At 61.4% G+C, this 50,853-nt stretch carries 43 protein-coding genes; 11 read left to right on the top strand and 32 right to left on the bottom strand.

Annotated features, from left to right (window positions below; translation table 11 throughout):
• Window positions 1–199 precede the first annotated feature (199 nt).
• Window positions 200–1,474, bottom strand: coding sequence for an Hsp70 family protein (locus ACIOVD_RS25265; RefSeq protein ID WP_401130866.1), 1,275 nt, complete (start codon window positions 1,472–1,474; stop codon window positions 200–202).
• Between the two features lie 292 nt (window positions 1,475–1,766).
• Between ACIOVD_RS25265 and ACIOVD_RS25260 the strand changes: the two genes are divergently transcribed.
• Both ACIOVD_RS25260 and ACIOVD_RS25255 read left to right on the top strand, forming a co-directional pair.
• Window positions 1,767–2,708 (top strand): DnaJ C-terminal domain-containing protein, encoded by a 942-nt coding sequence (locus ACIOVD_RS25260; protein ID WP_095171153.1) that lies wholly within the window; start codon window positions 1,767–1,769, stop codon window positions 2,706–2,708.
• A 39-nt stretch (window positions 2,709–2,747) separates the two neighbouring features.
• Window positions 2,748–3,053: a chaperone modulator CbpM gene (locus ACIOVD_RS25255; RefSeq protein ID WP_095171081.1), complete on the top strand. Its 306-nt coding sequence runs from the start codon at window positions 2,748–2,750 to the stop codon at window positions 3,051–3,053.
• A 5-nt stretch (window positions 3,054–3,058) separates the two neighbouring features.
• On the opposite strand, the gene ACIOVD_RS25250 is transcribed toward ACIOVD_RS25255, so the two are convergent.
• A complete protein-coding gene (locus tag ACIOVD_RS25250; protein ID WP_401130863.1) occupies window positions 3,059–3,964 on the bottom strand; it encodes an RHS repeat-associated core domain-containing protein in 906 nt (301 codons plus the stop codon).
• Between the two features lie 392 nt (window positions 3,965–4,356).
• On the opposite strand from ACIOVD_RS25250, the gene ACIOVD_RS25245 reads away from it, so the two are divergent.
• A complete protein-coding gene (locus ACIOVD_RS25245) occupies window positions 4,357–9,441 on the top strand; it encodes an NEL-type E3 ubiquitin ligase domain-containing protein (protein ID WP_401130861.1) in 5,085 nt (1,694 codons plus the stop codon).
• 54 nt (window positions 9,442–9,495) lie between these two features.
• Here the strand turns inward: ACIOVD_RS25245 and ureC are convergent, their stop codons facing one another.
• From ureC to urtA, 11 genes are all read right to left on the bottom strand, one after another.
• Window positions 9,496–11,196, bottom strand: coding sequence for an urease subunit alpha (gene ureC / locus ACIOVD_RS25240; protein WP_095171087.1), 1,701 nt, complete (start codon window positions 11,194–11,196; stop codon window positions 9,496–9,498).
• 139 nt (window positions 11,197–11,335) lie between these two features.
• Window positions 11,336–11,641, bottom strand: coding sequence for an urease subunit beta (locus ACIOVD_RS25235; RefSeq protein ID WP_095171089.1), 306 nt, complete (start codon window positions 11,639–11,641; stop codon window positions 11,336–11,338).
• A complete protein-coding gene (locus ACIOVD_RS25230) occupies window positions 11,638–12,171 on the bottom strand; it encodes an N-acetyltransferase (protein WP_095171091.1) in 534 nt (177 codons plus the stop codon). The genes ACIOVD_RS25235 and ACIOVD_RS25230 overlap by 4 nt, the downstream gene beginning before the upstream one ends.
• Window positions 12,172–12,177: 6 nt before the next feature.
• The gene (locus ACIOVD_RS25225; RefSeq protein WP_401130858.1) at window positions 12,178–12,711 is read right to left on the bottom strand and encodes a GNAT family N-acetyltransferase; all 534 of its coding nucleotides are present in this window, start codon (window positions 12,709–12,711) and stop codon (window positions 12,178–12,180) included.
• Between the two features lie 9 nt (window positions 12,712–12,720).
• Window positions 12,721–13,023, bottom strand: coding sequence for an urease subunit gamma (locus ACIOVD_RS25220; RefSeq protein WP_159993499.1), 303 nt, complete (start codon window positions 13,021–13,023; stop codon window positions 12,721–12,723).
• A gap of 66 nt (window positions 13,024–13,089) precedes the next feature.
• Window positions 13,090–13,929 (bottom strand): urease accessory protein UreD, encoded by an 840-nt coding sequence (locus ACIOVD_RS25215; RefSeq protein ID WP_401130856.1) that lies wholly within the window; start codon window positions 13,927–13,929, stop codon window positions 13,090–13,092.
• A gap of 30 nt (window positions 13,930–13,959) precedes the next feature.
• Window positions 13,960–14,658: an urea ABC transporter ATP-binding subunit UrtE gene (gene urtE, locus ACIOVD_RS25210; protein ID WP_095171098.1), complete on the bottom strand. Its 699-nt coding sequence runs from the start codon at window positions 14,656–14,658 to the stop codon at window positions 13,960–13,962.
• Between the two features lie 68 nt (window positions 14,659–14,726).
• Window positions 14,727–15,587 (bottom strand): urea ABC transporter ATP-binding protein UrtD, encoded by an 861-nt coding sequence (gene urtD, locus ACIOVD_RS25205; protein WP_339546610.1) that lies wholly within the window; start codon window positions 15,585–15,587, stop codon window positions 14,727–14,729.
• Window positions 15,584–16,663, bottom strand: coding sequence for an urea ABC transporter permease subunit UrtC (gene urtC, locus ACIOVD_RS25200; protein ID WP_095171102.1), 1,080 nt, complete (start codon window positions 16,661–16,663; stop codon window positions 15,584–15,586). The genes urtD and urtC overlap by 4 nt, the downstream gene beginning before the upstream one ends.
• On the bottom strand, window positions 16,663–18,162 hold the full coding sequence (urtB, locus tag ACIOVD_RS25195) for an urea ABC transporter permease subunit UrtB (RefSeq protein ID WP_401130853.1): 1,500 nt from the start codon (window positions 18,160–18,162) through the stop codon (window positions 16,663–16,665). The genes urtC and urtB overlap by 1 nt, the downstream gene beginning before the upstream one ends.
• Window positions 18,163–18,294: 132 nt before the next feature.
• Complete coding sequence (gene urtA, locus ACIOVD_RS25190; RefSeq protein ID WP_095171104.1) at window positions 18,295–19,560, bottom strand: urea ABC transporter substrate-binding protein; 1,266 nt, start codon at window positions 19,558–19,560, stop codon at window positions 18,295–18,297.
• Between the two features lie 149 nt (window positions 19,561–19,709).
• On the opposite strand from urtA, the gene ACIOVD_RS25185 reads away from it, so the two are divergent.
• Window positions 19,710–23,234 carry a hypothetical protein gene (locus ACIOVD_RS25185; protein ID WP_401130851.1) on the top strand — a complete coding sequence of 1,175 codons (3,525 nt, stop codon included), beginning with the start codon at window positions 19,710–19,712 and terminating at the stop codon, window positions 23,232–23,234.
• Window positions 23,235–23,305: 71 nt separating this feature from the next.
• Here ACIOVD_RS25185 and ACIOVD_RS25180 read toward each other — a convergent pair whose 3' ends face one another.
• The 11 genes from ACIOVD_RS25180 to cbiE all read right to left on the bottom strand — a co-directional run bounded on the left by ACIOVD_RS25180 (window position 23,306) and on the right by cbiE (window position 33,004).
• The gene (locus tag ACIOVD_RS25180) at window positions 23,306–23,728 is read right to left on the bottom strand and encodes a hypothetical protein (RefSeq protein WP_095171158.1); all 423 of its coding nucleotides are present in this window, start codon (window positions 23,726–23,728) and stop codon (window positions 23,306–23,308) included.
• A gap of 218 nt (window positions 23,729–23,946) precedes the next feature.
• Window positions 23,947–25,329 carry a PepSY-associated TM helix domain-containing protein gene (locus ACIOVD_RS25175; protein ID WP_401130848.1) on the bottom strand — a complete coding sequence of 461 codons (1,383 nt, stop codon included), beginning with the start codon at window positions 25,327–25,329 and terminating at the stop codon, window positions 23,947–23,949.
• Between the two features lie 115 nt (window positions 25,330–25,444).
• Entirely contained in the window at window positions 25,445–27,574 is a 2,130-nt protein-coding gene (locus ACIOVD_RS25170) for a TonB-dependent copper receptor (protein ID WP_401130846.1), read from the bottom strand.
• A gap of 90 nt (window positions 27,575–27,664) precedes the next feature.
• Window positions 27,665–28,066 (bottom strand): DUF2946 domain-containing protein, encoded by a 402-nt coding sequence (locus ACIOVD_RS25165; protein ID WP_256585539.1) that lies wholly within the window; start codon window positions 28,064–28,066, stop codon window positions 27,665–27,667.
• Between the two features lie 72 nt (window positions 28,067–28,138).
• Window positions 28,139–28,618, bottom strand: coding sequence for a copper chaperone PCu(A)C (locus tag ACIOVD_RS25160; RefSeq protein WP_095171161.1), 480 nt, complete (start codon window positions 28,616–28,618; stop codon window positions 28,139–28,141).
• A gap of 61 nt (window positions 28,619–28,679) precedes the next feature.
• Window positions 28,680–29,081: a DUF2946 domain-containing protein gene (locus ACIOVD_RS25155; RefSeq protein ID WP_095171109.1), complete on the bottom strand. Its 402-nt coding sequence runs from the start codon at window positions 29,079–29,081 to the stop codon at window positions 28,680–28,682.
• A 96-nt stretch (window positions 29,082–29,177) separates the two neighbouring features.
• A complete protein-coding gene (locus tag ACIOVD_RS25150) occupies window positions 29,178–29,468 on the bottom strand; it encodes an addiction module antidote protein (RefSeq protein ID WP_095171111.1) in 291 nt (96 codons plus the stop codon).
• Between the two features lie 3 nt (window positions 29,469–29,471).
• Window positions 29,472–29,774: a type II toxin-antitoxin system RelE/ParE family toxin gene (locus ACIOVD_RS25145; protein ID WP_401130843.1), complete on the bottom strand. Its 303-nt coding sequence runs from the start codon at window positions 29,772–29,774 to the stop codon at window positions 29,472–29,474.
• A 203-nt stretch (window positions 29,775–29,977) separates the two neighbouring features.
• Window positions 29,978–30,706: a cobalt-precorrin-6A reductase gene (locus ACIOVD_RS25140; RefSeq protein WP_159993517.1), complete on the bottom strand. Its 729-nt coding sequence runs from the start codon at window positions 30,704–30,706 to the stop codon at window positions 29,978–29,980.
• Window positions 30,703–31,800 carry a cobalt-precorrin-5B (C(1))-methyltransferase gene (locus tag ACIOVD_RS25135; protein ID WP_401130841.1) on the bottom strand — a complete coding sequence of 366 codons (1,098 nt, stop codon included), beginning with the start codon at window positions 31,798–31,800 and terminating at the stop codon, window positions 30,703–30,705. Before ACIOVD_RS25135 ends, ACIOVD_RS25140 begins: the two co-directional genes overlap by 4 nt.
• Window positions 31,793–33,004 (bottom strand): precorrin-6y C5,15-methyltransferase (decarboxylating) subunit CbiE, encoded by a 1,212-nt coding sequence (gene cbiE / locus ACIOVD_RS25130; protein WP_401130839.1) that lies wholly within the window; start codon window positions 33,002–33,004, stop codon window positions 31,793–31,795. Before cbiE ends, ACIOVD_RS25135 begins: the two co-directional genes overlap by 8 nt.
• Before the next feature lie 133 nt (window positions 33,005–33,137).
• On the opposite strand from cbiE, the gene cobG reads away from it, so the two are divergent.
• Genes cobG through cobJ form a run of 4 tightly spaced genes read left to right on the top strand, consistent with a single transcriptional unit; the run spans window position 33,138 to window position 37,498 of the window.
• A complete protein-coding gene (gene cobG / locus ACIOVD_RS25125) occupies window positions 33,138–34,445 on the top strand; it encodes a precorrin-3B synthase (RefSeq protein ID WP_401130837.1) in 1,308 nt (435 codons plus the stop codon).
• Window positions 34,438–35,064: a precorrin-8X methylmutase gene (locus ACIOVD_RS25120; protein WP_095171133.1), complete on the top strand. Its 627-nt coding sequence runs from the start codon at window positions 34,438–34,440 to the stop codon at window positions 35,062–35,064. Before cobG ends, ACIOVD_RS25120 begins: the two co-directional genes overlap by 8 nt.
• Window positions 35,064–35,795 carry a precorrin-2 C(20)-methyltransferase gene (locus tag ACIOVD_RS25115; protein ID WP_095171163.1) on the top strand — a complete coding sequence of 244 codons (732 nt, stop codon included), beginning with the start codon at window positions 35,064–35,066 and terminating at the stop codon, window positions 35,793–35,795. The genes ACIOVD_RS25120 and ACIOVD_RS25115 overlap by 1 nt, the downstream gene beginning before the upstream one ends.
• The gene (gene cobJ / locus ACIOVD_RS25110) at window positions 35,795–37,498 is read left to right on the top strand and encodes a precorrin-3B C(17)-methyltransferase (RefSeq protein WP_401130835.1); all 1,704 of its coding nucleotides are present in this window, start codon (window positions 35,795–35,797) and stop codon (window positions 37,496–37,498) included. The genes ACIOVD_RS25115 and cobJ overlap by 1 nt, the downstream gene beginning before the upstream one ends.
• Before the next feature lie 257 nt (window positions 37,499–37,755).
• Here cobJ and ACIOVD_RS25105 read toward each other — a convergent pair whose 3' ends face one another.
• Window positions 37,756–38,352 carry a MarC family protein gene (locus ACIOVD_RS25105; RefSeq protein WP_095171137.1) on the bottom strand — a complete coding sequence of 199 codons (597 nt, stop codon included), beginning with the start codon at window positions 38,350–38,352 and terminating at the stop codon, window positions 37,756–37,758.
• A 405-nt stretch (window positions 38,353–38,757) separates the two neighbouring features.
• Between ACIOVD_RS25105 and ACIOVD_RS25100 the strand changes: the two genes are divergently transcribed.
• From ACIOVD_RS25100 to ACIOVD_RS25090, 3 genes are read left to right on the top strand one after another with little or no spacing between them, the layout of a single operon-like run.
• Window positions 38,758–39,387, top strand: a complete 630-nt coding sequence (locus ACIOVD_RS25100) for a hypothetical protein (RefSeq protein ID WP_401130832.1) — start codon at window positions 38,758–38,760, stop codon at window positions 39,385–39,387.
• A gap of 60 nt (window positions 39,388–39,447) precedes the next feature.
• The gene (locus ACIOVD_RS25095; protein WP_143501291.1) at window positions 39,448–40,143 is read left to right on the top strand and encodes a hypothetical protein; all 696 of its coding nucleotides are present in this window, start codon (window positions 39,448–39,450) and stop codon (window positions 40,141–40,143) included.
• Complete coding sequence (locus tag ACIOVD_RS25090) at window positions 40,140–40,772, top strand: hypothetical protein (RefSeq protein ID WP_401130830.1); 633 nt, start codon at window positions 40,140–40,142, stop codon at window positions 40,770–40,772. Before ACIOVD_RS25095 ends, ACIOVD_RS25090 begins: the two co-directional genes overlap by 4 nt.
• A 23-nt stretch (window positions 40,773–40,795) precedes the next feature.
• On the opposite strand, the gene ACIOVD_RS25085 is transcribed toward ACIOVD_RS25090, so the two are convergent.
• From ACIOVD_RS25085 to prmA, 7 genes are all read right to left on the bottom strand, one after another.
• On the bottom strand, window positions 40,796–43,570 hold the full coding sequence (locus ACIOVD_RS25085) for a hybrid sensor histidine kinase/response regulator (RefSeq protein ID WP_095171142.1): 2,775 nt from the start codon (window positions 43,568–43,570) through the stop codon (window positions 40,796–40,798).
• A gap of 102 nt (window positions 43,571–43,672) precedes the next feature.
• Window positions 43,673–44,965, bottom strand: coding sequence for a phosphoribosylamine--glycine ligase (purD, locus tag ACIOVD_RS25080; protein WP_401130828.1), 1,293 nt, complete (start codon window positions 44,963–44,965; stop codon window positions 43,673–43,675).
• Window positions 44,966–45,137: 172 nt separating this feature from the next.
• Window positions 45,138–46,745 carry a bifunctional phosphoribosylaminoimidazolecarboxamide formyltransferase/IMP cyclohydrolase gene (purH, locus tag ACIOVD_RS25075; protein ID WP_159993535.1) on the bottom strand — a complete coding sequence of 536 codons (1,608 nt, stop codon included), beginning with the start codon at window positions 46,743–46,745 and terminating at the stop codon, window positions 45,138–45,140.
• Between the two features lie 82 nt (window positions 46,746–46,827).
• Complete coding sequence (fis, locus tag ACIOVD_RS25070) at window positions 46,828–47,148, bottom strand: DNA-binding transcriptional regulator Fis (RefSeq protein ID WP_401130826.1); 321 nt, start codon at window positions 47,146–47,148, stop codon at window positions 46,828–46,830.
• Entirely contained in the window at window positions 47,145–48,155 is a 1,011-nt protein-coding gene (gene dusB / locus ACIOVD_RS25065; RefSeq protein ID WP_095171147.1) for a tRNA dihydrouridine synthase DusB, read from the bottom strand. Before dusB ends, fis begins: the two co-directional genes overlap by 4 nt.
• Before the next feature lie 186 nt (window positions 48,156–48,341).
• Complete coding sequence (locus tag ACIOVD_RS25060; RefSeq protein WP_095171150.1) at window positions 48,342–49,595, bottom strand: DUF3426 domain-containing protein; 1,254 nt, start codon at window positions 49,593–49,595, stop codon at window positions 48,342–48,344.
• 30 nt (window positions 49,596–49,625) lie between these two features.
• Window positions 49,626–50,504 (bottom strand): 50S ribosomal protein L11 methyltransferase, encoded by an 879-nt coding sequence (gene prmA, locus ACIOVD_RS25055; protein ID WP_095171151.1) that lies wholly within the window; start codon window positions 50,502–50,504, stop codon window positions 49,626–49,628.
• Between the last annotated feature and the right edge of the window lie 349 nt (window positions 50,505–50,853).

Below are 50,853 nucleotides of genomic sequence, written 5' to 3'. Positions count from 1 at the left end.
AGAGCCTTTTGCTTACTTTTGGGCTCCTCCAAAAGTGAGCCGCTGTAAAAGCGGAACCATAGGAGGCCGTTACCGAAGAAATGGATATGTACTCGACCTAATCCAACACCCCGGCCAGCCCACAGGCCGCTACAAAGTTGTGTAGATACCTATGCCGCGATGGGGGCGATGGGCGCGATGGGCGCGCCGCAGTATCGGATCAATCCATCGAACCGTAACGCTTCGCCGCTTCAATCGCCAGGCCGCTGCCGATGCTGCCAAAGATGTTGCCTTCGACATGGCGGGCGTTCGGCAGCATGGCCGAGACGCTGTTGCGCAGGGCCGGAATCCCGCTCGAACCGCCAGTGAAGAATACCGTGTCTACCTGGTCGACACTGACGTTGGCGTCCAGCAACAGTTGGCTGACGCTGTTGCGCACGCGCTCCAGCAGCCCATCGATGGCTGACTCGAACAACGCTCGGCTCAGCTCCACGCTCAACTTAGGCTCGATGCGGTCCAGCGGCACGTGGCGGCTGTCGGCATGGGTCAGATGGATCTTGGTTTCTTCCACTTCCATCGCCAGCCAGTGCCCGGCGCGCTGCTCGATCAGTTTGAACAGGCGGTCGATGCCACCGGTGTCCTCGATGTCATAGCGCATGCTGCCCAACGCCAGCTGGGATTTTTGCGAGTACACCGAGTTGATGGTGTGCCAGGTTGCCAGGTTCATGTGCTGGCTGGTGGGCATGTAGGCGCCGCTTTTCATCCGGCTGCCGTAGCCGAACAGCGGCATCACGCCTTGCAGGCTCAGTTGTTTGTCGAAGTCGGTCCCGCCGACGTGCACGCCGCCGGTGGCGAGGATGTCGTCCTGGCGCTGGTCCAGGCCACGGCGCTCGGGTGACAGGCGCACCAGCGAGAAGTCGGAGGTACCGCCGCCGATGTCGACAATCAGCACCAGCTCTTCACGCTCGATGGTCGACTCATAGTCGAAGGCAGCCGCGATCGGCTCGTACTGGAACGACACTTCCTTGAAGCCAATGGCGCGTGCCACATCCACCAGGGTGTCTTCGGCTTCCTTGTCGGCCATCGGGTCGTCATCGACGAAGAACACCGGCCGGCCCAGCACCACTTCTTCGAATTCCCGACCGGCGGCGGTCTCGGCACGCAGCTTCAACTGGCCGATGAACAGGCCCAGCAGGTCCTTGAACGGCATCGCCGTGCCCAGGACGCTGGTGTCGTGCTTGATCAGCTTGGAACCCAGGAGGCTCTTGAGGGAACGCATCAGACGCCCTTCGTAGCCTTCCAGGTACTCGTGCAGCGCCAGACGGCCGTACACCGGGCGGCGTTCCTCGATGTTGAAGAACACCACCGAAGGCAGGGTGATCTTGTCGTCCTCCAGCGCGATGAGCGTTTCCATGCCAGGGCGCAGCCAGCCGACAGTGGAGTTGGACGTGCCGAAGTCGATACCGCAGGCACGAGCTGGAGATGCGTTTTTCATGTCTTTCTGGTTCCGGTTAAAAAACGGCCGCGCAGTGTATGTCAGTGCGCCGCAGAATCGAAGGCCGACTATCCGCTAAATCTCAGCTTTAAGTGCCTTGAAAGACTATCCTTGCTCCCCAAACTTACAGGCATGGCTTGGCAGTCACTGCGCGATCAACGGATTCGCCCGGCTGCCGATAAACTTCTGCTGCGCTGTCCGGTCACAACCTTGAGATCGGTCAAGCCCGCTGCGCCCCGCTGGTGCATGCTGGCAGACGGCGCGATATCGATAACGGATGGTGATTCCCGCGATGGACTTCAAAGACTATTACAAGATTCTCGGTGTCGAACCGACCGCTGACGACAAGACGATCAAGGCCGCCTATCGCAAGCTGGCGCGTAAATATCACCCTGACGTCAGCAAGGAAAAAGACGCCGAAGCCAAATTCAAGGACGCCTCGGAAGCCTATGAAGCGCTGAAAAGTGCCGACAAGCGCGCCGAGTACGACGACCTGCGCCGTTATGGCCAGCATGGGCAGCCGTTCCAGGGCCCGCCTGGCTGGCAGAGCCGTGGTGGTTTTGGCGGCGCGCAGGACAGCGGCGACTTCTCGGACTTCTTCAGTTCGATCTTCGGTAACCGTGGCCCAGGCTTCGGTGGTGCACAGTCTGGCCGCAGCGCCGGTCGGCGAGGGCAAGACGTGGAAATGGAACTGGCGGTCTTTCTCGAAGAGACCCTGTCGAACGAGTCGAAGAAGATCAGCTTCCAGGTGCCGCAATACAACGCGGCTGGCCAGCACGTCAGCAACACGGCCAAGAGCCTCAACGTGAAGATCCCCGCCGGCGTCACCGACGGCGAGCGCATCCGCCTCAAGGGCCAGGGCGCACCGGGAATCGGTGGCGGCGCCAATGGCGACCTGTACCTGACGATTCGTTTTGCGCCGCACCCAAAATTCGACGTCGAAGGCGAGAACCTGATCATCACCTTGCCGCTGGCGCCGTGGGAGCTGGCCTTGGGTGCCGAAGTGGCGGTGCCGACCCTGACCGGCAAGATCAACCTCAAGGTTCCGGCCGGCAGCCAGAACGGCCAGCGCATGCGCGCCAAAGGCCATGGCCTGCTGAACAAGGCCGGCGAGCGCGGGTACCTGTTCGTGCAACTCAAGGCCGTGATGCCCAAGACCTGCGACGACGAGGTCAAGGCGCTGTGGCAGGAACTGGCGAGCAAAGCCGCGTTCAACCCGCGTGAGCACTTCTGATCGAGCACATTCGAGTTCCAGAACCTGGAGTAACTGACAATGAGCAGTCCCCTGATCGTTCAACTGGACATGGCGCAATTCTGTGAGGCGACCGATTTACCGGACGTCTACGTGATCGAAATCGTCGAGCACGGCATCCTCGAACCTCAGGGCGCCCAGCCCAAGGACTGGCGTTTCAACGACTACGAACTGGCGGTCGCCAAGCGCGCCGCCAAGTTGCGCCACGACCTGGAACTGGAGTGGGAAGGCGTCGCCCTGGCGCTCGACCTGCTCGAAGAAGTGCAGCAACTGCGCGCCGAAAACCAGATGCTCAAGCAACGCCTGGCGCGGTTGGTGGTGGAGTAAGTGTTCTATTCCCTTCGCGTTCTGATACTGCCTTGAATCATCGACAAACTGACTTTTTGCACACTGCGCTGCGTGGGGTTTCCGCGGAGGTCGTAAGTTACGGAATATTCGCGGGTGGCGCCACTTGGTAGTGTTCTCGGCGGCGGAACGGGTGCGAGTTGAGGCTCATAGGGGGTGCTGTTCCAGATCTGACGGGAACTACTAGGTTCTCCAGGTTGCTGGTCGGGACTAAGAATACCTACTTGCCCACCGGTATCATTAAAGCGGGGTAACTGTCTCTTTGGTGGAATCGGCGGAGGAGCTTCACTCCGAATTGCGTGATCAGGAAAGTTGCGAGTGGTTTCACCCGAGTGCTTCCTGACCAATGGCTGCGTAGTTTGGGGCGCAGCCCCGCCAGGGAAGTTTGGATTGCTAATGCCCGTTTGCATTTGGTTGGCAGGTGAGGCGAGGGGAGTATCCGTAGAAGCTAGTAAAGGGGTTACGCTAGAGGTGCTGGAGGTCCTAGCCAGTGAGGTACGGCGGTTGGAGAGAAAATCCAGCAACTTAATATGCCCCGTCGGATCCGAAAAGTTCACCGGATCCCCCTCGCAATACGTATACGCATTCAACCCACCTCGTCCAAACGGGCTCCAACTGTCTGGGCTATGAAAACGCATCAATATCGGGTTGTAAGCGCGGTAGCCATTGCCTAGCAAGTACCAGCCCAGTCGCGCTTCGCGCAGTTCACCGTTAAAACCCAGCCCCGTCGTAACTGCCTGTTGTCCGGACTGCTGGCCGTAAGGAGGGTAAGCGATAGGGTTGGTCCGATCCACCGTAATCTCAGCGATGATCGAGCGTTTGTTATCGGTGGCCAGCAGCAGGGTTCGTGCCTGGCGCGAGCCGTCGCTACTGTCAGATCGAGAGTGGGTCATGACCGGCCTTCCTTGTGAAGAGGTGCGACGCGAATCAATTTTACCGATAACGCATAACGCGGGTAACTAGCAGAACTGCTAGTAAAGCGTCACCCTTGCCACCGAAATGCACCCGTCATATCAAATCGGACCGTTCGTCGAAGGTGCTCGACATGCAAATACTACCAGGGCACCACCTCAGAACAGGAAGTAATGTTGCGCCATTGACAATGGTATCTGTCGGCTTATTGCGCGGCGCATCCGGGCGGGTGGTATATAAGTACTTTCGGTATTCGGATAGTCGAAGATTAGCTCGTTGTTTGGCAGGCTTCCTTGCAGCTATTTGGTTTATTTATCGGCTCGGCTTTTTAGTAAGTTTGGTGCTCTTGAAAATAACGTGAGTGGACCAGACGATGGCTGAGTTAAATAAACCGTTTGCAAGTAGTGCTGAAACTGCACTCGCTGAGGATAAAGGGCCTCACTATGATTATGTAAAGAATAAACTGCCTGCCTGGCTTTTGCAGGCAACACCACAAAGACGCAGGGAACTGCGCGATGCCGGGTTGGCTAGGCCCAGCCGGCACGAAGCTGCAACCCAGGATCACCAGGCTGCTTTCAAGCGTAGCAGTCGGCAGAGTTACGCTACGCAAAATACGCTCGATCAGATGCTGGTTAACCTGCAGGATGTCAAGGCCTTTTCCCGCCCACTCCTGACGGCTGCAATTATGCAGAAGTTCAACGTTGCGGTGGATGTTGATACTACGCAGTTAGTGTACGCGGTCGCGAACCCCGAACCCTTTGGCAACGATATTCGATTAACCAGCAGCTTGCTGGATGCAGCCTTGCATAACTTCACCGAAGCTGACGAAACTGACACTTATGGTGAGACGCGCAGTAGCAGTAGTGTGTTGCTTGTTTCACCGCAAGGAAGGTTGCCGTTTACCGTTGAACAGTTTGCAGCGTTGTCTCGACAGTTGGACCTGGGTGCCAAGTATCAGGCGCATATCAAGAGCGCACTGGGTATCGCCGAGGTCGTGGCTGAAGGTGTCTTGAAGGCCAGGGTCATACTGAGTCAACAGCATGCGTTCAGTGCGGCCATCGATCTTGCGCGAATGCAGGGTGATATCGACAGGGTCACACCCGATTCAACTATTTATAACCTGCTTATCCAGGTCCGGGACAACCTCAATGACCTGACTCTGGATGACAAGCCTGTGCAATTTAACGGGCTGAAACTGCTCGGGGAAACCGAGTTGATCGGCGTGGTACTGATTGGGCCGGACCGCATCAGCAGTGAATCGGTACAGCGCCTGGTTGTGTACATTCCGCATGACCCGATCAGCCCGATCAAGGAGTACCCATCGGTGCAGCATTTCCACAGCGAGCTGCGTGAGCGATTGCGTGATCCTGCCTATCAGGAATTTTTCAGTCGGTTTGTCAGGCAGGAAGACAAGGCGCGTTTTTTCAGGCGGTTGAATGATCGGCTGACGCCGCTTAAATCGCAGCCCAACGGCCGTGTTTATGTAAGAACTCCAGATCCTGAGGCCAGGATCCATATGGAGGAAACGCCGGTTTTAGGGGCGCTTTGGGTATTTCTCTTCGACCAGCAACTGAACAAGCTCCTCAACGATGCAACGTTTGTTGCAGTGTCCACGGCAGATGTCGATGCGCAGGCGCGTAATGACAAACTGCTCGGCTATCTGGGTACGGCGCTGGCAGTGCTCAATGTCGTTGCGTTGTTTGTCCCGCCCCTGGGGGTGGCGATGATGGCTGTGATGGCGACGCAACTGACCTATGAGGTGGTAGAAGGCGTCGAGGCATTGGCGCAGGGCGACACGGATGAGGGTTTTGTCTATCTGATGGATGTTGCACAAAACCTCGCTCAGCTAGCGCTGCAGGCAGCCTTTGGTGTTGAGGGCGCAGAACCAGTTACCCCCCTCAAGCGCTCGCCGTTTATCGATAGTTTGAAACAGGTCACCTTGCCGGATGGCGAGACTCGGTTATGGAAACCCGATCTAGAACCCTACGAGCACACTGGAGCATTGCCGGCAGGTCTGAAGCCCGATGACCTGGGATTGCTGCATCACGATGGCCAGGCGTTCCTGGTCCTGGGGGATAAGCGCTACAGGGTGAAAATAGACCCTGCCAGCGGCAAGTACCGGGTCGTCCATCCTGCCAGGACAGAGGCCTATGGGCCTGAACTCAGCCACAACGGTTTCGGTGCCTGGAGCCATGAAGTGGAGCAGCCTCGGACTTGGGAGGGCCGCGAACTGATGCGACGGGTCGGGCCTGGTGTCGGCGAGTTCAGCGATGTTGAGCTTGAACAGATTCGCCATGTCAGCGACACCGATGAGGGCGTCTTGCGTCGAATGCACGTCGAGAGCGAGCCACCTGCACCGATGCTGGCCGATACGATCAGTCGATTTGAGGCGTACAGGCAGGTCGAGGAATTTATCGCTGATATGAAGAGCGCCTCATCCAGCGCTTCTGCAACCGATCATTCGATCAACCAGTTGCATGTCCTGACGCGGTATGGCACGTGGCCGGACACGGTATCGGTACGGATCATCGATGCGCAGGCGAAGACGCTCTGGGAATACGTCAATCCCCAGGGTGTACAGGGCAAGGTGCGGATCGTGCAGATCCATGACGCGCAGGTTCGAGGGGGGCGACTACTGAAAACGCTCCTGGAAAGTCTCACTGAAAGTGAAACCGATGTTGTGCTTGGCCAAGCGCCTGGGGCCCCGCGGGAAGTTCTGGAAAAACGCATCGAGGGACTGCGCGCGCGCATTGCTCGTGTTGCCGAAAGCCATAAGGTCGAGTTCTTCAATGATATCTACAACGCGAGGACCGACAGTAGCGATCCACGGCTCAATCTGATCAAGTCGCGCTTTTCCAATGTGCCCACGAGCTTGGTTGAACAGTTGCTGGCCGACGCTAGCCCTGGTGAGCGTCAGCAAATGGCCAAATGGGACTTTGCCGACAAGCTGCAAACCAAGCCCATACCCCTGCGCCTGGCGGAAGAACTGCGCTGGATCCAGCGCGAGGTACGCCTGTCACGAGCCTATGAGGGGCTTTACCTGGACGATTTGATGGGGCAGGACGCAGAGAGGCTGGTACTCAACTCACTGAAAAAGCTGCCAGGCTGGTCGGATGATTTGCGCATTGAGGTTCGAGACGGCTCGTTCAGCGGTGCGCTGCGGTCCAGTGTCGGCCCCGAGAGTGCTGATAGCCGAAAGGTGTTGGTGCGTAATGACCAAGGGCGGTACGAGGCCCGAGATCAGAATAATGAGCATTTGCACGGGGCCGATGATCTTTATGCTGCTCTTCAGCATGCCTTGCCGGATACCCAGCGCAAAGCGCTAGGCTTGCCTGATGTGGGGCAGGGGCCAGAGTTGAAGGCGTTGATCAGGCAGCACCTATTGACGCGCGGTGAGTTGCGCTCGTTATTGGGGATGCAGCCGATCAATCCTGGATTCAGGGCGCCCCAGCGCTTGATCGATGGTCGCCTGGGTTATCCACTGTCGGGGCGCGGGACGGGTTTGAATTCCGTACCGGTATCGGACGAGGCAAGAGTGCTCAAGCTGTTTCCCAGCTTCACTGATGGTCAGGTTGAGGGTTTCCTGGAGATGTTGGGAGCCGAGCGGGAAGTGTATCTGGTCAATTTTGAGGCGGAGCATCAACGGTTGCTGAGCTGGTCTGAGCAATGGCTATCGACGCCGTCCACGCGTGTTTTGCCAGATGGCAGTGTTGTCGCCGTCGAGCAGTATGAAAAACAAGTGGTCGCTGAGTTGCTCAAGCGTTGCTGGCAAAGACAGTCACTCAAATACTCGCGCTATGGTGTTCGTCGGGGGTATGAACTGAGGCTGCGAGGTCGAGCGGTTGGGGCGCTGCCTGCTCTGGAGGTGGACTTTGGTCATGTGAATTTTTTGGACCTCAGTGACATGGGCCTCATGGCGGCTCCCAATGAGTTTCTCGAATCGTTTCCCTCTGTTCAACGTTTGGAACTGCAGGCCAACCGTCTTGTAGACATACCCACGCAACTGGATGAAATGCCCAGTCTTGCCTATTTGGACCTGTCCGGTAACCGCATCAGGTTAACCACCGGCGAAGCGGTTTCACTGGCTCGGATGAGCAGGCTCAGAGAGTTGAATCTAAACCACAACCCGTTGGAGCGAGTGCCTGATCTAAGCCAGATGAAGGAACTGTGCGTGGTTCGCTTGCAGGGCACCGGAATCAGTCAATGGCCAGTCGGGCTGGCCGATCCCCCCCGCCTGGAAATGGTCGATTTGCGTGATAACCAGCTCACCTCGTTTCCCGAATGGGCGGTGAATCCACCTGCGCAGCAGTCGGCGGCCATCAATCGGGTATTAAGGTTCACTGAACTGAACGGCAATCCTCTTTCCGATCAAGGCATCGCGCAATATGGGGAGATTCTGACACGTATCTACCTGGACAACGATGAGGCCGGATTGGCGCCCGTCCCCCCTGATTCGCCGGCTGATCGTGGTGCTGCCGGCGGCACCCTGGCGCCCTCGGCGCAGCGTCTAGAGCGCTGGATGCGCGATACGCCAGCGCCGGAGCAGAATGTCAGAAGGACGCAATGGGCACTCCTCGACAGTGAAGCCCTCGCTAGGGAAGCCGCCGCAGGAGAGGCTGGAAGGGCGGTCAGTGAAAGCGAGGAATTTTTCCGGCTACTGGAAAAACTACATCAGACGGCCGAGTACAAAAAAGCCTATCCAGACCTCAAGGCTAGGGTCTGGGCGGTGCTGGATGCGGCTGAAGAAAACGCAGTGCTGCGTCGTGAACTGTTCCAGTTGGCAGGGGAGCCAGAAACCTGCAGCGATCGTGCTGCGCTGATGTTCAGCCAGCTGGAAATCAAGGTCCTGACTCACAAGGCCCTGGCGCGCGTCGGCGATAGCGACGCAGGTCTTCAATTGCTCAATCTGGCCAAAGGTCTGTTTCGTCTGGATGAGGTGGAAGCGTTTGCGCTCAAGGACATTAACGAGCGCATCAAAACCATAGTCCGTTCCGATACTTCGACGCGCGACAAGGGCCTCCAACTGCTGTTGATGGATCAAATCGAAGTGCGGCTTTCTTATCGGGTCAACCTTAGGGACAGGCTGGACCTGCCAGGGCAGCCTACGAAGGCAGAATACGCGGGTTCGCAATACGTGCCTCGCGCCAAGCTGCAGGAAGCAGAACAGTATGTGCACAGCCTCAAGGACTCGAAGGCCGAGATTGAATCGATCGCGCAGCGTGATTTCTGGGCGCAGTATTTGAAAGAAAAATATCGCTCCAGGTTCGATCTGGCCTATGAGTCAACCCTTGAACGCCTGGAGCAGTTGGACATCGCCCGCACTTCGATGACCAGTGATGCCTACAACACTCAGTCCAAGGCACTGGCCGTCGAGGCCAGGGTTGTCGAGCAACGGCTCATCGACCTGCTGACACCCGAGGAAATACTCAGCCTGGAAAATGGCGGTAATGCTGCTTAGCGGATAGCTCCAACCCCGAATGTTGCCTGCGGCAGCCTTCGGGGTTTTGCGTAGTCAGAACAGGAAATACCGCTGCGCCATCGGCAACACATCCGCCGGCTCACACCACAACAGTTCGCCATCGGCCTTGACCTGATAAGTCTGCGGATCGACGTCAATGCTGGGCAGGTAGTCGTTATGGATCAGGTCGGTCTTGCGCACGCTGCGGCAACCCTTGACCACGGCGATGGTCTTCTTCAAACCCAATGCCTGCGCCAGTCCGGCTTCCTCTGCGGCCTGGCTGATGAAGGTCAGGCTGGTGGCGTGCAACGAGCCACCGTAGCTTGCGAACATCGGGCGGTAGTGCACCGGTTGCGGCGTCGGAATCGAGGCGTTGGCGTCGCCCATGAGGCTGGCGGCAATCGCCCCGCCCTTGAGAATCAGGCTGGGCTTGACCCCGAAAAACGCCGGGCGCCAGAGCACCAGGTCGGCCCATTTACCCACTTCGATCGAACCCACTTCGTGGCTGATGCCGTGGGTGATCGCCGGGTTGATCGTATATTTGGCGAGGTAGCGCTTGGCGCGGAAGTTGTCGTTGCCCTCGCCATCCCCCGGCAGTGGGCCGCGCTGCTGCTTCATCTTGTCGGCGGTCTGCCAGGTACGGATGATGACTTCGCCGACCCGGCCCATGGCCTGGCTGTCGGAACTGATCATCGAGAATGCCCCGAGGTCGTGCAGGATGTCCTCGGCGGCGATGGTTTCACGACGGATACGGCTTTCGGCGAAGGCCACGTCCTCGGCAATGCTTGGGTCCAGGTGATGGCAGACCATCAGCATGTCCAGGTGCTCGTCGATGGTGTTGCGGGTGAACGGCCGGGTCGGGTTGGTCGAACTCGGCAGCACGTTGGCAAAACCGCAGGCCTTGATGATGTCCGGGGCGTGACCGCCACCCGCGCCTTCGGTGTGATAGGTGTGGATGGTGCGGCCCTTGAAGGCGGCGAGGGTGGTTTCGACAAAACCCGATTCATTGAGGGTGTCGGTGTGGATCGCCACCTGCACGTCGTACTGGTCGGCCACCGTCAGGCAGTTGTCGATGCTGGCCGGGGTGGTGCCCCAGTCTTCGTGCAGCTTGAGGCCAATGGCGCCGGCCTTGACCTGCTCGATCAACGGTCCCGGCAGGCTGGCGTTGCCCTTGCCGGTGAGGCCGATGTTCATGGGAAAGGCGTCTGCGGCCTGGAGCATGCGCGCCAGGTGCCAGGGCCCGGAGGTGCAGGTGGTGGCGTTGGTGCCGGTGGCAGGACCGGTGCCGCCACCGATCATGGTGGTAACGCCGCTCATCAAGGCTTCTTCGATCTGCTGCGGGCAAATGAAGTGGATATGCGTGTCGATGCCGCCAGCGGTGAGGATCATGCCTTCGCCGGCAATCACTTCGGTCCCGGCGCCGATGGCCATGCTCACGTCGGGCTGGATATCCGGGTTGCCGGCCTTGCCAATGGCGGCGATGCGCCCGTCCTTGAGGCCGACATCGGCTTTGACGATGCCCCAGTGGTCGAGGATCAGCGCGTTGGTGATCACCGTGTCGACGACGTCGGCCGCCAGCAACTGGCTCTGCCCCTGGCCGTCGCGGATCACCTTGCCGCCACCGAACTTCACTTCTTCGCCATAGGTGGTGAAGTCCTTCTCGACCTCGATCCACAACTCGGTGTCGGCCAGGCGGACCTTGTCACCGACAGTAGGGCCGAACATGTCGGCGTAGGCCTGACGGGAGATTTTCATTCGTTCGCCTTGAGATTCAGGAAAATTTGAAGTCGTTCGCTGCGCTCACTATCGCGGGCAAGCCCGCTCCCACAGGGGAATGCGATCACTTGTGGGAGCGGGCTTGCCCGCGAAGAGGCCAGGGCAGACGCCGTAAAATTTAAAGGTCACCCATGATCCGTCCGGCAAACCCGAACACCCGGCGATGCCCGGCCAGGTCCACCAGTTCCACGTCGCGGCTCTGCCCCGGTTCGAAGCGCACCGCGGTACCGGCCGGGATATTCAGGCGCATGCCGCGGGTGGCGGCGCGGTCGAAAGCCAGGGCGTCATTGGTTTCGAAAAAGTGATAGTGCGAACCGACCTGGATCGGCCGGTCGCCACTGTTGGCCACGGTCAGGCTCAGGGTGCGCCGGCCGACGTTGAGCTCGATCTCGCCGGGCTGGATCCGGTACTCGCCAGGAATCATGCAGGTTGTCCCAGGGTCTTGAAGTAGATGGCGGTCGGCGCGTAGTGGCCGTCCGGGCTTTGGCAGTAGTTGGGCAGTTCGCCGACGCGGGTATAACCCAGTGACTGGTAGAAGGTTTCGGCGGCCGAGCCGGCTTCGGTATCCAGGTACAACAGGCCGCGCTGGTGCTGGCGCGCGGCAAGTTCCAGGGCATTCATCAACTGCTGGCCGAGGCCGCGTCGACGGGCCTGGTGCAGGACCTGGAGTTTTTGCACTTCGGCGCGATTGCGCCCGTTGGCTTTCTGGCACAAGCCAAGTTGCACACTGGCCAGGACCCTTTCTTCCTGGACCACCACCCACAAGAGCAGGCTGCCGTTCTCCAGGTCGGCCTGGACGGCGTTGAGGTAGGCGCGGGCCTGGGCGTCATCGATGTCGGCCAGAAAGCCGATCGAGGCCCCGTGCTGCACGGCGTCGAACAGCAAGTCGTGCAAGCCCTGGCGGTAGTGGGCAAAGCTTTCCGGGTTGACCCGGCGTAGTTGGGCGGCGTTCATCGTGGCTTACTCCTTGTGGGCCTGGGGTGGCTCCGAGCCTGGGTTGAGGGTCAATTGCATGAACGTCAGGTCGAGCCAGCGACCGAACTTGGTGCCCACCTGCGGCATCTGTCCGGTGGTGCTGAAGCCGGCCCGCTCATGCAGGCGGATCGATGCCGCGTTGCCGCTCTCGATGGCCGCCACCATCACGTGTTTGCCAGCGTCCCTGGCGCGCACCACCAGCGCTTCCATCAGGCGCGGACCGAGGCCGTTGCCGCGTTGGTCGTTGCGCACGTACACCGAGTGTTCCACGGTGTGGCGAAACCCATCGAAGGGCCGCCAGTCACCGAAAGAGGCGTAGCCGAGCACTTGCTCGTCGGCAGCGGCGATCACCAGGATCGGGTAGCCCTGGGCGTGGCGGGCGCTGAACCAGGCTTGGCGATTGGCCAGGTCGACCGCCTGTTCGTTCCAGATCGCGGTGGTGTTGAGCACGGCGTCGTTGTAGATGTCGCGAATCGCCGGCAGGTCGGCGGGCACGGCATCGCGGATGTGATACGGCATGGCGCGACCTCAGGCGATAGGTTGATGGACGGTGACCAGTTTGGTGCCATCGGGAAAGGTGGCTTCGACCTGGATCTGCGGGATCATTTCCGGGATGCCGGGCATCACCTGTTCGCGCTGCAGCAGGGTGGTGCCCAAGTGCATCAGCTCGGCGACGCTCTGGCCGTCCCGCGCGCCTTCGAGCAGCGCTGCGCTGATATACGCCATGGCCTCCGGGTAATTGAGTTTGACGCCGCGGGCCAACCGCCGCTCGGCCACCAGGCCGGCAGTGAAGATCAACAGCTTGTCTTTTTCGCGTGGGGTCAGGTCCATCGTGGAAATCCATCTGGGCAGAAAAAAAGAGCATTCGTAAGGTCGACCCGAACCCGTTGTCGGTGTTCAGGTATTCCATATTCGCGGCGCCAGCGCCTCGCGGCCGAGCAGGGCCGGGCGCAGCAGTGTCCATAAATCAATCAACCAACCCCGCGCCAGCAAGGTTTCACTGGCCAGGCAGCGGGCAACCAGCAGCCCGGGAAGTTGGGTCAAATCCCCGCGTACCGGGTTGGGCAATGAGCGACAGGCCTGCAGCAGTTCGCTGGCGATCTCGCCGGTCACCAGCAAGGTGGCAAATACCGGCTGGCCGTCCAGGCCAATCGGCGAGTCGAGCAAACCGTCAGCGCCGACAATGCGCTGGCGTTCGTGCCAGAGCAACTGGCCGTCGCGGCGGATCTCCAGTTGCGCTTGAAAGTGCCCATGCTCGAAGCGTTCGCCGCTGGCCGGGCGACCCAGTGCCACCACGTCCCAATAGAACAATCGCGCATCGCCCTGCAGTTCGATCGAGGTCTTGAGCTCGGCCTGGGCGGCGCTGAAGACGATGGTTTCCTGGGGCAGCCATTCCAGTGTGGCACCGGCGGCGACCTGCAAGTCGAGCTGCTGATAGGCGGGGCTGGCGGCGCGATACCACTTGGCGGCGCCGGGGCTGGTCAACTGCGCCCAGGCGTTGGGTCCGACGCTCGCGCGGACCTCCAGGCGATCGCCACCGGCAATCCCTCCGGGTGGGTGGACGATGATGTGCTGGCACACTTCGGGGCCTTCGGCGTACAGGTGTTTTTGCACCCGCAGCGGACCCTGATGGCGGCGCAGGGTCGGCCGCGTGCTGGCGCCGAAACGGGCGTAACCGAGTTCCAGCTCGGCATGCCAGCTGGGTGTGAATGCGTTGTGTTGGGCAGTGGCAGTCATATTTTCTGATTATCGTCAGGACGCTAGAGACTAGATCGTTACCAGGCCGCGTACACCCTCGGCTTCCATGTTTTCGCCGCGACCTTGCTGGACGATCTCGCCTCGCGACATCACCAGGTACTGATCGGCCAGCTCGGCAGCGAAGTCGTAGAACTGTTCCACCAGCAGGATCGCCATGTCACCGCGTGCCGCAAGCTGCTTGATCACCGCGCCGATCTCCTTGATCACCGAGGGCTGGATGCCTTCGGTGGGTTCATCGAGGATCAGCAGGCGTGGCCGGCTGGCCAGCGCACGGCCGATGGCCAACTGTTGCTGCTGGCCACCGGAGAGATCACCGCCACGGCGTAGCTTCATTTGCAGCAGCACCGGGAACAGCTCGTAGATGAAGGCCGGTACTTCCCGGGCTTCGGCGCCGGGGAAACGCGACAGCCCCATCAACAGGTTTTCTTCGACGCTCAGCCGGGGGAAGATTTCCCGGCCCTGGGGAACATAGGCGATACCAGCATGAACCCGCTGGTGCGGCTTGAGCCCACTGATGGTCTTGCCCTCCCAGTTCACCGCGCCCTCTTTGGCCGGCAGCAGGCCCATCAGGCATTTGAGCAGGGTGGTCTTGCCCACGCCGTTGCGCCCGAGCAGGCAGGTGACTTCGCCAACCTTCACCTCGAAGCTGAGGCCGCGCAGGATGTGGCTACCGCCGTAGTACTGGTGCAATTTATCGACTTGCAGCATGTTCAAATTCTCCTCAATTCCCTGTGGAGCGGGCGCTCGCTCCTACAGAGAGCAATCCACACCTGCGTTCAGCGTCCGAGATAAACCTCGATCACCCGCTCGTTGTCCTGCACCTGCGCCAGTGACCCCTCGGCCAGCACGCTGCCCTGGTGCAATACGGTGACGTGGTCGGCGATCGAACCGACGAAGCCCATGTCGTGCTCCACCACCATCAATGAATGTTTACCGGCCAGGCGCTTGAACAGCTCGGCGGTGAACTCGGTCTCGGCGTCGGTCATGCCCGCCACCGGTTCATCGAGCAGCAGCAATTGCGGGTCTTGCATCAGCAGCATGCCGATTTCCAGGAATTGTTTTTGCCCGTGGGACAACAGGCCGGCGGGGCGATTGACCGAGGCGGTCAGGCGAATGGTGTCCAGCACCTCACTGATCCGGTCGCGCTGCTCGCCATTGAGTCGGGCGCGCAAACTGGCCCATACCGACTTATCGGTCTTTTGCGCCAGCTCCAGGTTCTCGAACACGCTCAGGGCTTCGAACACCGTGGGTTTCTGGAACTTGCGGCCGATCCCGGCCTGGGCGATCTGCACTTCGCTCATGCGGGTCAGGTCCAGGGTCTCGCCGAACCAGGCCTTGCCGTGACTGGGGCGGGTCTTGCCGGTGATCACATCCATCAGGGTGGTCTTGCCGGCTCCGTTGGGGCCGATGATGCAGCGCAGCTCACCAACGCCGATGTACAGGTTGAGACTGTTCAACGCCTTGAAACCATCGAAGCTGACACTGATGTCCTCCAGGGTGAGGAGGGTGCCGTGGCGGGTGTTCAGGCCTTTTTCGGCGCGCTGCCCGAGGCCGATGGCATCGCGGCTGCTGCCGGCATCCTTGTTCGGTTCCAGGATCGGTTCGAGCATGAATTCGGCGGTCGCAGTGACTCTCATTGTTCACCTCTTTTTCTCAGCAGGCCGATCACGCCCTTGGGCAGGTACAGGGTGACGATGATGAACAGCGCACCGAGGAAGAACAGCCAGTATTCGGGAAAGGCCACGGTGAACCAGCTCTTCATGCCGTTGACCACGCCGGCGCCCAGCAGCGGGCCGATTAGCGTGCCGCGTCCGCCCAGGGCGACCCAGACGGCGGCTTCGATGGAGTTGGTCGGGGACATTTCGCTGGGGTTGATAATGCCTACCTGGGGCACGTAGAGCGCACCGGCCAGGCCGCAGAGCACCGCGCTCAAGACCCAGACAAACAGCTTGAACCCGCGTGGGTCGTAGCCGCAGAACATCAGCCGGTTTTCCGCGTCGCGCAGGGCGGTCAGCACCCGGCCGAACTTGCTTTGCGCCAGGCGCCAGCCGATGAACAGGCTGGCCACCAGCAGCAGTACGGTGGCACTGAACAGCACCGCGCGGGTGCCGGGTTCGGTGATGCCGAAGCCGAGGATGGTGCGAAAGTTGGTGAAGCCGTTGTTGCCGCCAAATCCGGTCTCGTTGCGGAAAAACAGGAGCATGCCGGCGAAGGTCAGGGCCTGGGTCATGATCGAGAAATACACGCCCTTGATCCGCGAGCGAAAGGCGAAGAAGCCGAACACCAGCGCCAGCAAGCCGGGGGCCAGTACCACCAGGCACAGGGTCCAGAGAAAGCTGCTGGTGCCGGTCCAGAACCACGGCAGCTCAGTCCAGGAGAGGAAGGTCATGAACGCCGGCAAGCCGTCCCCCGAGGCCTGGCGCATCAGGTACATGCCCATGGCGTAGCCACCGAGGGCGAAGAACAGGCCGTGGCCCAGGGACAGCAGGCCGGCGTAACCCCAGACCAGGTCCAGGGCGAGGGCGACGATGGCGTAGCAGAGGATCTTGCCGACCAGGGTCAGGGTGTAGGCCGAGACATGCAGGGCGTTGTCGGCGGGCAGCAGCGACAACAGCGGTAGCGCCAGTAGCAACAACACCAGTAGCGTACCGACGGCAATCGTCACCTTGGGCCCGGCCTTGCGGGTGGCGGTAATGAGCAGGGGCTGGTTCATCAGTCGATTACCCGTCCTTTGAGTGCGAAGAGGCCTTGCGGGCGTTTCTGGATGAACAGGACGATCAGCGCGAGGATCAGGATCTTGCCCAGCACCGCACCGATCTGCGGCTCGAGGATTTTGTTGGCGATCCCCAGGCCAAAGGCGGCGAATACGCTTCCGGCCAGTTGACCGACGCCACCGAGCACCACCACCAGGAAGGAGTCGATGATGTAGCTCTGGCCGAGGTCCGGGCCGACGTTGCCGATCTGGCTCAGCGCGACGCCGCCGAGCCCGGCGATCCCGGAGCCGAGGCCAAAGGCGAGCATGTCCACGCGCCCGGTGGGCACGCCGCAGCAGGCGGCCATGTTGCGATTCTGGGTGACGGCGCGCACGTTCAAACCCAGGCGGGTCTTGTTCAGCAGCAGCCAGGTGAGCACCACCACAAACAGCGCAAAGGCGATGATCACGATACGGTTGTACGGCAGCACCAGGTTGGGCAGGACCTGGATCCCGCCCGAAAGCCAGGCCGGGTTGGCGACCTCGACGTTCTGCGCGCCGAACAGCAGGCGGACCAGTTGAATCAGCATCAGGCTGATGCCCCAGGTGGCGAGCAGGGTCTCCAGCGGGCGGCCGTAAAGGTGGCGGATCACCGTACGCTCGAGTGCCATGCCGATGCCGGCGGTGACAAAAAACGCCACCGGCAAGGCCAGTAGCGGATAGAACTCGATGGCGTTGGGGGCGAAGCGCTGGAGCAGCATTTGCACCATGTAGGTGGAGTAGGCGCCGAGCATCAGCATTTCGCCGTGGGCCATGTTGATCACCCCCAGCAGGCCGAAGGTGATCGCCAGTCCCAAGGCCGCCAGCAGCAGGATCGAGCCCAGCGACATGCCGCTGAATGCCTGGCCGAGCAACTCGCCCACCAGCAGTTTGCGCTTGACCTGGCCGAGACTGGTTTGCGCTGCGGTGAGGACCGCGGCATCGGCCTCGACTCCAGGTTGGAGCAGGCTTTCCAGGCGGGTGCGGGCCAGTGGGTCGCCGGTTTCACCGAGCAGGCGCACTGCGGCCAGGCGCACGGCCGGGTCACTGTCGACCAGTTGCAGGTTGGCCAGGGCCAGGCTCAGGGCCGCGTGCACCGATTCATCCGCTTCGCCAGCCAGTTGCTGGCCGAGGAATTTCAATTGCGCCGGCTTGGCGCTTTTCTGCAGTTGTTGCGCCGCACCGAGTCGCACCCGGGGATCGACGGCGAGCAGTTGCTGGCTGGCCACGGCGGTGTCGACCAGACCCCGCAGGCGATTGTTAAGACGCAGGGTCTTGGCTTGGCCGTCGACGGTCACTACGCCTTGCTGCAAGGCATTGATCAATTCGACGCGCGCCGGATCGGGCTGCGCGGCCCAGGCTTCGAGCAGCCGGGCTTGCTGCGCCGGATTGGCGGTGACGAAGTCTTCGGCATCGCCGGCGTGGCTGGCCAGAGGCAGCAGTAGCGCTGCGAGTGTAAGGAACAGGCGAAAAAGCGACATGGTGATGTCCTGAATAGCAGCGACTACCCCTGTAGGAGCCGAGCTTGCTCGCGATAGCGGTGCATCAGACACACTGCCATCGTGAGCAAGCCGCAAGCGGGCACCCGCTCCCACAGGATTCTATTGGTCCGCTCAGTTGCTCTTGACCGCGTAATCCGGCTTCTTGTCGTTGCCGGCAATGAACGGGCTCCAGGGCTCGGCGCGGATCGGTCCTTCGGTCTGCCAGACCACGTTGAACTGACCGTCGGCCTGGATCTCGCCGATCATCACCGGCTTGTGCAGGTGGTGGTTGGTCTTGTCCATGGTCAGGGTGTAGCCCGACGGTGCGGCGAAGGTCTGGCCGGCCAGGGCTTCACGGACCTTGTCGACATCGGTGGACTTGGCTTTCTCGGCGGCTTGCGCCCACATGTGGATGCCGACGTACGTGGCTTCCATCGGGTCGTTGGTGACGGCCTTGTCGGCGCCCGGCAGGTTGTGTTTCTTGGCGTAGGCCTTCCAGTCTGCGACGAACTTCTGGTTGACCGGGTTCTCCACCGACTCGAAGTAGTTCCACGCCGCGAGGTTGCCCACCAATGGCTTGGTGTCGATGCCGCGCAGTTCTTCCTCGCCTACCGAGAATGCGACGACGGGCACGTCGGTGGCCTTCAAGCCCTGGTTGGCGAGCTCCTTGTAGAACGGCACGTTGGAGTCGCCGTTGACCGTGGAGATGACGGCGGTCTTGCCGCCGGCCGAGAACTTCTTGATGTTGGCGACGATGGTCTGGTAATCGCTGTGGCCGAACGGCGTGTAGACCTCTTCGATGTCCTTGTCGGCCACGCCTTTGGCGTGCAGGAACGAGCGCAGGATTTTGTTGGTGGTGCGCGGGTAGACGTAGTCGGTGCCCAGCAGGAAGTAGCGCTTGGCGCTGCCGCCTTCTTCGCTCATCAGGTATTCCACGGCGGGGATCGCCTGTTGGTTCGGCGCGGCACCGGTGTAGAACACGTTCGGCGACATCTCCTCGCCTTCGTATTGCACCGGATAGAACAGCAGGCCATTGAGCTCTTCGAACACTGGCAATACCGACTTACGCGACACCGAGGTCCAGCAACCGAATACCACGGCCACCTTGTCCTGGGTCAGCAGTTGCCGGCCCTTTTCGGCAAATAGTGGCCAGTTCGACGCTGGGTCGACGACCACCGGCTCCAGCAGCTTGCCATTGACGCCGCCCTTGGCGTTGATTTCGTCGATGGTCATCAACGCCATGTCTTTGAGCGAGGTTTCAGAGATCGCCATGGTCCCGGACAGGGAGTGCAGGATGCCAACCTTGATGGTCTCGGCGGCCTGGACTGTCCAGGTCATGCCCATCGCGGCAATGCTTGCCGAAAGTGTGAAAGCCTTGATCAAGCTGCGACGCTTCATTGTGCGATCTCCATGAACGTGTTGGGGTTTCTGGTTGGCATTGGTGGAAGGCTGAAGAGTCTTTAGCAAGGGCTGTGCCTAAGCGCGTAGGCCTGCGGTTTGGTGCCGCCGCCGAGGAGGACTGATGCGCGGGTGCACCAGGGACGGGCGTGCAACGCTATGTGGGGCATGGCGGTGCGCTGAAGTGGTGCCTGTGGTCCCTACATATGTACCGCACAGTCACGCTGTCGCTGGATAACCTGATGGCTCACTACAGGTCGTACACAGATTGGAGCTATTTCATGGACGAGAGAGAAGGCCCGAGTAATGCATCCCGGCATTCCAGCGCTGCAATTGTGCGCATGAGCCGAGAGTTTCTCTCGGCGGATGACGCAGCGCGGCATGCTCATGAACAGGTCGGTAAGCGACGTGACCACGAGTTTGTTGCAATGATCTTCGAGCGCAGCAACCAGAGGTTCGTCGTGACTGAACCGGTCGACGCCGGAACCGATGCGCTCGAAGCGCCCCCGCTGTTCCCGGTGGACGCCCAAGGCCGGCCAATCTATCCGGCGAACCACCTGCTACACAGCGTGTTTTATTCGCACCGGGCGCTCTCGACGCTGGATGCCGATCAGGTGCAGGGTTTGCAATGGTCGCGCGCAGACGCCAGCGTGAGCTTGCAGATGTTCAAGGTTCACGAGTTGTTCCATGTGGTCACGCAAGGTGTTCCGGCCTATCTGTCAGGTGCCGACGACAGTCTGTTGTGGTTCGAGCCCGATACCAGCGGCTGGCAGCAGTTGCTGGTGCGCTTGGGCACCGTGAGCAACCCGGGGCCACTGGCGCGGGGGCTAGAGGATGGCAGCGTTGTTCCTGTGGAGTTTGTAAAAGCGGTGGCGGGCGCAGGAACGTTGCGGGTCGTTGTCGACAGTCTGCTCTGGGGCTATCGGGGGCAAGTGGCCCAGGACTGGACGGCCTACCCGCCACAGACTCCGCGACCGGTACCGAAGCAGGTCGCCTATGGCGCGGTTTTTCCGTCCGCAGACGAAGCGGCGCAGGATCGTTTCTCCCGCGGGGCAGGGGCCGACGACAAGGAGCAGACCTGGTTCGGCTTTATCCTCAAGCGACAGGGCAGGGAGGAGTACATCGCCACGGAGTTGGTTGCGGTCGATGGTGTTCGAGACAAACTGTTTTCACGCGCTAGCCTGTTCCGCCGCTCCCGTCCGGGAGCCGGCATTGATTTTGTGTACCCGGAATCCTTCCAGCGCCATTCGTATTTTTATTCGCGCCAGCGGGTTACGCAGACTCCGCGTCCCAGCCGACTCTGGTTGGCCCAGCACTTCATTGTGCCCAGGGACCTGTATGTCGTAGTGGACGACTCCAAGAGGCCGTCGATCCTCGAAGGGCCTGAGTCGATTCCCACCTATATCGCGACACAGGATGGCGCACTGTTGAAGTATGTCGCGCGCAAGAGCACCAAGTTGTTTGATAACAACACCCCGAACATGGGGTTGGATGATGTCCAGAGCAGCCTGGTCAAAGGCACTCTGACCCAGACCGGTTTTGTCAGGTTAGTGGCCAACAGTGGCGAGTTGCGAGTCCTGCACACCAATATGTGCTGGGACAGGGAAGGGCTGGTCAATGCGCAATGGACGCCGGCGCAGAACCTCGAACGGCGTCTTTTAGGGCCTGTTTTCCCGACCCTGGATGATGCGGCGCTGCATGCTCGCGCGCAGGTCCCCGTGACGACCGATAGGGTCTATGGAGGCCTGATCCTGAAGCGTGCCGATGGCTTGTTTGTTGGCACCTTGCCGGTGATCACGCCTGAGGAAGACTTCGATGTGAAATGGATCTTCCCGGATGAAAGTGTCAGTGCCGGACTCTTCCCTGCCGGATGCACAATTGTGGCTCGCTATCGCGCGCGCCATGCCCGGGAGGTTCCGGTGCTCTTGTCTGCGTCGGAAAAACAACTGTACCTCAACATGTTGTCCGTGAAGGCAGTCCATACCGCGTTCGAGCGCGGGACGCGAACGATGGAGGAGTACCTGTTCGGGCCTGACGGCTCGGTGATTCGCTATCGCAGTGGTGCATGGAATAAGGTTCGAGCCAACCTTGCCCATGCCTTGACCGATTTCGGCAGTCTGCCCCATGACCTGGATGCAGCCTGGGTAAAAAAGCGTATCCATGAGGGGGATTTGAAACCGTCGGCGTGGGTCGATTCGCTGGCGAAGAACGGTTATCTGTACGTGGTGGCAGGCAGCTCTGTTTGGGGCGCGCCGCGTTTAGTCACCGATTTCAGCCTGGTGCGCCAGGCGAGCGGCGACACTGTGCCCAAGCTGCCACGCAGTGAGCCGCACTACAGTCCCGTATTTGCTGACGGCGTTGCGGTGGCACGTCATGTTCATGAACACACCGCAGAGCGTGGGGCGCTGAGTTTTGGTTACATTCTGCGGGATCGTTGGCATGACAGGTTCATTGCCACTCTTGCGATCCAGGTACCTGGCTCGACTCTGGCCTATGACCAGGTATTCCCCGACGGGCTCCTGCCCCAGGGCTACGTCGTCGACAGTCTGTACCTGTGCGCCGCCCAAGCACCCGATAAGCTGTCGGATAACGACTACCGGCATTTTTTTTCACCGATGGACATGCACCTGGCACTTGCGCATGTTCAAACGGAGCGGGGCAACTTACCCCTCTACTTATCGTGCAGTGACGGGGCGTTGTTGCGATTTGAGAGGGATTACTATGATCCGTTCGATCCACCGGACGAAGCCGCTCAGTTAGCGCTTAAGCGCAATCCGTTCGCGAGCCTTGTGCAGGCGAGTGCAGACTGGCGCGATGTACTCGACGGCACCTTCAGTCTGCCGACCTACATACGAAACATGAGAAAGGCTGGGCGTTTGCAAGTCATGGTGCCAAGTGCTGTCTGGGGGATCGGATTCCTGGCACGGGATTGGCAGCCGCGCAAAGCGGGCATGAGTGAGCAGGATCTCTGGTCGTGGATGCCGAAATTGGCAATGGGACCGATTTTCCAGCATCCCGACGATGCGGCCCGCTACATCCAGCACCAGGCGGGAAGTGCTTATGAGCAGGCAACTTCTTACGAAAGCGCAATATTGCGTCAAAAGGACAAGCATTGCTTTTGTGCACTGGAGCCCCTGGCGCGCAGTGACGACTCCAACCATCTGCTTGATCGCATTTTCCGGACGCCGAGTGACCCCACTACGACCCAGAGGAATCAACCGCCGATTTTTCCTGCGGGCTATGAAGTGTTTGCCAGCCACCAACTTTATCTATCAGGTACCAGCACGCTGGCAACCGATGCTGAACAGGTCTATGCAAACTTTGCCTCGCCCTGGTTGGTGTATCTGCACACCCATGCCCTGAAGGACAAAGGATTCAAGATCATTTCGTATTACTACTCAACACCCCATGGCGCGTTGCTGAAGTATGTGCCGCAGTACACCCAGGCAGAAACGGCCTTGCTGCGGACCAAACAAGCCGAGCGGGTTGGCGACCAGTGGGTCACTCGATTGTCGACAGCAGACTTCATTTCGCAATTGGCCGACATCGGTGAATTGCGGGTACTTACAGCCGCGCACTACTGGAATCAGTCTGGGCGTCTGGGCAGTAACTGGAAGACTGATCGGCTACAGGCGCCGCTGGCGCCAGTCAGTTTTCACCGTGATGAACTGTAGCGTCTGGGCACCTGCATACGATCAAAGGCGTTTGTTGGAACGCCTTTGATCGTGCGGTAAACCGGCGAGAGCTATTGGCGCGTGCAGGTTTCCATGCCGTGGCCACCGCCTTCATACTCGGGGCCGTAATAATATTTACTGAAAGATACACGGCCATCGGCGGCCGTTTTAACCTGCGCGATTCCCACGCCGTAATCTTTCAGGGCCGGGTCGGTGTGGGCAAAGTAGATCGCCAGCGACTTTTTGTGCGCGGCGGCGAAGCCGTTATAGAGGGAGTTGTCGGCCAGGGTCAGGGTGAAACTGTAGGCACCATACGGACCGGTACTTTGCTCGGGGTTGAGCTGCATGTCGACGGTGCCTTTGTACTCTCCGATATGACTGTCCATGCCAGTACATTGGTAATGCCCTGAATAGTTAGTGCCGGTAAATGGTGGCTGGGCTGCCATTGCCGGCAGTGAAATGAAGGCGAGGGAGGCTAGGATCTTCTTTATCAAGTTGACCTCTTTCAATTCTTTGTAGGAATTGTACGGATTGAAAAGTAGGAAGTTTCCCGTAACTAATGTTGTCTGGTTAGTGGGTGCTTAAGTTGCGGGAGCGGGAGTATGGCGAGGATTAGGCGGCGGCTCAAAACCAACCCAAGACAAGACTTTTCAAGTTGTTCAACGGTATTTCAAGCGCCCTTGAAATACCGTTGCTCCGTCCCTGGCGATGTTCAGGAAGAAGAGGAGGCCGCTGCAGTCTGCCGGCTCACGCGCGCCAGCAGGAAACGGTCCAGCACCCACATCACCACCAGCGAAGCGCCCACCAGCGGGAACAGCACGGCCAGCACCAGCATGATCAGCACCCCGGTTTTCCAGGTCGGCAGGCCATGGCGCAACGGTGGTACCCCGACTTTGCCCTGGGGCCGGCGCTTCCACCAGATCACCACGCCACTGACGGCGCTGAGCAGGATCATCAGGCAGATCAGCAGCACGATGAGCTGGTTGAGCACGCCGAACATCTTGCCTTCGTGCAGCATTACCCCCATTTCCGTGGCGCGGGCGACATTGCCATAGTGTTCCCAGCGCACATCGGCCAGGACCTTGCCGCTGTACTGGTCGACGTGCAGAGTGGCGTCGTTGCGCGGGTCGTCGGCGAACACGGCGATGGTGAACACACCGCTGGCGCTGGTAGGCAAGGTGATGCTGTAGCCCGGCTCGACCCGGCCTTGCTCGGCGATTTCCTGCACCGCCTGCAGGCTGATGCCCGGAGCTGCCGGCGCGCTGCTGGCGCCGTTGTGGGCCATGTGTTCGGCGTGGTCGCCGGACATCGGCATCGGCGTATTTTCCATGGCCCAGGGCACGGTCTGGCGGGCCGCGGTGTTGAGGCTGCGCGCTTGCTCGTCGGACTTGGGGACGTTGTCCCACATGGCGGCCGGGAACTGGTTCCAGAGTTCGGCGTAGGATTTGCCCCAGAAACCGGTCCAGGTCATACCGCTGAGCAGCATGACCAGCAGCAATGCCGCCCCCCAGAAGCCGGTGACGGCGTGCAGGTCACGCCACAGCACCCGACCACGACTGTTCAGGCGAGGCCAGAGAATGCCGGCGCCGCCCTTGCCACGAGGCCACCAGAGGTAGACCCCGGACACCACCAGCACGATGCCCCAGCCGGCCGCCATCTCGATCAGGCGATCGCCGAGGGTGCCGATCATCAGTTCGCCGTGAATCGCGCGGGCGATGGCTTGCAGGTTGTACTTGGCATCCTGCTCGCCGAGGATGTCGCCGTGGTAGGGGTCGACGAATACGTTGAGTTCGTTGCCCTGGTTGTTCAGCACAAACTGCGCGCTGCGCTCGGCATTGATCGCCGGCAGGTACTGGGTGACCTGGCCCTGTGGATACGCCGTTTGTACCCTGCGCAGCAGATCATCGGCACTGAGGGTGTGATGGCCGGCCGGGACATTCAGCAGGTTGCCGTACATCAGGGGATCGAGTTGTGGCTTGAACAGGTAGATGGTGCCGGTCAGCGCCAGCATCACCATGAAAGGGGCGACGAACAGCCCGGCATAAAAATGCCAGCGCCAGGCCAGGTTGTAGAAGGACACTTTGGGTTGGCTCATCAATAGCACTCCGCTCGGCTATGAATCTTTTATAGGTGTTGTGTGGCTGCTGGTTCTGCAGCAACTGGCGCGGGCAGCGCCAGTTGCTACAGGCATGGCGTCCTTGCGAAGCGTTTTAGAAACTCATGTCCACTTTGGTCCAGAACGTGCGCCCCGGTTCATTGATCGCTTGTGGATCACTGGCCGGGTAGCCGAACCCGGCGTTGCCGGCCAGGTTCAAATGCTCGGCGTAGTCCTTGCCGAACAGGTTGTCGATGCCGCTGCTGACCTTCCAGTGCTGGTCGATGCGGTAGGCGCCATTGAGGGAGAACACCGCGAAGCCGGGGCTCTTGTCGTAGTCCTTGCCCACCACGTTGCCCTTGTTCTGGTCGATGCGGTTTTGCGCGGCGACTACCCGCCACAAGGCACCGGCGCTCCAGTTGTCTTCGCTGTAGGTCAGGCCGAAACGCGCGTCCAGCGGCGGCATTTGCGGCAGGGCGGTGTCGTGGGTGGTGTCTTTGCCCCAGGCGTAGGCCAGGGTGGCGTCGGCTTTCCAGTGGGAGGTCAAGTTGTAGGCTGCACCCAGTTCACCGCCCATGATGCGGGCGTTGATGTTCTCGGCCCGCGAGCTGGTGCCCATGGGCGTGGGGGTGTAGTCGAACAGGATGTAGTCGTGCACTTCGCCGATGTAGGCCGAGGCCCAGGCTTCGAGGTCCTGGGTCTTGTATTGCAGGCCGACGTCGAGCTGGGTGGTTTTCTCCGGCTGGATCGAGTCGAAGGCGTTGAGCGACCCCACGGGACCGGACTTGGGCGAAAACAGCTCCCAGTAATCCGGGAAACGCTCAGCGTGGCCCAGGCCTGCGTACAGGGTGGTCGGGCTCTCCGCCAGGTCGTGCTCGTAGCGCACGAAGCCGCTGGGCAAGGTATCGGCGCGGGTGTCGTCGGCCGTCGGGTTGGGTTTGCTCATCATCCCGGAGCCGATGCTCTGGCGAAAATCCTTGGCCGAGGCACGGTCCAGGCGTGCGCCAGTGATCAGGCGGTTGCGGTCGGCGGCGTACCAGGTCAGTTCACCGAACAGGCCGTAATTGTGGAAGTCCGCATCCTTGTTGCGTGGCACGTCCTTGTAGGTGTCGATGCCCATGGCGCTGCGCTGGCGGTGCTCGTTGGTCTGTGCGTCGACACCGCTGACCAGTTGCAGGTCGGCCCAGCGCCAGGTGGCCTTGACCCGCGCACCGAGGGTCCGGCGGTCGACGTTGGAGGCCATGGGGCCGGCCATCATCCCGGTGCCGGAAGGCGTGCGCAGGGTGTAGTTGTCCATCACGTGGTCGGCGTAGTTGTAGTAGACCTGGGCCTCGAGTTTTTCCAGCACTTCGCTGAGGTCCGACTGCACGAAACGCAGGCCCAGGCTTTCGCGCTTGAACTGCGAGCCGTCCATGCCGCGTCCGGCATAACGCGCTTCACCGTCGCCCTTGCCAGCGGTCAACTCCAGCAAGGTGTCGGTGTTCGGGGTCCAGCCGACGGCGACGTCGCCGTTCCACTTGTCATAGCGCGACGGCACGCTGTCGTTGTTGCCGTCCTTATAGTCATCGGAGTGGGCAGTGTTGCCGATCACCCGCACGTAGCCCTGTGGGCCACCCGCAGCGGCATCCAGCACTTTGTCGAAGCGCCCGTTGGAGCCACCCAGCACGCTGGCATTCACCCGGCTGCCGAGTTCGCCGAAACTTTCCGGATCGCGATCGAAGAGGATCGTGCCAGCCGAGGCGCCGGGGCCCCAGAGCACGGTTTGTGGGCCCTTGATCACCGTGAGCGTGTCGTAGGTTTCCGGGGATATGTACGAGGTGGGTGCGTCCATGCGGCCAGGGCAGGCGCCCAGCAGCATGCTGCCGTTGGTGAGGATGTTCAGCCGCGAGCCGAACATGCCGCGCAGCACCGGGTCGCCATTGGTGCCTCCGTTGCGCACCAGGGCGAAGCCGGGAATGGTCTTCAAGTAATCGCCACCGTCGCTGGCCGGCACCGGTTGGCGCGGGTCCTTGGGGTTGGTGACGATGGTCAGGGGCGAGCTGGGGGCAATGCCCGTGATCACCGTGGGGCTCAGCTCTTCGGCGTGCTGGCTGTGATCAACGGCCGTCTCGGCGGCGCCGGCCAATGGCGTGAGCAGGGCGCCGCACAGCAGCGCGGTGGCCTGTTTGAGGCGAACGCGCAAGGTATTAGGGGCGAAAGTTGCCTGGGCAGCGCTCAGGCGTGGGGCAGCAGAAAACCTGGACATAACAATTCCATCAATCAGTCGTAAACACACGGCCAGCAGCCAGTGGCTGTCGAGTTCAACAGTTGGCCGTGTCAGTGGGGATGTGGGTGTTTACGCGTTGATGGGTGGGGCGCGGGTGCGGGCGCCGGGGAAGACGGTCAGCCGGGCATGACCCAGGCGAGGTGATGAGCTGATGAAACCTTGCGCCAGAGGCGGGTCGAAAGTCGCCAGGGCCAGGCTACCTGGCAGTGCCGGGCAATTGAAGAGCAGGTTGCAGTAGCCGCACTTTTCCCAGATTGCATGGTGATCGGCCTGGGGCGCGCAGTGTTCGGCAGGCGCTTGGGCCTCATGCTCGGCATGGGCTCCGGGCGCCATGTCCATGCTCATGTCCATCGACATGCTCATGGACATTGGGGCGCGTTGATCCATCGGCATCGACTGAGAAATCAGTGGGCCGATAAAGATCAACAGCATGGCAAACAGACTGACCCAGCTGCCACGCGCGACCGTCAAGCTGGTCTTGCGTGGAGCTGTGCGCCTGCGGCCGGGTGAGCGCTGCGCGTTCACGGGCGGTGGTGCTGCCGGTTACTGGGCGTGCTGGTGCGTGTCGGTGCCAGCGGGCGGTTGTTTCTGCACCGCGACGTCCACGGTGAGGTTGCCGGCCTTCTCGAAATGCAGGGTCAACGGGAAGCGCTTGCCGTCGCTCAGCAGGCTGCGGTCCTTAAGCTCCATGAGCATCACGTGGTAGGCCATTGGCGCGAACGTGATGGTGCCACCGGCGGGAATCTCGACGCTGGGCACCTGCTGCATTTTCATCAGGTCTTTTTGCATCAGGTGTTCGTGCAACTCGGCTTTGCCCGAGATGGGCGAATCCACACTGAGCAGTCGGTCAGCGGTTTTGCCATTGTTGTGAATGACAAAGTAGGCCGCCACGGTTGGGGCATTGGGCGGCAGCTCTTGTGACCAGGGGTGGGCGATGTCCAGCTCACCGGCCTTGTATTCATGGGCATTGGCAAAGCAGGCAGGCAACAGCAATGCGGCGAGCAGCAACGTGTGCTTCACCAGGGATGGTTTTGACATGGCAGTTCTCCGGAACGATTAAAACGCAGGGTAGTTGCGAATCGAATCAGACCAGGGGAGAGGCCCGGGGGTTGAGACTGGGCCATTGCTGGCGCGGTGTCGGCGAGTCGAGGGTCGGCGCCGGCAGGCTGCGATTGGCTTCGAACCGGGCGAAGTACAGCTGCGGCGTATGCCCGGGCAATGCCACCAGGGGCGCTGAACCCGAGCAGCACCAGCAGTGCTGCATGTTGGAGTGTTGCTCGCCGGGCGGGGTTTTCTGTTCAAGGTTACCCAGGGAGATGGCGACCATGCGGGTGCCACTGGACGAGCAGAAACTGCCCCACATCAACTGCTCGGTCGGCGACTGGCCGGACGCTTTGGCCATGGCGCTGGACATCGGCATGGCGAGCATGTTGAACAGCACTGCGAAGCAGGCGATCCAGGCAATTGCTAGCCGTTGTCGGGACATGGTCAGATCCGGTGAAGTGGGAGATCAGGCGGCGTATTTAGCCTGATCGGGGTGGATAAGTAAAAAGCTGTCGTGCGGTGTGGTGTCGCAGTGTCATCAGGCAGCTGTCGCGTGAAGCTTGAGGCCCAAGGCCTTCATCACCTTCATGATAGTCGCGAATTCCGGATTGCCAGTGCTGCCGAGTGCCTTGTACAGGCTTTCACGGCCCAACCCGGTGTCGCGGGCGATCTGTGTCATGCCTTTGGCGCGCGCAATGTCATTGAGCGCGCATCGGATCAACACACCGTCGCCTGCATCCTCTTCAAAGCAGGCGTCCAGGTAAGCCGCCATTTCCTCAGGTGTCTTGAGGTATTGGGCGACGTCGAAACGGCTAAATTGTTCAGCCATGGCTTACTCCTCGCTACCGATGTTTCGCGCCATCGACTGCGCGCGCTTGATGTCGCGTTTTTGCGTCGACTTGTCCCCTCCCGCCAGCAACAGGTAAACCACTTGGTGTTTGCGGGTGAAGTACATTCGATAGCCAGGCCCGTAGTGGACACGCATTTCATAAACAGCCTCGCCCACAGGTTCACAATCACCGAAGTTGCCATGTTCCGCAGCTCGAAGCCTCGCCAGCAGGCGAGCCTTGCCGATGGTGTCCTTGATTGAGCCAAGCCAGTCGGAAAATAGGTCTGACTGTTCGAAGTCGATCATGGCTGATCGTATTCCTTGGGATACAGGTTGGCAAGCAGCACTTTCTCCAGGACGAACGGCGGGTGCCCAGTAGTCTTGGGTCGTGTGCTCGAAGTATTGAGGTGTTTACGAAGAGTTGACGCAATGTAGAGCAGGCGTGTCGGGTTACACCAGACAGCGCTTTCTGGTTGTCTTGCCTGCTTTTTCTTGCTTGCCGTTGGTGGTCAGGAACCGTCTGACAACGACAGTGCCTTCAATACCTGCTCCACAGTGACAAATTCCCGATCCGCCGCTGGCAACACTGGACGCTTGAGAATCAGCACCGGCACCCCACGCTCGCGGGCTACTTCGAGTTTCGGTTCGGTGGCGCTGCTGCCGCTGTTCTTGCTGATCAGGACGTCGATCTGCCGACGCTGGAACAGCGCGCGTTCGTCTTCGAGGTGGAATGGTCCGCGGGCCCCGAGCACTTCGCAGCGCGGGTTGCCGGGGTAAACCTCGAGCGCGCGCAAGGTCCAGAACTGCCCGGCAGGGATTTCGTCCAGGTGTTGTAGCGGCTCGCGGCCCAAGGTGAACAGCGGGCGTTGGAACGGCTTGAGGGCTGCACTCAGTTCGGCCCAGTCGCTGACTTCGCGCCAGTCATCGCCGGCTTGCGCCTGCCACGCTGGCCGGCGCAGCGCCCAGCATGGGATAGCGCTGAGTCGCGCGGCAGTGACGGCGTTCTGGCTGATCTGTGCGGCGTAGGGGTGGGTGGCGTCGAGCAGCAGGTCGATGCCTTGTTCCTGGATGAAACGGGCCAGGCCTTCGGCTCCGCCATAACCGCCGACGCGCACCTGGCACGTCAGGTCGCTGGGTACCCGGCCGACACCGGCCAGGCTGTAGATGTGCTGCGCGCCAAGCGTGCGAGCGATCGCCAGGGCTTCGGTGATACCGCCGAGCAACAACAGCCGTTTCATGGCAAGACTCCCGCTTGACCGACAATGCCGCCCTGGCGGTCGATGGCAAATACTTCGACCTGGACCTGGGCCGGCACCACGCTGCGGGCGAACGCCAGGGCGTGCTGGCACACCGCGTCACCCAGGGCGATGCCGGCGGCGCTGGCCATCGCCAGGGCCTGCTGACTGGTGTTGGCTTGGCGAATCTGCTGCTGCAGTGCGGCGTCGGCGCCCACCGCAGCGGCCCATTCGGCCAGTTGCACAAGGTCGATGCTCGAATGTCGACTGTGCAGGTCCATGTGGCCGGCGGCGAGCTTGCTGATCTTGCCGAAGCCACCACACAGGCTGAGTTTATCCACAGGCACTTTGCGCAGGTGCTTGAGCACCGCACCGACAAAATCGCCCATTTCGATCAGGGCGATTTCCGGCAGGTTATAGACCCGGCGCATGGTGTCTTCGCTGGCGTTGCCGGTGCAGGCGGCGATGTGCAGGTAGCCGTTGGTCTTGGCGACGTCGATGCCCTGGTGGATCGAGGCGATGTACGCCGCGCAGGAAAACGGCCGGACGATGCCGCTGGTGCCGAGAATCGACAGGCCACCGAGAATGCCCAGGCGCGGGTTCATGGTCTTCAGCGCCAGGGCTTCACCGTCCTGGACGTTGACCGTCACCGCAAAACCGCCGGTATAACCGAGCTCCAGGGCCAGGGCGCCGAGGTGGTCGCTGATCATCTTGCGCGGCACCGGATTGATCGCCGGCTCGCCGACGCCCAGCACCAGGCCTGGGCGTGTCACGGTGCCGACGCCAAGCCCGGCACTGAAGCGAATGCCGGGCTCGGCGGTCAGGCGCACCTGGCTGTAGAGCAAGGCACCGTGGGTCACGTCCGGGTCGTCGCCGGCATCCTTGATCGTGCCAGCCTCGGCGCCGTCAGCCAGGAGCCGGCAGAACTCCAGGCGCATCTGCACCTGCTTGCCCTTGGGCAGGACGATCTGCACCGCATCACTGCTGCCGCCGCCCAGCAGCAAGCGCGCCGCCGCGAGGCTGGTGGCGGTGGCGCAACTGCCGGTGGTCAGGCCGCTGCGCAGGGGGGCGGGTTGTTCGCCGGTTTCGTCACGCATCGAGGGGTTTGACCAGATCCAGCAAGGTAATCGGCAGCGCCTGGCGCCAGGTGTCGAACTCGCCCAATGGCTGGGCCTGGGCGATGTGCAGCCGGGTCAGTTCGCCGCCGTGCCGCTCACGCCAGGCCAGCAAGGTCATTTCGCTTTGCAGGGTGACGGCGTTGGCAACCAGTCGGCCGCCGGGTTTGAGTTGCGCCCAGCACGTTTCGAGCACGCCGGCACGAGTCACGCCGCCGCCAATGAATATCGCGTCCGGGCGTTCGAGTCCGGCCAGCGCTTGTGGTGCGCTGCCGCGAATCAGCTGCAGGCCGGGGACGCCGAGGGTGTCGCGGTTGCGCTCGATCAGTAGCTGGCGGCCTGGGTCCGCCTCGATGGCCAAGGCGCGGCAACTGGGGTGGGCGCGCATCCATTCGATACCGATCGAGCCTGAGCCTGCGCCGACATCCCACAACAATTCACCGGGTATCGGCGCCAGGTGGGCCAGGGTCACGGCCCGCACGTCGCGCTTGGTCAATTGACCGTCGTGGGCGAAGGCCGAGTCCGGCAGGCCGGCCAGACGCGACAGGCGCGCAGCAGTCGGTTCGGCGATGCACTCGATGGCCAGCACATTGAGGTCGGCGACCGCGGGATCGTCCCATTCGCTGGCAAGGCCGTCGATCCGCCGCTCCTGCTCGCCGCCCAGGTGTTCCAGCACGCTGATCCGGCTCGGGCCGAAGCCCCGTTCACGCAGCAGCGCGGCCAATGCAGCCGGGCTGTGCCGGTCGTTGCTCAGCACCAACAGGCGTACCCCGCTGAACAATTGGCCGTTGAGCGCGGTCAGTGGTCGGGCCACCAGCGACAGGCAGACCGCCTCTTGCAGTGGCCAGCCGAGGCGGGCGGCTGCCAGGGAGCAGGACGACGGCGCGGGCAGGATCAGCATCTCTTCGCTGGGCACCTGACGCGCCAGGCTGGCGCCGACGCCGAAAAACATCGGGTCACCACTGGCCAACACACAGACCGGTGCGCCGCGTTGCGCCAGGAGCGGCTCCAGGGAGAACGGGCTTGGCCACAGTTGGCGCTCGCCACGGATGCACACCGGCAGCAGATCTAGTTGGCGCTGGCCGCCGATAATCCGTGCGGCCCCCAGCAATGCACGCCGGGCCTGCTTGCCCAGTCCCTTGAAGCCGTCTTCTCCGATGCCTACGACTGTCAGCCAGGGGGCCATCTATATTCCTCAAACATGAAGGTTCCGACGGGCAGGCTTTTCATGCCGTCGGACAAAGCAGGCATAATACCGCGCCTTCGCCCGCGAAGTGCTTCTACCTCTTGAGTCGGTCGCCCCCTTGAACGAACGTCCGTTGCATCCTGCCTTACGCCCCTCGGCCTGTCCGGGGTTGCTGCGTATCGTCCAGGCGCTGGATGGCGGGATCTGCCGGATCAAGTTGAGCGGCGGCTCGATCAGTGCCGCCCAGGCCCTCGCGGTAGCCACGGCTGCCGAGGAATTTGCCGGCGGGGTGATCGAGGCGACCAACCGCGCCAATTTGCAGATTCGCGGCATTACCGGCGAGCACTCGCGGCTGATCGAGCGCCTGCTGGCGGCCGGACTCGGTCCGCGCTCGGCGGCGGGTGACGATGTACGCAACCTGATGCTTAGTCCGGCCGCCGGCATCGACCGCGCCATGGTGCTGGATACCCGGGCGCTGGCGGCGCAGATCCTCGCGACCCTGGAGAGCAATCCGGGCCTGCATGACCTGTCCGCCAAGTTCGCCGTGCAACTGGATGGCGGCGAGTCGCTGGCCATGCTCGAGCACCCCCATGACCTGTGGTTGAGTGCGTTCGAGCGCAAGGGTGAGCCCTGGTTGGCCTTTGGCCTGGCCGGTTGCCCGACGGACACCGCCGCGGGTGCCGTGCGGCTCGACGACGGCCACTGCCTGGTGGTGGCGGTGCTGGAGCTGTTTCTCGCATTGGCGCGGCCGGAGCAGACTCGCATGCGCCACTTGCTGGCCGAGCGTTCCTTGGACTCGCTGCTGGTGCTGCTCGGTGAACGGCTGCCGCTGCAGCGACTCGATACCTGGCAGCGCACGCCGGCACCGTCGGGGCGGCACCTGGGTACTTATCCACAGCGTCAGCCGGGCCTGGTCCATGTAGGGGCCGTGCCGCCGTTGGGACGGCTGACCTCAGCCATGCTCCAAGGCGCGGCGCTACTGTGTGCGCAATACGGTGATGCCAGTCTGCGCCTGACACCCTGGCAGAGTCTGTTGCTGCCCAGCATCCGCGAGCAGGACGCGCCCGCCCTCAGCCAACAGTTGCAAGCGCTGGGGTTCCTGTTGAGCGCCGATCAGGCCCTGGCCCACGTGCTGGCCTGCACCGGTTCCACCGGTTGTGCCAAGGGCCTGGCCGACACCAAGCGCGACGGCCAGCGCCTGGCCGCACTGCGCCAATCAGCTGGCGCGCCAGTGCAGGTGCACTTATCCGGTTGCCCGCGTTCCTGCGCCGCCGCCCATACGGCGCCCGTGACCTTGCTGGCGGTCAGCCCCGGTCACTACGACCTCTATTTTCGCGATGCGGGGCAGGCCGGTTTCGGCGCCCTGCAAGCACGTAACCTCACTATTGAAGCGGCGGGTGCACTGCTTGATGCCCGCCCACGGAGCCCCCTTGATGCTTGATTACATCCGCGACGGTCAGGAGATCTATCGCAACTCCTTCGCGATCATTCGCGCCGAGGCGAACCTGGACCGTATTCCGGCCGATCTGGAAAAACTCGCGGTGCGGGTGATCCACGCCTGCGGCATGGTCGAGGCCATCGATGGCCTGCAGTTTTCCGCCGGGGCGGGCAAGGCCGGGCGTGATGCGCTGGCGGCCGGTGCACCGATTCTGTGTGACGCGCGGATGGTCTCCGAGGGCGTGACCCGGGCCCGCTTGCCAGCCAACAACCCAGTGATCTGCACTCTGCGCGACGACAGCGTGGCCGAGTTGGCGCGCGAACTGGGCAACACCCGTTCCGCTGCGGCGCTGGAGTTGTGGCGTCCGCACCTGGAAGGCAGCGTGGTGGTGATCGGCAACGCCCCGACCGCGTTGTTCTACCTGCTGGAAATGCTCGACGCCGGCGCACCCAAGCCGGCGCTGATTCTCGGCTTCCCGGTGGGGTTTGTCGGCGCCGCCGAATCCAAGGCCATGCTCGCGGCGGACAGCCGAGGCGTGCCCTTCGTGATCATGCAAGGCCGGCTGGGCGGTAGCGCCATGGCCGCCGCCGCGGTCAATGCCCTCGCCACGGAGATTGAATGATGCAGCAACCTGGACGCTTGATCGGCCTGGGCGTGGGCCCCGGTGACCCGGAACTGATTACCGTCAAGGCCCTGCGCCTGCTGCGCGAGTCGCCCGTGGTGGCGTACTTCGTGGCCAAGGGCAAGAAAGGCAATGCCTTCGGCATCATCGAAGCCCACCTGCAAGAGGCGCAGAACCTGTTGCCGCTGGTGTACCCGGTGACCACCGAAGCGTTACCAGCACCGCTGTCCTACGAAGAAATCATCAGTGATTTCTACGACGGCGCTGCCCAGGCGGTGGCCGCGCACCTGGACGCCGGCCGCGACGTGGCGGTGATCTGCGAAGGCGATCCGTTCTTCTACGGCTCTTACATGTACCTGCACGACCGTCTGGCCACGCGCTATGAAGCCGAAGTGGTGCCAGGTGTGTGCTCGATGCTCGGTGGCGCTTCGGTGCTTGGCGCGCCGTTGGTGTATCGCAACCAGAGCCTGTCGGTGCTGTCCGGCGTGCTGCCCCACGAAGACCTCAAGCGCCGCCTGGCCGATGCGGACGCGGCGGTGATCATGAAGCTTGGCCGTAACTTCCCGAAAGTGCGCCAAGTGCTCGAGGAGCTGGGACTGGCCGAGCGAGCGCTGTATGTCGAGCGGGCGACCATGGCCAATCAGAAGATTGTGCCGCTGGATCAGGTCGAGCCGATGTCCTCGCCGTACTTCTCGCTGATTATCGTTCCTGGCGAAAGGTGGCAAGGCTGATGACCCATTCCACGCCAGCCATTGTCATTCTCGGCCAGGGTAGCCTGGCCACTGCGCGTCGCCTGCAACAGGTGTATCCCACCGCCTTGATCCACGGTCTCGGTGGGCGGGTAGAAGGCGCAGACCGGGTGTATCGGGAGTTCGGCGCGACCCTGCGCGAACTCTATCAACAGGGCACGCCGATCATTGCCCTATGTGCGGCCGGTATCGTGATCCGCACCCTGGCACCGTTGCTGCTGGAGAAAGGTGTCGAGCCGCCGGTGCTGGCGGTGGCGGAAGACGGCAGCGCAGTAGTGCCGCTGCTGGGTGGTCTCGGCGGGGTGAATGGCATGGCCCGGGAGATTGCCGCGGCATTCGAGGTGGCGCCAGCGATCACCACCAGCGGTGAGCTGCGCTTCGGCACTTGCTTGCTCAATCCACCCAGCGGATATGCGTTGGGTGATCTGGAGGCGGGTAAACGTTTTGTCTCCGATCTGCTGGCCGGTCACTCCGTGCGCGTCGAAGGTGCCGCGCCCTGGCTGGCGCAAGCCCAACTGCCGGAGGATCCGCAGGCCCAGCATTCGATCCACGTCGGCAGTGCCGAGCGTGTGGCGACGGTCAACGAGTTGTTGATCTATCCGCGCAGCGTCGCGGTGATCGTGGCGAGCGCCGCAGAGGATCTGCCAGAGCGGATTCGCGCGGCCTTGCAGGAGGCGCAACTCGCGCTGCCGGCCCTGGCCTGCCTAGTGGCGCCGCAGGCACAGATGGCCTGCCCGGTGTTGCGTGAAGCCGCGCTGGCGTTAGCCGTACCGCTGCGTTTTGTCGCCTCGGCGATCGACCTTGAAACCCTGGCGCGCAGCGCCGTGCCAGAGGGGCGTCTGATCGCCAGCGCCCAGGAGCTGATGATTGCCGTGGCCGAACAGCCGCTGCAGGTGAATCTTATCGGCCGTCCCCGTGGGCGTCTGGCGGTGATTGGCCTCGGCCCGGGCGCCGCCGAACTGATGGTGCCAGCGGTGAAAGCCGAACTGGCGCGAGCCACCGATGTGCTCGGTTATGAAACCTACGTACGCATGGCCGGACCGTTTCGTCAGGACCAGGTGCAGCACTGCACCGACAACCGCGAAGAGATGCAACGGGCCCGGCACGCCTTTGAACTGGCCGCCCAGGGGCGTTCGGTGATCGTGGTGTCGTCCGGTGATCCGGGAGTGTTCGCCATGGCGGCGGCGGTGCTTGAGGCGCTGCACGAGTCGGATGACCCGGCGTGGCATAACGTCGAACTGCAGATCCTGCCCGGTGTCTCTGCTTCGCTGGCCACCGCCGCCCAGGCCGGAGCACCGCTGGGGCATGACTTCTGCGTGATGTCGCTGTCCGACAACCTGAAACCCTGGTCGATCATCGAGAAGCGCCTGGACCTGGCCGCCGAGGCCGATCTGGCGCTGGCGTTCTACAACCCGATTTCCCGCTCGCGCCCCTGGCAGTTGGGGCGCGCGCTGGAGATTGTCGCCCAGCATCGCGCACCTGCAACGCCGGTAGTCCTGGGCCGGGATATCGGCCGTCCCGGCCAGACCCTGCGCATCACCACCCTCGGTGCGCTGACCCCTGATCAAGTCGACATGCGCACTATGGTGCTGGTCGGTTCTTCCACGACCTGCACTTTTCCACGTAGCGACGGCGGTGAGTGGGTCTATACGCCACGTTGGTATGGTGAAAAGCCTGGCACTTGAATAATAACGCCCCTTCTTAGGGGCGTTATTGTTTTACCCCTGTTAACGGATTTGTGAAGTTTGTATTGGGGGCAGATAACCGTGGCCGTATAACGCTGAATAAATCACAGCTTGAAGTCATTCTCTCGGTCTGCTGTTTCGCGGTGCCGAAGCGCTCGATGCGGCGTCAAGGCATGGACTGGAACTGGCCATGGAGTTTTCTGGCGAGCGTGTCTCGCTGTCACCGGCAGAGCTGATGGCGGGGCTTGAGCCGGGCCTCAGGGCACCAGGTAACCCTTGACCCCGGTAAAGATGATCTGCGCCGCCAGTGCACAGACAAACAGCCCCATCAGGCGGCTGACGATCTGCAAACCCTGGTCACCGAGAATCCGCTCGATGCGATTGGAAAGGTACAGCACCACGCCCACAGTGAGACTGGCCAGGGCAATACTCATGATCGCGGTGAGTTTATCGTCCCAGTGCGGTTGGCCGACGCCCATCACCAGCAAGGCACCGATGGTGCCGGGACCGACGGTCAGCGGGATGGTCAGCGGGACGATGGTCACATCCTGCTGCACGTTGTCGGTCTGCACCGCGGATTTGCCTTGGGCCATGCCCAATGCCGAGATGAACAGTACGCTGCCGGCGCCGATGCGAAAGGCGTCTACGGTGATGCCGAACACGTTGAAAATCACCCGGCCGAACAGGTACAGCAAAATGCTGGAAATCAGGGTCGCGAGGGCGACCTTCCACGCCAGGCGCCGACGCTCCTTGTTGGAATAGCCGCGGGTCAGGCTGATGAAGCACGACAGCACGAAGAACGGGCTATAGAGCACCAACATTTTCAGGTAAACGCTGAATAGCACGTGGAGCATGGTTTTGGCTCGCGGCGGGAGAGTGTTGGGGGAGTCTATCAGTCGGTCTATGGGTTGTGGGAGATGGCTGGGAGATCAATGATTATTTTGTCGGTACGTAGTTAGTTGTTTTGTTTAGGTAGTTCAATACTTGGGTGGCAGTTATTATTGGAAAGTTACAGGTTGCTGTTTGTGATTTTCCTTGTTCCTGTTTATGGTCGCTCTGCAGTCGCATGAAGAGGCTGGAATTATAATCAAGGAGCTGGTCATGAATGTTGTTGATGGTGTGTATGGAATGACTGCCGTCGGATGTGTTGAACGTATCAGGAATTATGAGATGGCGGACTCCTCGACTCTACGCTCCCGCAGTTTTGCTTTGCCGGAAGTTGAGGCGCCGGAAAAGCTGCTGTTGTCGGGGAGGGTGTTTTGTCTTTTACCGGTAATCTCGCTGGGCAAAATATCGACGATGTCATGCACGCGTTTCTTTTTGCAACGCTGGCGTCGAACAAAGCATTTCCGCGCGAGGAGCAGGGTAAGGAGTGGTACTACCATTTTGTCCAGGTCATGACCGATGCCGGTTGGCTGCCCACCCAGAAGTTTTATAACGACATCAATATCGGGGGTAACTCGGTGCGCATGGATGAATTGGTCCTGGAGATCCTTGGGGCTGTCGTGGCCGGGATTGCCTTGCCGGGTTCTACCTCCGCACTGATGCTGAAATTGGCAAGTTCCGCCATCAACGCACTGAAAAAGCGCGAAACCGCGCTGACCCTGTATGAGCGCAACATGCTTGAAAATGGCGTAGGCGGTACCGCGGCCGGAACCTGTACGGAAATCAATGGTGAAGTGACACTGGCCTTGGGGACCGTGCGGTTTATTCGCAAGAATACTTCGACCCAGGTTCTGTTTTCCGACTGGGATTCTCGCGATGTGAAGCTGTATCGCGGTGAGTCGGTATTCAGGAAAGTACCGGCTATTGTCGAGGTGACCCGCGAGGTCATTCTAGAGAAGTTAGGTATCAACGCAAAAACCAAGATCTCCAACTACCAAATTTAACGGAATAAAAATAAAAGGGGAGCCATGCAGTGGCTGCCCTTTTAGTTTTGGGGGTTTGCTATGGAACAGCATTACATGGTGTATGCAGTAAGGGATGCGGTTGTTGCATTGCCCGGAGCCAATGGCCTGGCCACGTGTTCTGATGTCGTCAAATCGTGCCTGTTGGCCCAACTGGTGGCTAATAAAAAAATGCAGATGAAGGCGGCTGTCGATTGGTACGACGCCTATCTGCAGGTGGTCGATGATTTTTGGATACGCTCGCTCAAGGCGCAGCAGCATTTTTCCCTGGGACCCCAGAGTGGCAGTTCCCCCTTGGAGTGGGCAGCCGGGATGATGACCAATTGCAAAGATCGTTCGGGGCAGGCTTTTGCCGCTTTCCTGCCCCATATAGCGCACTTGAACAGCTCCGTTGCAGCCATTGGCGAGCTGCCTGGAAACGCCAGTCCAGCCCTGCAGGACGTGCGTCTGTTGGCGATCCTGGCGCTGACGCCAACCTCGATCATCAGCCTGTATATCGTCTTCCAGACTCGCCAGGTGCTGAGCGCAAACCCCTGGTCGCAGGCATTTTGCGTTGAGGAGGTGGTGGGCCCTGTATGCATTCGCCAGGCGCGGGCGAATCTTTCCGAACTCCTTTATGCACGGGCTCGTGAGGCTGTTGACCTGAAACTCAGGGATAAACTGAGCGACAACCTTGCGAAGCTGGGTGAAATCACCGATGTCACCTGTAAACCCTTCACGGTGGAGGGCCGCTCATGATCGATACCACTGCACAGGCCGCCGTGGTGGGTGGCAGCCTGATCGCCTTTGCCGGTGATCTACCGGAGTCCCATCGGGAAGACATTTACCTCAGTACCCTGTACGCGCAAAGGGCGACCCGCGCGGCAGTTGCCGATGGCCTGGAAGGCGACTGGTTTGAGTATTACCGCAACACGCTCAAGTTCATCGGCTGGGATGTGCCACGGCCGGAGGGGTTGCTGCTCACGTCCACCGACTCGATGGGCCATCAGGTCATTCAGCAGATTTCCAGGCGCCTGGGTGAGGCTTTTTCCAGTCCTATCAGTCGTGCAATGGCAGCCCTGGAGCAGAACCAGGCGGCGCTCGATTTGTTCGAGTCCAGCAGCCTGACACAGCAGGCCGGGGTCTTTCAGATGATTCCCTGCATCGCCAACGGCCCGAACAAGATCGACCTGGGTCTCTACCACCGACAGTTCAGGCTGTATCGAAGCGCTCCGCAGTTTCTATTCGCGCAAGAACAGGTGCGAGAGAGCAGGGAGCAGATGGCGTTGCTGACCTTCAATACGCTTTACTACGCGCAGTTTCGCGAGAAAGTTAAAAAAGCGGTCCTGGAGCAATCACTCACGTCCATCCGCGGGCTGTCGATTTGACTGGGACGCAGCGAGGGGATTGATCAGACGGGCGATGTGTTGCGATTGTGCTGATCGCGCTGGACCACCCAGTACTCGACCAGCTCACGCAGTTGCGACAGCTCCACCGGCTTGGCCATGTGCCCGTCCATGCCGGCCTGGCGTGCGCGGTCCTTGTGTTCGGCGAGGATGTGCGCGGTCAGTGCTACCACTGGGGTCCGAGTGCGTTGGTTGCCGACTTCCCAGGCGCGTAATTGCTGGGTGGCGGAAAAACCGTCGAGGATCGGCATTTCGCAATCCATCAACACCAGGTCATAACGCTGGGCCTTCATCGCCTTCAAGGCTTCTTCGCCGTTGCTGGCGGTGTCCGGTTGCAGGTTGAGTTTGCCCAGCATGCCGCGAATCACTTTGGTCGAGATGCTGTTGTCTTCGGCGACCAGGATGCGGAAGTCGCTGGGCACACTGACCTCCAGGGGTTGGTTGCCGGGCAGAGACGGGGAGACGGCCTGGCCTTTGTTGCGTTGGGTCAACTCGTCGGCCAGGGTGGTCTTGAGCGTATAACCGGCCACGGGCTTGGCCAGGATGCGCTTGATCCCGGCATTACGCGCGATGATCTTGCTCGGGGCGTTGCTGATACCGGTGAGCATGATCAGCAGGATGTCGTGATTCAGGCTCGGGTCTTCCTTGATCTTGGCGGCCAGTTGCATGCCGGTCATGCCGGGCATGTTCTGGTCCAGCAGGACCACGTCGAAATAATCGCGCAGGTGCGCCTTGGTACGCAGCAAGGCCAGGGCTTCCTTGCCGGAAGGCACGGCACTGACATTCAGGCCCCAGGCCGTGCATTGCTGCACCAGGACCTTGCGGCAGGTGTCGTTGTCGTCCACCACCAGCACCCGTGCGCCTTGCAGCGGGCTGTCGAGGTCGGATGTCGGGTGTTCGAGACGGTCCGGGTCCAGGGGCAAGGTCAGCCACAGTGTATTGCCCTGATTACTGCCGCACTTGATGCCGAACTCGCCGTGCATCAACAGGATCAACTGGCGGGCAATCACCAGGCCCAGGTTGCCGCCCAGGGGTGTCGCGGAGAGGAAGTTCTTGCTGTGCAGTTCTGCGTGCATCAAGGCTTCACGTTCTTGCGCCTCCATGGGCAGCCCGCTGTCCTGCACGGCGATGCGCAGGCGCGGTTTGCTGCTGCGTTCATCGAGGGCGACAACGATCAGGATCTCGCCTTCCTCGGTTTTTTTCAGCGCGTTTTCCAGCAGGCTCAGCAGGGTCTGGCGCAGGCGTGTCGGGTCGCCGCTGATCACGCGTGGCACCTGGGGCTGGATGAAGCTGATGAGCTCGACGTTCTGCTGTTCGGCCTTGGCGCGGAAGATGCTCAGGCAGTCGTCGACCAGGGCATTGAGGTCGAACTGCACGTCATCCAGTTCGATTTGCCCGGACTCCAGCTTGGAGATGTCGAGGATCTCGTTGATCAGCGTCAGCAGTTCGTTGCCGGCGCTGTGGATGGTCTGCACGTAGTCGCGCTGCTTGACTGACAGTGGCGTGCCCAGCAGTAGTTCGGTCATGCCCAGTACGCCATTCATCGGGGTGCGAATTTCATGGCTGATCTTCGCCAGGAACTCGGCCTTGGCGTTGATTTCGGCATTGCTGGCGGCCAGGTCGCGGCTGATGCTGAAGCGGTTCTCGATGATGCTGCGCTGGCGCTCGGTCAGCGAAATCCCCATCAGCAGGCCGCTCAGTCCGATAAAGGCCAACAAGGCGGTGATCAGGCTTTGTGGGGCGACCACTGTCAGGCCCAGCAGCGCCGGCAAGATGATCAGCGTGCCGAGGTTGAACACCACCATCGCGATGACGAAGAAGCGGGCCGGTCGGTAGCCCTGCTGCCAGTGGTAGGCGCTGACCAGGAGCATGCTCAGGCCGGCCAGCGCGACCAGTGCATAGGTCATCAGGTTCAGCGGCAAGGTCTCGACGAACAGCAACAACAGGCTGCACAGGACAATGAACAGGATATCGCCCATCAGCAGCTTGTTCAGCGGGTGCGGGCCCAGCGGGGTAAAGAACCGATAGGTGAACATCAGCCCGCACGGCGCCGTCAGTAGCAGGGCCAGGTAGGCGTCGGGGGTTTGCAGGGCATGCCAGTCGGGTAGCCATGGGCCGGCCAGGTTCAACAGCAGCAGCATGCCTAGCATCAGCAGGCCTTCACACGCCGCGAGCCACAGGCAGGTTTGCGAGCGGGTGAAGGCATAGCGCGTGAGGTTGTGCAGGATCAGCATGGCGATGCAACCGAACAACAGGCCGTAGATCAGCGTCTGGGTCTGGTTGGCGGCGGACATGACCGCTGATTGCAGGGTGATGTAGGGCCGCAACTGGTGTTCGGACACCAAGCGTAGATATACGTCGAGTGGCTGCTGGACCTGCGGCAGCGGCACCATGAAGTCGGTGCTGGGCAGCGGGCGGGTACTCAGTGCCTGGTCGTTGCCACTGTGGGTCTGCTCGATCAGCGTGTCGCCGTCCAGCACATAGAGGTCCAGGTGCACCAGGTCGGGGGCGAAGATGCGCAGCAGTTGTTCGTGTTTGCCAGGATTGAGCCGAAAGCGCAGCCACAGCGCGCCATCAGGGTCGGCGGCGGTGATCTGGTCCAGCTCAATCGGGCTGAATTGATTGGTGTAGCGGGCCGAGCGGATGTCGGTCAGTTGCAGGCTGCCGTGTTCGTCGAGCAATACCGCCCAGCCACTGCCTTGCGTGGCCTGGGCCGGGAGCATGCAGAGCAGGGTCAGTAGGGTGACGGTCAAGCCAATGGCAATCCTGAGCCAGCGCACGGCGGAATCCCTTCTTAGGTTGATGCCAGATTACAACTATGCGCGGGCCTGGAACAGGGCGGCAAGGACCAGCGGCCCTTGCCTGGCCGAACGGCTGGCTTATTACTGGTTTTCGCCACGCTCGCGGGCAATGGCGCGGTAGCCAATGTCCTTGCGATAGAAGCAGCCGGTCCAATTGATCTTGGCAGCCAGTTGGTAGGCTTGCTGCTGGGCGGCATCGACGCTGGCGCCCATCGCCGTGGCGCAGAGCACCCGGCCACCGGCAGTCACGACGTTACCGTCCTTGAGCGTAGTGCCGGCGTGGAAGACTTTACCTTCCAGTGCGGCGGCTGCATCCAGGCCCTGGATCACATCACCCTTGGCGTAGTCAGCCGGATAGCCACCCGCAGCCAGGACGATGCCGACGCTTGGGCGTGGATCCCACTGGGCTTCGACCTTGTCCAGCGCTTGGGCCAGTGCCGCTTCGACCAGCAGGACCAGGCTCGACTGCAGGCGCAGCATCACCGGTTGGGTCTCAGGGTCGCCGAAACGGCAGTTGAATTCGATGACCTTCGGATTACCGGCCTTGTCGATCATCAGGCCTGCATACAGGAAGCCGGTGTAGACGTTGCCTTCGGCCGCCATGCCCTTCACGGTTGGCCAGATCACCAGGTCCATGACCCGCTGATGCACTTCGCTGGTGACCACTGGCGCCGGGGAGTAGGCTCCCATGCCGCCGGTGTTCGGACCGGTGTCGCCATCGCCCACACGCTTGTGGTCCTGGCTGGTGGCCATCGGCAGGACGTTCTTGCCGTCGACCATGACGATGAAGCTGGCTTCTTCGCCGTCGAGGAACTCTTCGATCACCACGCGCGAACCGGCGTCACCGAAGGCATTGCCGGCGAGCATGTCGCGCACCGCGTCTTCGGCTTCCTGCAGGGTCATGGCGACGATCACGCCTTTACCGGCAGCCAGGCCGTCGGCCTTGATCACGATCGGCGCACCTTTTTCACGCAAGTAAGCCAGGGCTGGCTCGATCTCGGTGAAGTTCTGGTAATCGGCAGTCGGGATCTTGTGGCGCGCCAGGAAGTCCTTGGTGAAGGCCTTGGAGCCTTCCAGCTGGGCCGCGCCGGCGGTTGGGCCGAAGCAATCCAGGCCGCGGGAGCGGAACAGGTCAACCACGCCAGCCACCAGCGGGACTTCCGGGCCGACGATGGTCAGGGCGACGTTCTGCTCGGCAAAGTCTGCCAGTTGTTCAAGGGCCAGGACGTCGATCGCGACGTTTTCGCACTTGGCTTCAATGGCGGTACCGGCGTTGCCGGGTGCCACGAAAACCTTCTGCACACGCGGATCCTGAGCCACTTTCCAGGCCAGGGCGTGTTCACGGCCACCGCTGCCAATGATCAAAACATTCAAAGAGAGACTCCTTCGGAGAGAGCTGCTAGCTAAAAGCTGCAAGCAAGAGCGAATGTGTGGCTCTCAATTGCAGCTTATGGCTCTGAATTAATAAGGCTGCATCTGCAAGAAAGAGCGACACATATCTGCTCTTTCTTGCAGCTTGCAGCTTGAGACTTGTAGCTGCCGTATTTCAGTGACGGAAGTGGCGCATGCCGGTGAAGACCATCGCGATGCCGGCTTCATCGGCCGCTGCGATCACTTCTGCATCACGCATCGAGCCACCTGGCTGGATCACCGCCGTCACGCCGGCCTTGGCTGCGTTGTCCAGGCCGTCGCGGAACGGGAAGAACGCGTCGGAAGCCATCACCGAACCGACTACCTGCAAGCCGGCGTGTTCAGCCTTGATCGCAGCGATACGGGCCGAGTTCACACGGCTCATCTGGCCAGCGCCGACCCCGATGGTCTGGCGGTTCTTGGCGTAGACGATGGCGTTGGACTTGACGTACTTGGCCACTTTCCAGGCGAAGATCAGGTCGTTGATCTCGTGTTCGGTCGGTGCGCGCTGGGTCACGACTTTCAAGTCGTCGGCGCCGATCATGCCGATGTCGCGGCTCTGTACCAGCAGGCCGCCGTTGACGCGCTTGTAGTCCCAGGCAGCGGCACGCTCAGCCGACCACTCGCCGCAGGCCAGCAGGCGCACATTGGCCTTGGCCGCAACGATGGCGCGGGCCTCGGCGCTGACGCTCGGGGCGATGATTACTTCGACGAACTGACGCTCGACGATGGCCTTGGCGGTTTCAGCGTCCAGTTCGCGGTTGAACGCGATGATGCCGCCGAAGGCCGATTCGGTGTCGGTGGCGTAGGCCAGCTCGTAGGCCTGGCGAATACCGCCTTCGGCGTCTGGGCTGACCGCTACGCCGCACGGGTTGGCGTGCTTGACGATCACGCAGGCTGGCTTGACGAAGCTCTTCACGCACTCCAGCGCGGCGTCGGTATCGGCCACGTTGTTGTACGACAGTTCCTTGCCCTGCAGTTGGGTCGCAGTGGCGATCCCGACTTCGGCAGGCGTCGCTTCTACGTAGAACGCCGCGCTCTGGTGCGGGTTCTCGCCGTAACGCATTTCCTGGGCCTTGACGAACTGGCTGTTGAAGGTGCGCGGGAATTCGCTGCGACCTTCGGTGCTGAGGGTGTCAGCCGCCTGATTCACGGTGCCCATGTAGTTGGCGATCATGCCGTCGTAGGCGGCGGTGTGTTCAAACGCCTTGAGCATCAGGTCGAAACGCTGGGCGTAGGTCAGGCCGCCGGCCTTGAGGTTTTCCAGGACGCTGGCGTAATCGCTGGCATTCACCACGATCGCTACGTCTTTGTGGTTTTTGGCTGCCGAACGGACCATGGTCGGGCCGCCGATGTCGATGTTCTCGATCGCGGTCGGCAGGTCGCAGCCCGGCTTGTTGATGGTGGCTTGGAACGGGTACAGGTTGACCGCCACCAGATCGATCGGCTTGATGCCGTGCTCGTTCATGATCGCGTCGTCGATACCGCGACGACCGAGGATCCCGCCGTGGATTTTCGGGTGCAGGGTCTTCACCCGACCGTCCATCATCTCGGCAAAACCGGTGTAATCCGCGACTTCCACAGCGGCTACGCCATTGTCCTGCAGCAGCTTGAACGTCCCACCGGTGGAGAGGATCTCAACCCCAAGGGCTTCAAGCTCCTTGGCGAATTCGAGGATCCCGGTCTTGTCGGAAACGCTGATCAAGGCGCGGCGGATCGGCAGGCGGGTAGTCTGGTCGGTCATCTCAATTTCCATCAAAAGCAAAGGAAGTCAGCAAAAAAGGCGACCGGTTTTACGCGGGCGCCTTTCTGGTTTGATTAAATGCTTACAGCAAATCGTACTGCTTGAGTTTCTTGCGCAGGGTGCCGCGGTTCAGTCCCAGCAGCTCACTGGCCTTGGTCTGGTTACCCTTGACGTAGTTCATCACGCTTTCGAGCAGGGGAGCCTCGACTTCGGAGAGCACCAGGTTGTACACATCCGTGACGGCAGCGCCCTCAAGGTGGGCGAAATAATTGTGCAGCGCCTTCTCGACTCTCACGCGAAGGGTCTGGCCTTCTTCGCTCGGCGTATTGAGGTGCTGTTTCAAATTCACGTTGTCGCTCACGGGTGTTGTTCCACTCACTAAAGTCTCGGTCATCATCGTCATGCGGCCACCCCTTCTCCGTCCCCTGTCAGGCTCTTATAACGCTCGGCAAAAAACTCCCGGACGTTGGCGCATTGTGTTTCCGTTCCATCCAAACGATTGAAGTGGGCGCGAAATTCCCTGGCGCCCGGCAAGGTTGCGAGATACCAGCCGACATGCTTGCGCGCAATGCGTACGCCCATGACGTCTCCATAAAAAGCATGGAGTGCGGCCAGATGCTCAAGCAGAATACGTTCCACTTCGCTCAGCTGCGGAGCCGGCAGTTTTTCGCCGGTACGCAGGAAATGCTCGATCTCACGAAAAATCCATGGCCGCCCCTGGGCAGCCCGGCCTATCAGCAGGCCATCGGCACCGGTCGCGTCAAGCACGTGCCGGGCCTTCTCGGGCGAGTCGATGTCGCCATTGGCGAACACCGGAATCGACACCGCCTGCTTGATCGCGGCAATGGTGTCGTACTCGGCGTCCCCGGTGTACAGGTCGGCACGGGTGCGCCCGTGCACCGCCAGCGCCGTGATCCCGGCCTGCTCGGCGATCTTCGCCACGGTCAGGCCGTTCTTGTTTGCCCGGTCCCAGCCGGTGCGGATCTTCAAGGTGACCGGCACATCAACCGCGGCCACCACGGCCTGCAGGATCTCAGTCACCAGTGCTTCATCTTTCAACAGGGCGGACCCGGCGGCCTTGTTGCAGACCTTCTTTGCCGGACAGCCCATGTTGATATCAATAATCTGTGCGCCCAGCTCGACGTTGGCCCGGGCCGCGTCCGCTAGCATCTGTGCATCACCACCGGCGATCTGTACCGAGCGAGGCTCGGGATCACCTTCGTGGACCATGCGCAGGCGCGACTTGCGGGTGTTCCACAAGCTCATGTCGCTGGTTACCATTTCCGAGACTACTAACCCTGCGCCCAATCGCTTGCACAGCTGACGAAAGGGCTGGTCGGTGACGCCCGCCATCGGGGCGAGAATCAAGCCGTTGTGCAATGTATATGGGCCGATGCGTACCGCCGACATAGGACTTCCCTGTTGTGGGGTCGGATCATGAGAGTTCGAAAAAGGGTTGGCATGATACCCGCTCTCGATGACTGGTTAAAGGCTGAATTGGATAAAATCTGAACAGTTACTTTGTTATTGCCAGTAGTTTGGTGCGCCTCGCCAGCCGTCAGAAAGCCACCGTCAAAGGCAGGACACTGAACCGATTCACTCGGGCGAGTGAAAGCTGAGGCTGTAATTCACGGCCTTGGAGCCGGGGTCGAGGATGTCCAGGGCGATGTGGATCGGCGTTTGTGGCGGCATCTCCGCCAGGCCGGCAAGGTCGCCATTGAGGTATTCCCCCGGCTTGAATCGCCGACTGGCGATCAGGTGGCCGTTGAGGTCGGCAAACCGTAACTCCAGCAGCGGGAACGGCTGGGAGAACGGCGCACGGTTATAGATGATGGCGTCCACCACCAGGGCGCCGCTGAAGTCCGGGTGGCTGCGCACCACCAGGTTACTGCTCTTGATTTTGGCGATGTCGACCTTGGACGGCACATTGCAGCCAATCTGTGGGCACAGCTGCTGGAACCAGGGGCGGTACTGGTCCTGGCGGGCCAGTTCGTCGAAGTGGTAGGCGATGTACTGGCCGGCCAGGGCGCCGCCCGCCAGCAGCACCATCAAGCCCCAGAACAGGCGTCGGCCCCAGGGTGAGCGGCGCTTTTGCCAGTCCAGTTGCAACGGGTCGTCGACCAGGTCCTGCAGCACTTCATCATGGCGGGCGGACTCGTTGCGCGGGCGTTTCTTGCGCGGCGGTTCGATAACCTGGGGCTGATCTTCCAGCTCGTCGTCATCGGTGGCGGACAGCCGTTCGTGGCGCAGGTCCTGCCTGGCGTCCTCGTCCACAGGCTCAAGGCGCAGTTGCGGAGCCTCGGGTTCGTCGTCATCAAGATCGACCAGCGACAGCGAAGGCTCGGTGCGTGAGGAGGTGTGGGGTTCGTCGAGATCGTCGATCGAGCCGTTGCCTGTTGCCGGGCTGCCGTCGTTGGTCAAGGCGCGTTCGGCTGCAGACTCGCTGAACAGGCTGTCGGACCAGGGTTCTTCGCTTTCGCCGCTGTCGCGCCGGGCACTGAGCGAGTCTTCCCGAGGCTTGCGCTCCTGGCCGAACTCCTTGGTCGGCTGGATTTCCCGCTGCTCCAGCCGGGCCAGTTCCTCGTCGAGGTCGAGGTGGTCCAGGTCAAGCTCGGCGGCGGTCCACTGCTTCTGGCTGATCGCTCGTTGCTCGGGAGCAGGTATGGCCGGCGGCGGGGTAAGCGGGGTTGCTTGCTGACCCTGGCGTTGCTCGAGCAACTGGCGGGCGGCGTTGAACACTTGCAGGCACGAGCCGCAACGAACCACCCCGCGAGCCACGCTCAATTGAGTGTGGCTGACGCGAAAACTGGTCTGACAGTGCGGGCATTGAGTGACGAAGCTGTCGGTCATGCGGCCATCCGGAGTCTGCAAGCGCTCATTCTAGCGCCGACGGCCGGTAATACGCACCCAGCCGTCGCGATTGGCGATCGGGTCGAGATCAAAGTCCTGGGCATAAGCACCAGCGACCTCGTCACCTTGCTCGGCAAGGATCCCCGACAGCGCCAGGCGTCCGCCGGACTTGACCAGGCTGGACAGTTGCGGCGCCAGTGAAACCAGGGGGCCGGCCAGAATGTTGGCGACCAGCACATCGGCCTGCACCGGTGGCAGATCTTGTGGCAGGTACAGTGGGAACAGCTCTTCGGCAATGTTGTTGCGCCCGGCGTTGTCGCGCGATGCTTCCAGCGCTTGCACGTCGATATCGGTGCCGACCGCTTGTTTCGCGCCGAGCAGCAGGGCGGCAATGGCCAGGATCCCCGAGCCGCAGCCGAAGTCCAGCACGTTGCAATCTTGCAGGTCCTGGCCGTCGAGCCACTCCAGGCACAGCGCGGTGGTCGGGTGAGTACCGGTGCCAAACGCCAGGCCCGGATCCAACAGCAGGTTTACCGCGTCGGGCTCAGGGGCGGCGTGCCAGCTTGGCACGATCCACAGGCGCTGGCCGAACTGCATCGGCTGGAAGCCATCCATCCAGCTGCGTTCCCAGTCCTGGTCTTCGATCACTTCGCTGTGATGCTCGGGCAGCGGGCCGCCGGTCAGCAGCTCAAGGTGAGCCAGCACCGGGCCAGGCTCGGTGCCACCTTCAAACAGGGCCAGCAGGTGAGTGTGCGACCACAGCGGGGTGGTGTTCAGTTCCGGCTCGAAGATCGGCTGATCTTCGGCGTCCATGAAGGTCACCGAGACGGCGCCCACTTCAAGGAAAGCGTCTTCGTAGGTTTCGGCTTGTTCTGGGCTGATGGCGAGACGGACTTGCAGCCAAGGCATGGCGGGCACCTTTGAAAAATATTGATTGCAGCCTAGCGGTCTGCGAGAAGCCCGCAAGTTTACGCGAGCGCGAAGGTTTTGTGGGAGTGGGCTGTGAGCTGGGGCGAGGGAGCTTGCTTGCGTGGCGGCCTCTGGGCTGACCGGGGTGTTGGATTGGGCCGAGGACATATCCATTTCTGCGGTAACGGCCTCCTATGGTTCCGCCTGACGGCGGCTCACTTTTGGACAGCGCAAAAGTAAGCAAAACGCTCTTTCCCCACCACTCGGCACCTCGCTTGGGCTCGGTGTTCCCTCACTCCGGCTTGAATCCGTGGGCCGCCGCCACGCGCCATCCATGGCGCGGGGCGGC

Origin of the sequence: Pseudomonas sp. NPDC087626, assembly GCF_044743405.1 — a bacterium.
Taxonomy (GTDB): Bacteria; Pseudomonadota; Gammaproteobacteria; order Pseudomonadales; family Pseudomonadaceae; genus Aquipseudomonas.
The sequence above is the reverse complement of the archived record's forward strand: the minus strand, read 5'-3'. Positions and strand labels throughout refer to the sequence as shown.

Coding starts and splice junctions, on each gene's coding strand:
- purH (WP_159993535.1), bottom strand. CDS start 46,745: ATGACCGACCAGACTACCCGCCTGCCGATCCGCCGCGCCTTGATCAGC.
- ACIOVD_RS25170 (WP_401130846.1), bottom strand. CDS start 27,574: ATGTCCAGGTTTTCTGCTGCCCCACGCCTGAGCGCTGCCCAGGCAACT.
- urtE (WP_095171098.1), bottom strand. CDS start 14,658: ATGCTGCAAGTCGATAAATTGCACCAGTACTACGGCGGTAGCCACATC.
- ACIOVD_RS25235 (WP_095171089.1), bottom strand. CDS start 11,641: ATGATTCCTGGCGAGTACCGGATCCAGCCCGGCGAGATCGAGCTCAAC.
- cbiE (WP_401130839.1), bottom strand. CDS start 33,004: ATGGCCCCCTGGCTGACAGTCGTAGGCATCGGAGAAGACGGCTTCAAG.
- ACIOVD_RS25250 (WP_401130863.1), bottom strand. CDS start 3,964: ATGACCCACTCTCGATCTGACAGTAGCGACGGCTCGCGCCAGGCACGA.
- ACIOVD_RS25140 (WP_159993517.1), bottom strand. CDS start 30,706: ATGAAACGGCTGTTGTTGCTCGGCGGTATCACCGAAGCCCTGGCGATC.
- ACIOVD_RS25215 (WP_401130856.1), bottom strand. CDS start 13,929: ATGACTGCCACTGCCCAACACAACGCATTCACACCCAGCTGGCATGCC.
- ACIOVD_RS25155 (WP_095171109.1), bottom strand. CDS start 29,081: ATGTCCCGACAACGGCTAGCAATTGCCTGGATCGCCTGCTTCGCAGTG.
- urtA (WP_095171104.1), bottom strand. CDS start 19,560: ATGAAGCGTCGCAGCTTGATCAAGGCTTTCACACTTTCGGCAAGCATT.
- urtB (WP_401130853.1), bottom strand. CDS start 18,162: ATGTCGCTTTTTCGCCTGTTCCTTACACTCGCAGCGCTACTGCTGCCT.
- ACIOVD_RS25095 (WP_143501291.1), top strand. CDS start 39,448: ATGGAACAGCATTACATGGTGTATGCAGTAAGGGATGCGGTTGTTGCA.
- ACIOVD_RS25245 (WP_401130861.1), top strand. CDS start 4,357: ATGGCTGAGTTAAATAAACCGTTTGCAAGTAGTGCTGAAACTGCACTC.
- ACIOVD_RS25175 (WP_401130848.1), bottom strand. CDS start 25,329: ATGAGCCAACCCAAAGTGTCCTTCTACAACCTGGCCTGGCGCTGGCAT.
- ACIOVD_RS25060 (WP_095171150.1), bottom strand. CDS start 49,595: ATGACCGACAGCTTCGTCACTCAATGCCCGCACTGTCAGACCAGTTTT.
- ACIOVD_RS25225 (WP_401130858.1), bottom strand. CDS start 12,711: ATGCCGTATCACATCCGCGATGCCGTGCCCGCCGACCTGCCGGCGATT.
- ACIOVD_RS25230 (WP_095171091.1), bottom strand. CDS start 12,171: ATGAACGCCGCCCAACTACGCCGGGTCAACCCGGAAAGCTTTGCCCAC.
- ACIOVD_RS25090 (WP_401130830.1), top strand. CDS start 40,140: ATGATCGATACCACTGCACAGGCCGCCGTGGTGGGTGGCAGCCTGATC.
- ACIOVD_RS25255 (WP_095171081.1), top strand. CDS start 2,748: ATGAGCAGTCCCCTGATCGTTCAACTGGACATGGCGCAATTCTGTGAG.
- fis (WP_401130826.1), bottom strand. CDS start 47,148: ATGACGATGATGACCGAGACTTTAGTGAGTGGAACAACACCCGTGAGC.
- urtD (WP_339546610.1), bottom strand. CDS start 15,587: ATGAGAGTCACTGCGACCGCCGAATTCATGCTCGAACCGATCCTGGAA.
- ACIOVD_RS25115 (WP_095171163.1), top strand. CDS start 35,064: ATGCAGCAACCTGGACGCTTGATCGGCCTGGGCGTGGGCCCCGGTGAC.
- ACIOVD_RS25105 (WP_095171137.1), bottom strand. CDS start 38,352: ATGCTCCACGTGCTATTCAGCGTTTACCTGAAAATGTTGGTGCTCTAT.
- ACIOVD_RS25120 (WP_095171133.1), top strand. CDS start 34,438: ATGCTTGATTACATCCGCGACGGTCAGGAGATCTATCGCAACTCCTTC.
- ACIOVD_RS25220 (WP_159993499.1), bottom strand. CDS start 13,023: ATGGACCTGACCCCACGCGAAAAAGACAAGCTGTTGATCTTCACTGCC.
- ACIOVD_RS25145 (WP_401130843.1), bottom strand. CDS start 29,774: ATGATCGACTTCGAACAGTCAGACCTATTTTCCGACTGGCTTGGCTCA.
- dusB (WP_095171147.1), bottom strand. CDS start 48,155: ATGTCGGCGGTACGCATCGGCCCATATACATTGCACAACGGCTTGATT.
- urtC (WP_095171102.1), bottom strand. CDS start 16,663: ATGAACCAGCCCCTGCTCATTACCGCCACCCGCAAGGCCGGGCCCAAG.
- ureC (WP_095171087.1), bottom strand. CDS start 11,196: ATGAAAATCTCCCGTCAGGCCTACGCCGACATGTTCGGCCCTACTGTC.
- ACIOVD_RS25135 (WP_401130841.1), bottom strand. CDS start 31,800: ATGCGTGACGAAACCGGCGAACAACCCGCCCCCCTGCGCAGCGGCCTG.
- cobJ (WP_401130835.1), top strand. CDS start 35,795: ATGACCCATTCCACGCCAGCCATTGTCATTCTCGGCCAGGGTAGCCTG.
- prmA (WP_095171151.1), bottom strand. CDS start 50,504: ATGCCTTGGCTGCAAGTCCGTCTCGCCATCAGCCCAGAACAAGCCGAA.
- ACIOVD_RS25150 (WP_095171111.1), bottom strand. CDS start 29,468: ATGGCTGAACAATTTAGCCGTTTCGACGTCGCCCAATACCTCAAGACA.
- ACIOVD_RS25265 (WP_401130866.1), bottom strand. CDS start 1,474: ATGAAAAACGCATCTCCAGCTCGTGCCTGCGGTATCGACTTCGGCACG.
- ACIOVD_RS25260 (WP_095171153.1), top strand. CDS start 1,767: ATGGACTTCAAAGACTATTACAAGATTCTCGGTGTCGAACCGACCGCT.